The organism is Micromonospora salmantinae, assembly GCF_022230905.1.
Lineage (GTDB): Bacteria > Actinomycetota > Actinomycetes > Mycobacteriales > Micromonosporaceae > Micromonospora > Micromonospora salmantinae.
Map to the genome: position 1 here is coordinate 1 of NZ_JAKKFG010000006.1, position 55,883 is coordinate 55,883.

Annotated in this window: 58 protein-coding genes (1 of these 58 running past the window's edge); 32 read left to right on the forward strand and 26 right to left on the reverse strand. The window is 72.0% G+C overall.

The genetic code is table 11. The features are described from left to right. A partial coding sequence (locus PSH03_RS05670; protein ID WP_238688473.1) for a ribose-phosphate diphosphokinase occupies positions 1–724 on the forward strand: 724 nt, incomplete at its 5' end. A gap of 153 nt (positions 725–877) precedes the next feature. Here PSH03_RS05670 and PSH03_RS05675 read toward each other — a convergent pair. Continuing rightward, positions 878–1,333, reverse strand: coding sequence for an ATP-binding protein (locus PSH03_RS05675; protein ID WP_238688474.1), 456 nt, complete (start codon positions 1,331–1,333; stop codon positions 878–880). A gap of 119 nt (positions 1,334–1,452) precedes the next feature. Between PSH03_RS05675 and macS the strand changes: the two genes are divergently transcribed. After that, positions 1,453–2,586, forward strand: a complete 1,134-nt coding sequence (gene macS / locus PSH03_RS05680; protein WP_210784622.1) for a MacS family sensor histidine kinase — start codon at positions 1,453–1,455, stop codon at positions 2,584–2,586. A 14-nt stretch (positions 2,587–2,600) separates the two neighbouring features. Continuing rightward, complete coding sequence (locus PSH03_RS05685; RefSeq protein ID WP_196924633.1) at positions 2,601–3,254, forward strand: response regulator; 654 nt, start codon at positions 2,601–2,603, stop codon at positions 3,252–3,254. Between the two features lie 7 nt (positions 3,255–3,261). Here PSH03_RS05685 and PSH03_RS05690 read toward each other — a convergent pair whose 3' ends face one another. The 3 genes from PSH03_RS05690 to PSH03_RS05700 all read right to left on the reverse strand — a co-directional run bounded on the left by PSH03_RS05690 (position 3,262) and on the right by PSH03_RS05700 (position 5,713). Next, positions 3,262–3,834, reverse strand: coding sequence for a DUF5709 domain-containing protein (locus PSH03_RS05690; protein ID WP_091406114.1), 573 nt, complete (start codon positions 3,832–3,834; stop codon positions 3,262–3,264). A gap of 89 nt (positions 3,835–3,923) precedes the next feature. Continuing rightward, positions 3,924–4,715: an ATP-binding protein gene (locus PSH03_RS05695; RefSeq protein WP_238688475.1), complete on the reverse strand. Its 792-nt coding sequence runs from the start codon at positions 4,713–4,715 to the stop codon at positions 3,924–3,926. After that, positions 4,715–5,713 (reverse strand): SDR family oxidoreductase, encoded by a 999-nt coding sequence (locus PSH03_RS05700; RefSeq protein WP_210784620.1) that lies wholly within the window; start codon positions 5,711–5,713, stop codon positions 4,715–4,717. The genes PSH03_RS05695 and PSH03_RS05700 overlap by 1 nt, the downstream gene beginning before the upstream one ends. A gap of 224 nt (positions 5,714–5,937) precedes the next feature. Here PSH03_RS05700 and PSH03_RS05705 point away from each other — a divergent pair, with 224 nt between their 5' ends. Further along, the gene (locus PSH03_RS05705) at positions 5,938–7,137 is read left to right on the forward strand and encodes a glycosyltransferase (protein ID WP_238688476.1); all 1,200 of its coding nucleotides are present in this window, start codon (positions 5,938–5,940) and stop codon (positions 7,135–7,137) included. A 45-nt stretch (positions 7,138–7,182) separates the two neighbouring features. Here PSH03_RS05705 and PSH03_RS05710 read toward each other — a convergent pair whose 3' ends face one another. From PSH03_RS05710 to aroA, 4 genes are read right to left on the reverse strand one after another with little or no spacing between them, the layout of a single operon-like run. Further along, positions 7,183–8,037, reverse strand: a complete 855-nt coding sequence (locus PSH03_RS05710) for a hypothetical protein (protein ID WP_238688493.1) — start codon at positions 8,035–8,037, stop codon at positions 7,183–7,185. Positions 8,038–8,096: 59 nt separating this feature from the next. Next, the gene (hisN, locus tag PSH03_RS05715) at positions 8,097–8,915 is read right to left on the reverse strand and encodes a histidinol-phosphatase (protein WP_210784617.1); all 819 of its coding nucleotides are present in this window, start codon (positions 8,913–8,915) and stop codon (positions 8,097–8,099) included. 28 nt (positions 8,916–8,943) lie between these two features. Further along, positions 8,944–10,020: a ribosome small subunit-dependent GTPase A gene (gene rsgA, locus PSH03_RS05720; protein ID WP_210784616.1), complete on the reverse strand. Its 1,077-nt coding sequence runs from the start codon at positions 10,018–10,020 to the stop codon at positions 8,944–8,946. A gap of 55 nt (positions 10,021–10,075) precedes the next feature. Next, a complete protein-coding gene (aroA, locus tag PSH03_RS05725) occupies positions 10,076–11,377 on the reverse strand; it encodes a 3-phosphoshikimate 1-carboxyvinyltransferase (RefSeq protein ID WP_210784615.1) in 1,302 nt (433 codons plus the stop codon). Positions 11,378–11,480: 103 nt separating this feature from the next. On the opposite strand from aroA, the gene PSH03_RS05730 reads away from it, so the two are divergent. The 5 genes from PSH03_RS05730 to rsrA all read left to right on the forward strand — a co-directional run bounded on the left by PSH03_RS05730 (position 11,481) and on the right by rsrA (position 14,799). Continuing rightward, on the forward strand, positions 11,481–12,191 hold the full coding sequence (locus PSH03_RS05730; protein WP_210784614.1) for an SOS response-associated peptidase: 711 nt from the start codon (positions 11,481–11,483) through the stop codon (positions 12,189–12,191). A gap of 197 nt (positions 12,192–12,388) precedes the next feature. Beyond that, positions 12,389–12,781, forward strand: a complete 393-nt coding sequence (locus PSH03_RS05735) for a WhiB family transcriptional regulator (protein WP_091406097.1) — start codon at positions 12,389–12,391, stop codon at positions 12,779–12,781. A gap of 51 nt (positions 12,782–12,832) precedes the next feature. Next, a complete protein-coding gene (locus tag PSH03_RS05740) occupies positions 12,833–13,450 on the forward strand; it encodes an alpha/beta hydrolase family protein (RefSeq protein WP_210784613.1) in 618 nt (205 codons plus the stop codon). 235 nt (positions 13,451–13,685) lie between these two features. Beyond that, positions 13,686–14,510, forward strand: coding sequence for a sigma-70 family RNA polymerase sigma factor (locus PSH03_RS05745; RefSeq protein WP_210784612.1), 825 nt, complete (start codon positions 13,686–13,688; stop codon positions 14,508–14,510). 1 nt (position 14,511) lies between these two features. Next, positions 14,512–14,799, forward strand: a complete 288-nt coding sequence (rsrA, locus tag PSH03_RS05750) for a mycothiol system anti-sigma-R factor (protein WP_030490399.1) — start codon at positions 14,512–14,514, stop codon at positions 14,797–14,799. Positions 14,800–14,932: 133 nt separating this feature from the next. Here rsrA and PSH03_RS32985 read toward each other — a convergent pair whose 3' ends face one another. Continuing rightward, positions 14,933–15,007: a 50S ribosomal protein bL37 gene (locus PSH03_RS32985; protein ID WP_369814844.1), complete on the reverse strand. Its 75-nt coding sequence runs from the start codon at positions 15,005–15,007 to the stop codon at positions 14,933–14,935. 221 nt (positions 15,008–15,228) lie between these two features. Here PSH03_RS32985 and PSH03_RS05760 point away from each other — a divergent pair, with 221 nt between their 5' ends. After that, positions 15,229–15,450, forward strand: a complete 222-nt coding sequence (locus PSH03_RS05760; protein ID WP_181518367.1) for a biotin/lipoyl-binding carrier protein — start codon at positions 15,229–15,231, stop codon at positions 15,448–15,450. Continuing rightward, a complete protein-coding gene (locus PSH03_RS05765; RefSeq protein ID WP_210784611.1) occupies positions 15,447–15,956 on the forward strand; it encodes a GNAT family N-acetyltransferase in 510 nt (169 codons plus the stop codon). Before PSH03_RS05760 ends, PSH03_RS05765 begins: the two co-directional genes overlap by 4 nt. A 41-nt stretch (positions 15,957–15,997) precedes the next feature. Here PSH03_RS05765 and PSH03_RS05770 read toward each other — a convergent pair whose 3' ends face one another. After that, positions 15,998–16,582, reverse strand: a complete 585-nt coding sequence (locus PSH03_RS05770; protein WP_210784610.1) for a TetR/AcrR family transcriptional regulator — start codon at positions 16,580–16,582, stop codon at positions 15,998–16,000. 105 nt (positions 16,583–16,687) lie between these two features. On the opposite strand from PSH03_RS05770, the gene PSH03_RS05775 reads away from it, so the two are divergent. Then, positions 16,688–18,274, forward strand: coding sequence for an MDR family MFS transporter (locus PSH03_RS05775; protein WP_210784609.1), 1,587 nt, complete (start codon positions 16,688–16,690; stop codon positions 18,272–18,274). Between the two features lie 96 nt (positions 18,275–18,370). Here PSH03_RS05775 and PSH03_RS05780 read toward each other — a convergent pair whose 3' ends face one another. Further along, a complete protein-coding gene (locus tag PSH03_RS05780; RefSeq protein ID WP_238688477.1) occupies positions 18,371–20,197 on the reverse strand; it encodes a tetratricopeptide repeat protein in 1,827 nt (608 codons plus the stop codon). Positions 20,198–20,386: 189 nt separating this feature from the next. Between PSH03_RS05780 and PSH03_RS05785 the strand changes: the two genes are divergently transcribed. Both PSH03_RS05785 and PSH03_RS05790 read left to right on the forward strand, forming a co-directional pair. After that, positions 20,387–21,418: an SIS domain-containing protein gene (locus PSH03_RS05785; RefSeq protein ID WP_210784645.1), complete on the forward strand. Its 1,032-nt coding sequence runs from the start codon at positions 20,387–20,389 to the stop codon at positions 21,416–21,418. Between the two features lie 25 nt (positions 21,419–21,443). Continuing rightward, positions 21,444–23,036, forward strand: coding sequence for a PAS domain-containing sensor histidine kinase (locus tag PSH03_RS05790; RefSeq protein WP_210784607.1), 1,593 nt, complete (start codon positions 21,444–21,446; stop codon positions 23,034–23,036). Between the two features lie 37 nt (positions 23,037–23,073). Here PSH03_RS05790 and PSH03_RS05795 read toward each other — a convergent pair whose 3' ends face one another. Continuing rightward, positions 23,074–24,582 (reverse strand): glycosyltransferase family 39 protein, encoded by a 1,509-nt coding sequence (locus PSH03_RS05795; protein WP_210784606.1) that lies wholly within the window; start codon positions 24,580–24,582, stop codon positions 23,074–23,076. A gap of 387 nt (positions 24,583–24,969) precedes the next feature. On the opposite strand from PSH03_RS05795, the gene PSH03_RS05800 reads away from it, so the two are divergent. From PSH03_RS05800 to PSH03_RS05815, 4 genes are read left to right on the forward strand one after another with little or no spacing between them, the layout of a single operon-like run. Next, positions 24,970–26,682, forward strand: coding sequence for a nitrite/sulfite reductase (locus tag PSH03_RS05800; protein ID WP_210784605.1), 1,713 nt, complete (start codon positions 24,970–24,972; stop codon positions 26,680–26,682). Next, positions 26,679–26,840, forward strand: a complete 162-nt coding sequence (locus PSH03_RS05805; RefSeq protein WP_165435836.1) for a hypothetical protein — start codon at positions 26,679–26,681, stop codon at positions 26,838–26,840. The genes PSH03_RS05800 and PSH03_RS05805 overlap by 4 nt, the downstream gene beginning before the upstream one ends. Next, on the forward strand, positions 26,837–27,598 hold the full coding sequence (locus tag PSH03_RS05810) for a phosphoadenylyl-sulfate reductase (protein ID WP_210784604.1): 762 nt from the start codon (positions 26,837–26,839) through the stop codon (positions 27,596–27,598). Before PSH03_RS05805 ends, PSH03_RS05810 begins: the two co-directional genes overlap by 4 nt. A gap of 17 nt (positions 27,599–27,615) precedes the next feature. Beyond that, on the forward strand, positions 27,616–28,383 hold the full coding sequence (locus PSH03_RS05815; protein ID WP_238688494.1) for a sirohydrochlorin chelatase: 768 nt from the start codon (positions 27,616–27,618) through the stop codon (positions 28,381–28,383). 110 nt (positions 28,384–28,493) lie between these two features. Here PSH03_RS05815 and PSH03_RS05820 read toward each other — a convergent pair whose 3' ends face one another. Next, the gene (locus tag PSH03_RS05820) at positions 28,494–28,751 is read right to left on the reverse strand and encodes a WhiB family transcriptional regulator (RefSeq protein WP_088950012.1); all 258 of its coding nucleotides are present in this window, start codon (positions 28,749–28,751) and stop codon (positions 28,494–28,496) included. A gap of 449 nt (positions 28,752–29,200) precedes the next feature. Then, entirely contained in the window at positions 29,201–30,151 is a 951-nt protein-coding gene (locus tag PSH03_RS05825) for a diacylglycerol/lipid kinase family protein (RefSeq protein ID WP_238688478.1), read from the reverse strand. 43 nt (positions 30,152–30,194) lie between these two features. On the opposite strand from PSH03_RS05825, the gene PSH03_RS05830 reads away from it, so the two are divergent. Next, positions 30,195–30,584, forward strand: a complete 390-nt coding sequence (locus PSH03_RS05830) for a hypothetical protein (RefSeq protein WP_124853891.1) — start codon at positions 30,195–30,197, stop codon at positions 30,582–30,584. A 22-nt stretch (positions 30,585–30,606) separates the two neighbouring features. Here PSH03_RS05830 and PSH03_RS05835 read toward each other — a convergent pair whose 3' ends face one another. From PSH03_RS05835 to sodN, 3 genes are read right to left on the reverse strand one after another with little or no spacing between them, the layout of a single operon-like run. Continuing rightward, the gene (locus PSH03_RS05835; RefSeq protein WP_210784602.1) at positions 30,607–31,014 is read right to left on the reverse strand and encodes an ATP-binding protein; all 408 of its coding nucleotides are present in this window, start codon (positions 31,012–31,014) and stop codon (positions 30,607–30,609) included. A 32-nt stretch (positions 31,015–31,046) separates the two neighbouring features. Beyond that, on the reverse strand, positions 31,047–31,622 hold the full coding sequence (locus tag PSH03_RS05840; RefSeq protein WP_210784601.1) for a GNAT family N-acetyltransferase: 576 nt from the start codon (positions 31,620–31,622) through the stop codon (positions 31,047–31,049). Beyond that, positions 31,619–32,023 carry a superoxide dismutase, Ni gene (gene sodN / locus PSH03_RS05845; protein ID WP_088987805.1) on the reverse strand — a complete coding sequence of 135 codons (405 nt, stop codon included), beginning with the start codon at positions 32,021–32,023 and terminating at the stop codon, positions 31,619–31,621. Before sodN ends, PSH03_RS05840 begins: the two co-directional genes overlap by 4 nt. A gap of 84 nt (positions 32,024–32,107) precedes the next feature. Between sodN and PSH03_RS05850 the strand changes: the two genes are divergently transcribed. The 3 genes from PSH03_RS05850 (at position 32,108) to PSH03_RS05860 (ending at position 34,822) form a co-directional block, all read left to right on the forward strand. Next, positions 32,108–32,458 carry a S24/S26 family peptidase gene (locus PSH03_RS05850; RefSeq protein WP_238687480.1) on the forward strand — a complete coding sequence of 117 codons (351 nt, stop codon included), beginning with the start codon at positions 32,108–32,110 and terminating at the stop codon, positions 32,456–32,458. A gap of 145 nt (positions 32,459–32,603) precedes the next feature. Further along, positions 32,604–33,782: an NAD(P)-dependent malic enzyme gene (locus PSH03_RS05855; protein WP_238688479.1), complete on the forward strand. Its 1,179-nt coding sequence runs from the start codon at positions 32,604–32,606 to the stop codon at positions 33,780–33,782. A gap of 77 nt (positions 33,783–33,859) precedes the next feature. Further along, the gene (locus tag PSH03_RS05860; RefSeq protein ID WP_238688480.1) at positions 33,860–34,822 is read left to right on the forward strand and encodes a zinc-binding dehydrogenase; all 963 of its coding nucleotides are present in this window, start codon (positions 33,860–33,862) and stop codon (positions 34,820–34,822) included. Between the two features lie 190 nt (positions 34,823–35,012). Here the strand turns inward: PSH03_RS05860 and PSH03_RS05865 are convergent, their stop codons facing one another. Together PSH03_RS05865 and PSH03_RS05870 are read right to left on the reverse strand one after the other, a co-directional pair. Further along, positions 35,013–35,978, reverse strand: a complete 966-nt coding sequence (locus PSH03_RS05865) for an alpha/beta hydrolase family protein (protein ID WP_210784599.1) — start codon at positions 35,976–35,978, stop codon at positions 35,013–35,015. 88 nt (positions 35,979–36,066) lie between these two features. Beyond that, entirely contained in the window at positions 36,067–36,273 is a 207-nt protein-coding gene (locus tag PSH03_RS05870; protein ID WP_238688481.1) for a hypothetical protein, read from the reverse strand. A gap of 174 nt (positions 36,274–36,447) precedes the next feature. Between PSH03_RS05870 and PSH03_RS05875 the strand changes: the two genes are divergently transcribed. After that, entirely contained in the window at positions 36,448–36,621 is a 174-nt protein-coding gene (locus PSH03_RS05875; RefSeq protein WP_210784597.1) for a hypothetical protein, read from the forward strand. 115 nt (positions 36,622–36,736) lie between these two features. Here PSH03_RS05875 and PSH03_RS05880 read toward each other — a convergent pair whose 3' ends face one another. From PSH03_RS05880 to PSH03_RS05910, 7 genes are all read right to left on the reverse strand, one after another. Further along, entirely contained in the window at positions 36,737–37,852 is a 1,116-nt protein-coding gene (locus PSH03_RS05880) for an acetate/propionate family kinase (RefSeq protein WP_238688482.1), read from the reverse strand. Next, a complete protein-coding gene (gene pta / locus PSH03_RS05885) occupies positions 37,849–39,918 on the reverse strand; it encodes a phosphate acetyltransferase (RefSeq protein WP_238688483.1) in 2,070 nt (689 codons plus the stop codon). Before pta ends, PSH03_RS05880 begins: the two co-directional genes overlap by 4 nt. Before the next feature lie 92 nt (positions 39,919–40,010). Then, positions 40,011–40,196, reverse strand: coding sequence for a DUF6104 family protein (locus PSH03_RS05890; protein ID WP_007464679.1), 186 nt, complete (start codon positions 40,194–40,196; stop codon positions 40,011–40,013). Between the two features lie 118 nt (positions 40,197–40,314). Next, positions 40,315–44,070 carry a multifunctional oxoglutarate decarboxylase/oxoglutarate dehydrogenase thiamine pyrophosphate-binding subunit/dihydrolipoyllysine-residue succinyltransferase subunit gene (locus PSH03_RS05895; RefSeq protein ID WP_238688484.1) on the reverse strand — a complete coding sequence of 1,252 codons (3,756 nt, stop codon included), beginning with the start codon at positions 44,068–44,070 and terminating at the stop codon, positions 40,315–40,317. A 288-nt stretch (positions 44,071–44,358) separates the two neighbouring features. Next, entirely contained in the window at positions 44,359–45,171 is an 813-nt protein-coding gene (locus PSH03_RS05900) for an ABC transporter permease (protein WP_203121789.1), read from the reverse strand. After that, entirely contained in the window at positions 45,168–46,103 is a 936-nt protein-coding gene (locus tag PSH03_RS05905; protein WP_210785386.1) for an ABC transporter ATP-binding protein, read from the reverse strand. Before PSH03_RS05905 ends, PSH03_RS05900 begins: the two co-directional genes overlap by 4 nt. Before the next feature lie 142 nt (positions 46,104–46,245). Then, complete coding sequence (locus tag PSH03_RS05910) at positions 46,246–46,893, reverse strand: hypothetical protein (protein WP_238688485.1); 648 nt, start codon at positions 46,891–46,893, stop codon at positions 46,246–46,248. A gap of 159 nt (positions 46,894–47,052) precedes the next feature. On the opposite strand from PSH03_RS05910, the gene PSH03_RS05915 reads away from it, so the two are divergent. The 9 genes from PSH03_RS05915 to PSH03_RS05955 form a co-directional block, all read left to right on the forward strand. Next, the gene (locus PSH03_RS05915) at positions 47,053–47,826 is read left to right on the forward strand and encodes a GNAT family N-acetyltransferase (RefSeq protein WP_210785384.1); all 774 of its coding nucleotides are present in this window, start codon (positions 47,053–47,055) and stop codon (positions 47,824–47,826) included. After that, positions 47,823–48,761 (forward strand): lysophospholipid acyltransferase family protein, encoded by a 939-nt coding sequence (locus tag PSH03_RS05920; RefSeq protein ID WP_238688486.1) that lies wholly within the window; start codon positions 47,823–47,825, stop codon positions 48,759–48,761. Before PSH03_RS05915 ends, PSH03_RS05920 begins: the two co-directional genes overlap by 4 nt. Positions 48,762–48,885: 124 nt before the next feature. Beyond that, positions 48,886–49,710, forward strand: a complete 825-nt coding sequence (locus PSH03_RS05925) for a DUF4097 family beta strand repeat-containing protein (protein WP_210785382.1) — start codon at positions 48,886–48,888, stop codon at positions 49,708–49,710. Continuing rightward, on the forward strand, positions 49,707–50,318 hold the full coding sequence (locus PSH03_RS05930) for a PadR family transcriptional regulator (protein ID WP_210785381.1): 612 nt from the start codon (positions 49,707–49,709) through the stop codon (positions 50,316–50,318). Before PSH03_RS05925 ends, PSH03_RS05930 begins: the two co-directional genes overlap by 4 nt. Before the next feature lie 86 nt (positions 50,319–50,404). Next, positions 50,405–51,106: a response regulator transcription factor gene (locus tag PSH03_RS05935; protein ID WP_030336721.1), complete on the forward strand. Its 702-nt coding sequence runs from the start codon at positions 50,405–50,407 to the stop codon at positions 51,104–51,106. After that, positions 51,103–52,665, forward strand: a complete 1,563-nt coding sequence (locus PSH03_RS05940) for a sensor histidine kinase (protein ID WP_238688487.1) — start codon at positions 51,103–51,105, stop codon at positions 52,663–52,665. The genes PSH03_RS05935 and PSH03_RS05940 overlap by 4 nt, the downstream gene beginning before the upstream one ends. Before the next feature lie 62 nt (positions 52,666–52,727). After that, entirely contained in the window at positions 52,728–54,353 is a 1,626-nt protein-coding gene (locus PSH03_RS05945) for a trypsin-like peptidase domain-containing protein (protein ID WP_238688488.1), read from the forward strand. A gap of 177 nt (positions 54,354–54,530) precedes the next feature. Continuing rightward, the gene (locus PSH03_RS05950) at positions 54,531–55,202 is read left to right on the forward strand and encodes a BON domain-containing protein (RefSeq protein ID WP_210785378.1); all 672 of its coding nucleotides are present in this window, start codon (positions 54,531–54,533) and stop codon (positions 55,200–55,202) included. A 148-nt stretch (positions 55,203–55,350) separates the two neighbouring features. Then, positions 55,351–55,883: the 5' portion of a glycosyltransferase family 4 protein gene (locus PSH03_RS05955; RefSeq protein ID WP_238688495.1), read on the forward strand. 523 nt of this gene lie beyond the right edge of the window; 533 of the gene's 1,056 nt are visible here — the first part of the coding sequence; the start codon lies at positions 55,351–55,353; its stop codon lies off the right edge, out of view.

A 55,883-nucleotide genomic window follows, 5' to 3' on the forward strand; every position in this document is an offset into this window, starting at 1 on the left:
GAGGGTCGACGCCGCCCGGGGCGCGTCTGCCGGTCGGGTCAACGGGGTGCTGACGCACTACGCGTACGCCCGGTCGGACAAGAAGGACGCGCCACGGATCTCGATCGGCGCGCGGCTCGTCGCCGACCTGCTCACCTCGGCCGGGGCGGACCGGGTGCTCGCGATGACCCTGCACTCGCCGCAGGTGCACGGCTTCTTCAGCGTCCCGGTGGATCACCTGCACGCGCTGCGGGAGCTGGCCACCCACTTTCGGCGCTACGACCTCAGCAACACAGTGGTGGTCTCGCCCGACCTGGGCAACGCCAAGGAGGCCGCTGCCTTCGCCCGGCTGCTCGGCACGCCGGTCGCGGCCGGGGCGAAGCAGCGGTTCAGCGACGACCTGGTCAAGATCAGCGCGGTGATCGGCGACGTGACCGACCGGGATGTCATCGTGCTGGACGACGAGATCGCCAAGGGCAGCACCGTGGTCGAGCTGATGGAGCATCTGCGCGGCCTGAAGGTCCGGTCGATTCGGCTCGCCTGCACGCACGGGCTCTTCTCCGGCGACGCGTTGCAGCGGCTCAGCGACCAGGACGGCGTCCTGGAGATCGTCTGCACCAACACGGTGCCCATCCCGGCTGAAAAGCGCGTCCCCAAGTTGCAGGTCCTGTCGGTGGCCCCCGCCCTGGCCGAGGCGACCCGCCGAATCCACAACGGAGAATCCGTCTCCGCCCTCTTCGCCTGACCCGCCCTCCCGCCCCCTCCCGCCCCGTCACCCCGCGCCCGCGCGATCTTGCGGTTTCTGTCGCGACGAAAGGGATATTCCACTCATCTTGACAACAGGAATCGCAAGATCGCCGGAGCGACGGGCGACGGGCGAGGGCGAGCTGGGTGGGGGTTAGCGCGGGGTGTGGTTTTGGGTGGTTAGGCCCGTCGTGATGCGGACGGCGGTGCCGGCGGTGCCGGTGACGACCTCCATCGCGTCGGTCAACTCGCGGGCCAGCCAGAGGCCCCAGCCGCCAGCGGTGTCCGGGGTGGGCCGAGTGCGGTCGCCCAGCCGTTGCGGGCTGATCCCGTGCCCGTGATCGGCGACCTCGCAGACCAGCACACCGGACTCGTGCCAGAGCCGCAGCCAGCCGCGCCCGCCGCCGTGTCGCACCGCGTTGGTGATCAATTCATTGATCGCGAGCACGAAGTCGTCCAGCCGTTGGCCGCTGAGGCCCGAGGCGTGCGCGCAGGAGGTGACCGAGTGTCGAATCTCGGTCACCTGGGCCTGGTCAAAGGCTTCGGCGATCAGGAGGGCAGGTTCGATGGGCACAACCGTACGCGGTGCGTGCGGATCTGCGTTCGTCATGGGCCCGTCCCGGCGGCGCATCTCGGAGTATTTCGCGGCTTTTCCACCGTACGTCAGGGTTTCCCGAACCGCACTCGCTGCTCGCCGTGTACCGGCCCGGTTGTGGCATCCTGACCGCCATGCCGTCGCCGCCGGGTGGGTTCGAGGTGCCGCTGTGGCGTGCGCTCACCGTGTTCAGGCTGGCCTCCCTGGCGTACGTCTGCGCGCTCGCGGTGCGCGACGCCGACCGGTACGCCCACCCGTACGCCGTCGGCGCCCTGATCCTTCTGATGATCGCCTGGACCGGCGCGACAGCGATCGGGTACGCCCGACCGGCCTGGCGGCGCTGGCCGCTGCTGCTGGCCGACCTCGGGGTGGTAGTGGCCATCGTGCTGGCCACCCCATGGGCTGTCGGCCGGACGGCGCTCACCCAAGGCGTACCCACCCTGGGGGTGGCCTGGATGGCCGGCCCGGTGCTGGCCTGGGCCGTCTCCGGTGGCCGGCGGCGGGGCACTGTCGCCGCGCTGCTGGTCGCCGGCGCGGACCTGGCCACCCGGGAGCGGATCGGCCAGTCCTCGTTCACCGGGGTGATCCTGATGCTGCTCGCCGGAGTGGTGGTCGGGCACGTTGCCCGGCTCGCGGTGAGCGCCGAGGAGCGGTTGCAGCGCGCGGTGGAGCTGGAGGCCGCCACCAGGGAGCGGGAGCGGCTGGCCCGGGACATTCACGACTCGGTGCTCCAGGTGCTGGCGCTGGTGCAGCGGCGCGGCGCCGACCTGCCCGGTGAGGCCGGCGAGCTGGCCCGGCTGGCCGGCGAGCAGGAGGTTGCCCTGCGGGCGCTGATCGCCGGCGCCGGCCCGGCCGCCGCGAGCCTCCCGGACGGCGGCGAGGCGGTGGACCTGCGGACCCTGCTCGGCCGGTACGCCTCGGGGGCGGTGGCGCTCTCCGCCCCGGCCACCCCGGTGCCGCTGCCCCGCCGGGTGGCCGGAGAGTTGGCCGCCGCGACCGGCGCGGCCCTGGACAACGTGGGGCGGCACGCCGGCGGACGGGCCTGGGTGCTGATCGAGGACGAGGGGGCGACGGTGACCGTGTCGATCCGCGACGAGGGGCCGGGCATCCCGGACGGTCGGCTGGACGAGGCGGCCGCCCAGGGTCGGCTCGGCGTGACCCAGTCGATCCGGGGCCGGGTGGCCGACGTGGGCGGCACTGTCCGGATCGTGTCCGGCCCCGAGGCGGGCACCGAGATCGAGCTGAGCGTGCCGAGGTCACCGCGGTGAACCCGATCCGGGTGATGGTGGTGGACGACCATCCGATGTGGCGGGAGGGCGTGGCCCGCGACCTGACCGAGGCCGGTTTCCTGGTGGTGGCGACCAGCGGCGAGGGACGACAGGCCATCCGGGTGGCCGCCGCCGCCCGGCCCGATGTCGTCGTCCTCGACCTGCAACTACCCGACATCTCCGGCGTCGAGGTGATCCTGGGGTTGCGCGCGGCACTGCCCGCCGTACGGGTGCTGATGCTCAGCGCCAGCGGCGAACAGCAGAGCGTGCTGGACGCGGTGAAGGCCGGGGCCACCGGTTACCTGGTGAAGTCGACAGCGCCCGCCGAGTTCCTGGAAGCGGTGCACCGCACCGCGGCCGGCGACGCGGTCTTCACCCCCGGCCTGGCCGGGCTGGTGCTCGGCGAGTACCGCCGGCTGGCCGCCGGACCGGGGCGGGGGACCGGCCCGGCCGGCGCTGCCGAACCCGCGACGCCCCAGCTCACCGAACGGGAGACGGAGGTGCTGCGGCTGGTGGCGAAGGGGATGTCGTACAAGCAGATCGCCCAGCGGCTCGGCCTGTCGCACCGCACGGTGCAGAACCACGTGCAGAACACCCTGGGCAAGCTGCAACTGCACAACCGGGTCGAGCTGACCCGGTACGCCATCGAACGCGGTCTGGACGACTGAGCGGACGTCAGACCGAGCGCGGCGGTTCCGTCTCGTGGATGGCCAACTCCTCGGCTGTCGCTCCGCCCCCGGCCGATCCGGCGTCGTACGCCACCGAGTCGGTCTCCTGGTCGGTGTGCGACCCCTCGTCCGGTTCCACCAGTCGGCCCACAGTGGCGTCGGCCACCGTGCCGAGCTGACCGTGGTCGTAGAGGGAGACCGGTGAGTTCGGGTCCGAGGTCGGCCCGGGGTCCATCACGTCGGCGTCCAGCTGAGCCTCCGCCGCGGCTTCCAGGTTGTCCGCCTCGAAGGCGATCTTCGGGTCGATGGTGCCGGCCAGCGGGTCGTCCGCCGGGCGCTCGTAGACCTCGCGGTCGAGCTTGTAGTCCAACGACTCACCGTCGAGCTGCTCCTCGGCGGTCGTTCCGAACCGGTCCACCGCCACCGGCGTCCGATCGCCGGGCAGTTGGGCCGGGTCCGGGCCGTCCGCCTCGCGCCCGGTGAGGACGTCGTCGTTGGCGGTCGAGTCGTCATCGGCGGTGTCGGGCAGCCCTTGCGCCTCGGTGTCGGACAGGGGGGTCGGGTACTCGTTGTCGCGCATGTCTGATCACTACCCGCTGCCCTGCCGCCATAACCGGGCGGCCTCCGGCGGTACGTCGCCGAACCGGGCGCCGATGGCGAAAGCCCTCGTCAGGCGGCCTCGTCGTCGGGATGCAGCACACACCAGACGACCTTGCCGTCCGGTACGGCGCTGCTGCCCCAACGACGGGTCACCGTGTCGATCAGCAGCAGGCCCCGGCCGCCGGCACGGTTCGGCGGGGAGATCCCGGCGAAGGTCGGCTGACGCGGGGAGTGGTCGCGAACCGCCAGGTGCAGGGTGGCCTCCTGAGGCGCCAGCCGAACCGTCATCGGGGTCCGGGCGTGCGCCACCACGTTGTTGACCATCTCGGTGATCGCGATGCACGCCGGGTCGGTGAGCGTCGGCATGCCCCAGCGCTCGCAACCGGTGGCGACCAGCTCGCGCGCCTGCCGGGCCGCTCCCACCGCCGGAGCCAGTTCGGCGGTGAGCACCGCCGCCAGGGGTGTCGCCGCCACAGCGGCCAGCGCCCCGTCGAGCGTCGGCCAGGCCGGCACCCCGGCGAGCGCGGCGTCCGGGCGGGCGGGCCCGTCGACCGCCGGGTCACACAGCAGCAGGTCCGCGGCGGGCCAGTCGGCGACCTCCCGGCGTACGTCGGCGAAGACGCCGCGCCCGGCCGGGTCGACGACCCGCAGGCCGGTCACGTCGGCCACCACCGGGCCGGGCCGGGCCAGCAGACGGGCGAGCAGCGCGCCGCGTACCGCCTCGGCGCCGGCGGCATCGAGCACACCGGTCAGCCGGACCACCGCTGACGACTCGTCGATTTCCACGAGACAGCTCGACATGATCGCCCCATTGTGCGCGCCGGTGACGGTCAGCGCATTCGGGCGCTCGACATCGGCCATCAGCGGTCCGACCGGGAGCGGCGGTTGATGGCCGCCAGGGTGCCGACAGCGGTGCCGGCGGCGGCCAGACCGAACGCGGCGGTCATCCGCACCAACTGTCGCCGCCGACCGTGCCAGCCACCGTCCTGACGCGCCTGGGCATCGGGGTGGAACACGTTACCGCTGCTGTCCACCCGGGCGCCCGGGCCGAACTGGGTGCGGTGGGCGTACCAGCCGAGGGTGCGCTCGACCAGCGCGGGTGCCAGCCGCCACTGCAGGCCGATCAGCCGGGCCGCGCCGCCGGCGTACGCCTCGCGGCGGGGCCGGCGCAGCAGCCGGACGATGGTCTCGGCGACCACCTCCGGCGGGTAGATCGGAGGAGGCGGCACCAGTTCCCGGCCGCTGTGGTTGCCGGTGTGCCGGAAGAAGGGGGTGTCGATAGTGGCCGGCAGCACTGTGCAGACGGAGATGTGACCGCGACCGGTGACCCGCAGCTCCTGTCGGACGGTGTCGGCCAGCCCGCGGATGCCGTGCTTGGTGGCGTTGTACGCCGACTGGTACGGCATGGCCACCTCGGCCAGCACCGAGGCGTTGTTGACCAGCACACCCCCACCGGCGGCGCCCAGGTAGGGCAGGGCCGCCTTGATGCCGTGCACCGCCCCGAGCAGGTTGACCTCCAGCACCCGGCGGAACTCGGCGACCGGGATCTCGTCGAACAGCCCCACGGCGCTCACCGCGGCGTTGTTCACCCAGGCGTCGATCCGGCCGAACTCGGCCGCCGCCTGCTCGGCCAGCCGCCGCACCGACTCCAACTCGGTGACGTCGGTCGGTACGACCAGAGCGCGGCCGCCCAACTCCCGGCAGCGCTGCGCGACCTGTAGCAGGGCCGGCTCGCTGCGGGCGGCCAGCACGACGGCGGCACCCCGGCGGGCCAGTGCGTACGCGGTCGCCGTGCCGATCCCGCTGGACGCGCCGGTGATCACCACGGTCGAATCGTCGAGACTGCGGGTCAGCGGCATTCCTGAGCGGTACCCCCGGCCGGGCCTGGTCACACCGACGACGGCTTGTCGATCATCGTCGAACCGTGCTGTCGCGTGTCGCCTGTGCTTGCCGTGGCGCAAGTGTCGGTGGCACCTGCGCTGACTCTTCCTGATCTGCCAGGTTTCGGCTCAGCGTCGCGGGGTTAATGGGACGCTCTGACCGGGAGGACCACCGCCGAGGAAAGATCGCAGGGAGGTGACCCATGCGCGTCGGCCTCGTCTGCGCGCACGCCAGTTCCTACCGCCACGCCGACGGCCCGCCGGTCGGCACCCGACAGCACACCGCGAGGGTCGCCGCCGAACTGGCCGAGCGAGGCCATGACGTCCGGCTCTACGTGCGCCGGGACGACCCGACGCTGCCGGCGACGATGAACGTCGACGGCTACCAGGTGCACCAGGTGCCCGCCGGCCCGCCCGCCCCACTACCCACCGTCGAGCTGATCCCGCACGTGACGGAGGTCGGCCGCTGGCTGGCCGACGAGTGGTCGGGTTCCTGGCGGCCCGAGGTGGTGCACGGGCACTACTGGGTCGGTGGGCTGGCCGCCGCGCACGCCGTTCGGGAGACCGACATACCGGTGGTGCAGACGTTCCACTCGCTCGGCATCGAGCAGCTGCGTCACCTGGGAGGCCACTACGACGGGCCGGGCCAGCGGATCACGCTGGAGCGCGCGTTGACCCGGGCGGTCGACATCGCCGTGGCCCAGTCCAACGACGAGGTCGACGAGCTGACCCGGATGGGTCTGCAACGCAGCTCTGTCGCGTTGGTGCCGGCCGGCGTCGACATCGACCTGTTCCACCCCGACGGCGAGGCAGCACCCCGCGAGCAGCGGCCCCGCATCCTCTCGGTGGGCTCGCTGTCCGCCGGGCACGGCCAGGAGGACCTGATCCGGGCGATGCGGGTGGTCGGTGACGCCGAGCTGGTGATCGCCGGTGGGCCGTCGGCCGACCAGTTGGCCAACCACGCCGAGGCGCGACGGCTGCGCGAGCTGGCCGAACAGCTCGGCGTCGTCGACCAGGTACGGCTCGTCGGAGCGGTGCCGCACGACCAGATGGCCACCTGGTACCGGTCGGCGGACGTGGTCGCCTGCACGCCGCACTACTCCTCGGCCGGGCGGGTCTCGCTGGAGGCGATGGCCTGCGGGGTGCCGGTGATCGGCTACGCGATGGGCGGCCTGGCGGACGCCGTCGTCGACGAGGTCACCGGCCGCCTGGTGCCCCCCGGTGACGTACGGGCACTCGGAGTGTCGATGCGCCGGCTGCTCGCCGACAACGCCGGCCGGTTCGCGTACGGGCACGCCGCGGTGGACCGGGTGCGCAGCAGCTACACCTGGGAGCGGACCGCCGGTGCGTTGGAGCGCCTCTACGAACGGGTGGTGAGCCGCCGCAAGCCGGTCGAGGCCTGAGTCGGCGGTGCCGCGACACCTCTGCAGTGGCGCGGTGCCGGACGGTCAGCCCGGCCGGCCGGCACCGACCATCGCGGGGTCCCGACGGCGTGCCACCGAACGGTGTTGCTGCGGTTCGGCGTACCGGGTCAGGCCGATCACCGCGGCCAGGGTGACCAGAAAGCCGACAGCGGCCAGCCACTCCCGCCCCGGCCAGATCTTGTCGTTGAGCAGCAGCAGGCCGACGATCGCGGCCGGCACCGCGCCGGCGGCGTCCATCGCGGCGACAGCGGCGGTCGTCGAGCCGCGCTGCATGGCCAGACCGAGCAGCAGCTGACCCACTATCGAGTGGGCGATCAGCAGGTAGAACAGCGGGTCGGCGAGGAACGCCTCGGCGGACGGCGCGGACGCCAGTGGTCGGGCGGCGACCGCGGCCGAGCTGAACGCCAGCCCGGCCAGTGAGCCGAGGGCCACCGAACCCGGCGCCCCGTGCAGCCGGACGGCGAAGAAACCGAGCACCGCGATCACGCCCAGCGCCACCAGCAGGGCGATCGAGCCGGCGGTGCCGAGCTGCTTCGACGGCGCCGGCCGGGCGGACAGCACCAGCGCGGTGATCCCCGCGAAGAGCAGCGCCAGCAGCACCACCTCCGCCGCCGGCAGCCGCCACTTCAGCACCAGCACCCCGAGGATGGCGGTCACCCCGAGCCCGGCGGCCACGCTGGCCTGCACGAGGAACAGCGGCAGGTCCCGCCGAGCCAGGAAGGCGAGCACGAAACCGCCGATCTGACAGCCGAGGCCGACCAGGTACGTCCGGTGCCCGGCGAGGCGCAGCAGCAGGCCCGGATCGAAGGTGTGGTGGACAGTGGTGCGGGCCGCCGCCACCGACTGGAGCAGGTTGGCGAAGCCGTACGCGACGATCATCGCCGCGAGAAAGCACCAACCGGAGGAGACCACCTGGCGAGGATAGAGGTTGCCGGGGGTCAGCGCTCGGCTGGTCGATTGAGGCGGGCGAGGATGTCGGCGTGCAGCACACCGTTGGTGGCCACCACGCTGCTGTCGGTGCCCGGAGCGCCGGTGGGGGCCGGTTGTCCGGCCAGATCCGTGACCGTGCCACCCGCCTCCGTGACGATCGGAACCAGCGCCGCCACGTCCCACAGCGACAACTCCGGCTCGGCCATCACGTCCAGTGCCCCCTCGGCCAACAGCATGTAGCCGTAGAAGTCGCCGTACGCCCGGTTGCGCCAGCTGTCCCGCATGAGGTCGAGCACCGCGTCGAGCCGCCCGGCTTCCTCCCACCCGTTCAGCGACGAGTAGCAGAAGCTGGCGTCCGCGATCCCCCGCACCGCTGACACGCCGATCCGCTCGCCGGCCGCGGGGCCCGGCCCGGCGTACGCGCCCGCACCCGCGCTGGCCCACCAGCGTCGTCCGAGCGCCGGCGCGGACACCACGCCGACCGCCGGCCGGTCGCCGTCGTAGAGCGCGATCAGGGTGGCCCAGATCGGCACGCCACGGACGAAGTTCTTGGTGCCGTCGATCGGATCGATGATCCACCGGCGACCGTTCGGGTCGGCGGACGACTGCGCGCCGTACTCCTCACCGAGCAGCCCGTCGGCCGGTCGGTGCTCGGCCAGCAGGGCACGGATCTCCCGCTCCACTGCGGTGTCCGCGTCGGAGACCGGGGTCAGGTCGGGCTTCGCCTCGACGCGCAGGTCGAGCGCGCGGAACCGGGCCGTGGCAATGGCGTCGGCCCGGTCGGCGAGCAGGTGGGCGAGGGCGAGGTCGTCGGCGTACCCGGTCATGCCGGCAACCTAGCCCACGCCCTTCGGGTCACTCGTCGGGGCCGCGCCGGTCACCCTCGCCGGGGCCGCGCTGGTCGCTGTCGCCGCGCGAGTCACCCTCGCCGGCCCGGGAGGCGAGCAACCGACGGTACGAGGCCAGCCGGCGCGGGTCGGCCTTACCGGCGGCCACCCAGGCGTCCAGCCCACAGTCGGCCTCGTCGGCGGTGTGAGGGCAGTTCGGTGGGCAGTCGACGGTGCCCTCGACCAGGTCCGGAAAGCCGTGCAACAGGCTGTCGGCCGAGACGTGCGCCAACCCGAAGCTGCGGATGCCGGGGGTGTCGATGATCCAGCCCGGATCGGTGTCGATCCCGGGCACCGGTGGCAGCCGCAGTGCCACCGCGCTGGTCGAGGTGTGCCGGCCCCGGCCGATCGCGCTGACCACGCCGACCGCGCGCAGCGCGTCCGGAACGAGGCGGTTGACCAGCGTCGACTTGCCCACGCCGGAGTGCCCGACCAGCACCGACACCTTGCCGCTGAGCAGCGCACGGAGCGCGTCGAGGTCGGAGTCGGGGCGGTTGAGCACGTACGGCAGCTCCAGCTCGGTGTAGTAGCCGAGCACCTCCTCCGGCCCGGCCAGGTCGGCCTTCGTGAGGCAGAGCAGCGGCTCGACGTCCGCGTCGTACGCGGCCACCAGGCAGCGGTCGATGAACCCGGTGCGCGGCGGTGGGTCGGCCAACGCGCTGACGATCACCAACTGGTCCGCGTTGGCCACCACGACCCGTTCCAGCCGACCCTCGGCGGTGGTCTCGTCGTCGTCGGCGGTGCGACGCAGCACCGAGCGACGTTCGGCGATCCGGACGATGCGGGCGAGCGCGCCCTCCGCGCCGGACGTGTCGCCGACCAGGCTGACCCGGTCACCGACCACCACCGACTTGCGGCCCAACTCGCGGGCCCGCATGGCGGTGACAGTGGGCAGCTCGGCGCCGACGACGCCGCGTTCGGCCCCGGAGAGCACGCAGGTGTAGCGCCCCCGGTCGACGGCGATGACGAACCCGTCGACCGCGTCGGCGTGCTGGGGGCGGGTGCGCGTACGCGGGCGCGACGATTTTCCGGGCCGGACCCGCACGTCGTCCTCGTCGTACTCCCGCCGTTTGGTCGCCAGGACCTGTCCTCTTCTCGCGTCAGCTCTTGCCGGTCACCATCGCTGACCATAGTGCCGGGAACTCGGGCATGGTCTTGGAGGTACACCCCACGTCGTCCACCTCGATGCCCGGAACCGCCAGCCCGGCCACCGCGGCGGCGTGCGCCATCCGGTGGTCGTGGTAGGTGCGGAAGATGCCGCCCCGCAGGGGTCGGGGCCGGATCTCCAACCCGTCCGGTGTTTCGGTGATGTCCGCCCCGAGCCCGCCGAACTCGCGCGCGAGCGCGGCTAGCCGGTCGGTCTCGTGGCCACGGATGTGCCCGACGCCGGTGAACACCGACGGCGAATCGGCCAGCATGGCCAGCGCGGTCAGCACGAGGGTCAGCTCGCCGACGTCGGAGAGGTCGGCGCTCAGACCGTGCACCACGCCGGTGCCACGGACGGTCAACCCGTTGGTGGAGAGGGTGACCTCGCCGCCCATCCGCTGTAGCAGCGAGCGGAGTTTCTCGACCGGCTGCGCGCTGCTGTGCGGCCAACCCTGCAAGGTGACCTCGCCGCCGGTGACCATCGCGGCGGCGAAGAACGGCACTGCGCCGGAGAGGTCCGGTTCGATGTCCCAGCCGCGCCCGGTGAGTGGGCCGGGCTCGACGGCCCAGACGTCGGGGGTGCTGTCGTCGACCGCCGCGCCGGCGGCCCGCAGCATCCGCACCGTCATCCGCAGGTGCGGCGCGGAGGGGACCGGGGGGCCGACGTGGCGCACCACGACGCCCCTGTCGAAGCGCGGGGCGGCCAGCAACAGCCCGGAGACGAGTTGACTTGAGGCGGACGCGTCGATCACGACCTCGCCGCCGGTGACCCGGCCGGTGCCGAGCACTGTCAGCGGCAGGCTGCCGGTGCCGGTGACGTCGATCCGGACGCCCAGCGAGCGCAGCGCGCCGACCAACGGGCCGAGTGGGCGGGTGCGCACGTACGGGTCACCGTCGAAGGTGACCTGCCCGTCGGCCAGGCCCGCCACCGGTGGCACGAACCGCATCACGGTGCCGGCCAGCCCGACGTCGACGTGGGCGGGGCCGGCCAGCGGGTGCGGTCGGACCAGCCAGCGCTCGTCGTCGCTGATCGAGACGTGCGCGCCCATCGCCCGCAGGCCGGCGGCCATCAACTCGGTGTCGCGGGCGCGCAGTGGCCGGGCCAGCGTCGACGGGCCGGCGGCCAGCGCGCTGAGCACCAGGGCCCGGGCGGTCATCGATTTGGAACCGGGCAGGCGCAGCGTCGCCGCCACCGGGTCGGATGCGGTCGGTGCGGTCCACGGCTGCGGCGGCCGGGTCGCGGTCAGGTTGCCCACGGTTACATTCTGCCGTGTCGGCGGGCGGGCGGCGGGGCCCGGCACTCGTACTCCCGGTTGGCGGGACAGCCGACGGGGCCTCCGACGCGTTAGCGTGTGCCCCATGTGCGGCAGGTACGCGACGACCCGGAGTTCCGGCGAGCTGAGCGCGCTGTTCGAGTCGTCCGACGACTCCGACGGCCTGGTGCGGGCGGACCACAACGTCGCGCCGACCGACCCGGTGCCGCTGGTCCGGGTCAGCCCGGAGGGGCACCGCAGCCTCTGCGTCGGTCGCTGGGGTCTGTTGCCGCACTGGTCCCGGTCGGCCTCGGGAGCCGCCCGGATGATCAACGCGCGGGCGGAGACCGTGGCCACCAGCCGGGCGTACGCCGGTTCCTTCTCCCGTCGCCGTTGCCTGGTCCCGGCCGACGGCTGGTACGAGTGGGTCCGGCTGCCCGACGGCGGGCGACAGGCGTACTTCATGACCCCCCGGGACGGCTCGGTGCTCGCGCTGGCCGGCATCTGGTCGCTCTGGAAGTCCGACGCAGAGACCCGGCTCACCTTCAGCGTGCTGACCACCGCGGCGCTCGGCGACCTGGCCGAGGTGCACGACCGGATGCCGGTGCTGCTGCCGCCGGAGCGTTGGTCGTCGTGGCTCGCGCCGACGGACGAGCCGGGGCGGCTGCTCACTCCGGCGTCGGCGGAGCAGTTGGCGGGGTTGGAGATCCGCCCGGTGGGTGCGGCGGTGGGAGACGTTCGTAACGACGGGCCACAGCTGACCGCGCGGGTGGCGGTGGCGCCGACGGTGCCACCGCAGGAGCTGACCCTGTTCTGACGGGCGCCGCGCATCGTCGGCCGCCGATTTGCCAGGGTTCCGCGCGATTCGTCTCCTGGCTGTTCAGTCATGTTCCCGGCAGACCCTTGTCCCGGTGTTGTGAAGTGCGATAGAACACAGCGCCGGTAGTGGCTGTCGGTCCGCACGGGGCGGACGACGTCCACAGCTCTTGCCGGTCCCACGGGGGAGGTGGGTGGATGACACGGGCACGTATGCCGCGCCCGCACGAGGTGGCGGCGGCGCGGCGAGATCCGCGACTGCTGCGGGCCGTGCGAGAACGGCGACAGGACGACGCATGGCGCACCAGAGGAACCTGCCAGAGCGTCGATCCGGAGACATTCTTTCCGGCACCGAACGAGCCGGCGGACGCCGCCGTCGCGCTGTGTCGCAGTTGTGACGTGCAGGGGTCCTGCCTGGCCTGGGCCCTCGACGTCGGTGACTGCCACGGCGTGTGGGGCGGCACCACGCCGCGGGAACGACGGGCGATGCTGGTCGCCTGGCGCGGCGAGGTCGAACCCGATCCGGACGCCATCGACGACGCGGGCCCGCCGGTGCGCGATCGCCTGCTGGCCCTGGTCCCGCTGAGCTGATCGGCGGCCCGGTTCGCACCCGACGCCCGTCCGGCGGCGCAGAATAGGCCGGTGCCAGCCAGCAACGAGATCGCCACCCCGCGCGGTCCGGCGTGGATCGACACCGACCTGCCGATCCGCCCGGCCACCGCCCTGCTCGTCCTCGGGCACGGCGCGGGCGGCAGCGTCGACGCGCCCGACCTGCTCGCGGTCCGGGACGCGTCGGTGGCGGCCGGCCTGGCGGTGGTCCGGGTGACGCAGCCCTACCGGGTCGCCGGTCGACGCGCGCCGGCACCGGCAGGTCACCTCGACGAGGCCTGGACGGCGGTGCTCGCCGAGCTGCGCGACCGGCACGCCGACGTGCCGACGGTGGTGGTCGGTGGGCGGTCCAGTGGCGCACGGGTGGCCTGTCGGACGGCCCGCGCGGTGGGCGCGGTGGGCGTGGTCGCCTTGGCCTTTCCATTGCACCCGCCCGGCCGGCCGGAACGCTCGCGCGCCGCCGAACTGGGCACCGGCCTGCCGACGTTGGTCGTCAACGGCGACCGGGATCCGTTCGGGACGCCGGAGCCGGGACCGGCCGTGCAGGTGGTGAGCCGTCCCGGTGAGACGCACGACCTGCGCCGCGATCCGGCCGGTACCGCCGCCGCCGTGCGGGACTGGCTGTCCGCCCAGGGCTGGGCGGCCAGCTGACCCGTCGCGGCCGGCTCGCCGGGGCGACCGTTTCCGGCGCGGGAACGGGTCGTTGCATCCGTTGGTGCCGCCGGCCCAAGCAGGGCCGGTGACACCAGTCCTCCCAGGCCCTTCCTGGTCCCAGCGCCGGCCGCCGTCGGGGCCGGGACCAGGAACGGGGAGGACCGGCCGGAATGCCCCAGTGGTCATCTCGCGTTACTAACCCCGGACGACTTTTCTGCGAGGGGGGTGACCGGTGCCAACCGAGACACGAAGCCTGGAACGGGACGAGCGGGACGCCCGGCAGCTGAAGCGGCTGCTGGACGGTCCGGAGTGGCCCGCGACGGCGGGACCGGGCGTGGTGGGTGCGGTGAGCACGGGCACACCGGCCGGAAGTGAATCTGCGGGCAGGTCCGTGCGCGTATCCTCGGCGGGAAAGCATCCGACGCGAGGGGATGTGCGGTTGACCACCGAGAAGACGGACGAGCGCAGGGCCCGATTCGAGCGGGACGCGATGCCATTCGTCGATCAGCTCTACGCTGCTGGGCTGCGAATGACACGCAACCCGGCGGATGCCGAGGACCTGGTCCAGGAGACGTACCTGAAGGCGTACGCGGCCTTCCACCAGTTTGAGCAGGGCACGAACCTCAAGGCCTGGCTCTACCGGATCCTGACCAACACCTACATCAACTCCTACCGCAAGCGGCAGCGCCAGCCGATCCAGGCGCCCACCGAGGAGATCACCGACTGGCAGCTCGCCGAGGCCGAGTCGCACACCTCCAGCGGGTTGCGTTCGGCCGAGACCGAGGCACTGGACCGGCTGCCGGACAGTGACGTCAAGGAGGCGCTCCAGCAGTTGCCGGAGGAGTTCCGCCTGGCCGTCTACCTCACCGATGTCGAGGGCTTCTCCTACAAGGAGGTCGCGGACATCATGGGCACGCCGATCGGCACCGTGATGTCGCGTCTGCACCGGGGCCGTCGTAATCTGCGCAAGCTGCTCGAGCGTTACGCCGGCGAGCGGGGCTTCAGTGCGGCCCGTTCGGCGAAGGGCTCGACCGCCGCTGCCGGCCGGGAGGTGTGACGTGAGCTGTGGGGAGCCGCACGAGACGGACTGCCGCGAAGTGCTCGCGGAGGTGTATCTCTACCTGGATCTGGAGTGCGCCGACGAGCGTCGCTCGCTGATCCGGCACCACCTGGACGAGTGCGGGCCCTGCCTGCGCGAGTACGGGCTGGAGCAGGAGGTGCGGGCGCTGGTGGCGCGTTGCTGCGGCAACGAGACCGCGCCGGATCAGCTGCGTGAGCGGCTGCGGGTCAAGCTCACCGAGCTGGTGGTCTTCGAGACCAGCGACTCCCGTGAGCTGGCCGACTGAGCGTCTGAGCTGGCCGATTGAGCGTCGGCACCAGCTGGCAAGACCGGTGGCCCGGGTCGATGTCGACCCGGGCCACCGGTGTACCCGGCCTCGGCCGGCTGAGCGGCGACGGGCAGTCGGCCCGTCGACCCGTTCAGGAGTTGGGACGCTTGCCGTGGTTCGCGGCGCTCTTCTTACGAGCCTTCTTCTTCCGGGACTTCTTCGCCATGCTGACCTCCTCGTGATGGGTCGGATCCGTCCTGCGCACGACCTCGGCGCGGATGCGGCCACCGGCGGTCCGGCGTCGGGTCCGACCCGCTGATGGTAGTGCGGTCGACACCCGCCGCCTTCCCCAGGGCGGGCCTGTCATCCCGGCTGCGCCGCTGCCCGCCCATCGCCGGTCGACACATGATTGGATACATCGGCAGGCACGTCGCGAAGAGGGAGGGCCTGGACATGGCCGAGGAGATCCGCGCCGAGATGGTGGCCAACGTCTGGAAGGTCGTCGCCACGGCGGGTGACACGGTGACCGAGGGCGACACCCTGGTGATCCTCGAGTCGATGAAGATGGAGATCCCGGTCGTCGCCGAGTCCGACGGTGTGCTCCAGCAACTCGTCGTCAACGAGGGCGACGTCGTGCAGGACGGTGACCTGATCGCCGTGATCGCTTGACCGGGTTGCGGGTCCGTTCGGCCGAGTCGGCCGATTTCCCGGCGGTGGCCCGGGTGACAGTGGCCGCGTACGAGGCGGACGGCCAGCTCAAGGGCGAACACGGGTACGGCGAGGTGCTGGCCGACGTGTCGACCCGAGCCGCCAGCGGCGAGGTGCTGGTCGCTGTCGACGAGGTGACCGGGGCGGTGCTCGGCTCGGTCACGTTCGTGCTGCCGGGCACCCCGTTCGCCGAGCTGGCCGGGCCGGGCGAGGCGGAGTTCCGGATGCTCGCGGTCGACCCGGGCGCTCAGGGGCGGGGTGTGGGCGCCGCACTGGTCGAGGCGTGTGTCGACCGGGCAACCGGGTTGGGTTGCACGGCGGTGGTGATCTGCGTCCGGGCCGGGATGGCCGATCAGGCGCACCGGCTCTACTCGCGGCGCGGCTTCGTCCGTTCGCCGGAAAAGGACTGGTCACCGCTGCCTGGTGTGGACCTGCTCGGCCTTCGGCTGGAGCTGACGCGCGGCTGAGCCGGCGACCGACGAGCCCGGGCCGCCACGATCACGCCCGGTCAGGCGTCGGGCTGCGTGCCGATGGCGGCCAGCAGTTCGTCGGCCACCTCCAGGGCGAGCTTGCGGCGTTCGTCGTCGCTGATGTGCGGCGCGCGGACCGCGAACCAGCTCGTGTGCACCGCAAAGATTGACAGCGCGGCGCGCAGTTGGGCGGCGGGGGAGTCGTCGCCCCGGCAGAGCGCGTCGGCCAGCTCCAACATCCGCCCGCGCATCTTCTGCCCGGAGGAGAGGCTCTTGAGCGCGGTCTGGTTCTGCTCGAAGAAGCGCATCACCGACGGCTGAGTGCCGTCGAACATCGTGTCGGCGTACCGGGAGATCAGCTCGCGCCGGGTGGCCAGGGTGGCGGGCTGGGTGGCGGCCCAGGCGATCAGTGCGTCCATCCCCTCCAGCCGGTCCTCGACGAAGCTGGCGACGATGTCGTCCTTGCTCTTGAAGTGGTAGTAGAGCGCGGCCTTGGTGACGTTGAGGCGCTCGGCGATCTCCCGGAGCGAGGTCTTCTCGTACCCCTGCTCGGTGAAGAGCTCGAGCGCGACGGCCTTGATCCGTTCCCGCGTTCCGCCGCCTGTGCTCTCGCTCACGCACACCCTCCAAATGGCTTGACCGTTGCTTGTACCCAACTTACCGTGCGGCTAGTAAGGTGACTAGCCGGGCGGCAAGTAAGTACGGCAATCTTCGGGGGGAGCTTACCCATGACTCAGGCAACCCAGGCCGGCACGCGACCCAACAACATTCGGGTCGTGCTGTTCGGGCTGATGATCGCGATGATGCTCGCGATGCTCGACAATATGATCGTCAGCACCGCGTTACCGCGGATCGTCGGCGAGTTCGGCGGGCTCAACCACTTCACCTGGGTGGTTACCGCGTACGTCCTGGGCACCACCGTCTCCACCCCGATCTGGGGCAAGCTCGGTGACCTCTACGGCCGCAAGTCGGTCTTCCTGACCTCGGTCGTCGTCTTCCTGGTCGGCTCCGCCCTCTGTGGCATGGCCGGCTCCGGGATGCTCGGCGGCCCAGAGGACGGCATGGTCCAGCTCATCGCCTTCCGGGCCGTGCAGGGCCTCGGCGCCGGCGGCCTCATGGTCGGCGTGATGGCGATCATCGGTGACCTGGTCCCGCCCCGCGAGCGCGGGCGCTACCAGGGCATGATCGCCGGCATCATGGCCATCGCCATGGTCGCCGGCCCGCTGGCCGGCGGATTCATCACCGACCACCTCTCCTGGCGCTGGGCGTTCTACGTGAACCTGCCGCTGGGCGGAATCGCGCTGCTCGTGCTGATCACCACAATGCACCTGCCGAAGTACCGCACCGAGCACCGGATCGACTGGCTCGGCGCCGGGCTGCTCTCGGTCGGCATCACCGCGATCGTGCTCATCACCACCTGGGGTGGCAACGAGTACGACTGGGTGTCACTGCCGATCCTCGGCCTGGCCCTGCTGGCCCTCCTCTCGTTGGCGGCGTTCGCCGTGGTGGAGTATCACGTCCAGGAGCCGATCCTGCCGCTGGCGCTCTTCGCCAACCGCAACTTCGCGCTGATCTCGGTGATCGGCTTCCTGCTCGGCTTCGCGATGTTCGGCGCGATGAACTTCCTGCCGCTCTACCAGCAGACAGTGCAGGGTGCGTCGGCCACCAACAGTGGCCTGCTGCTGCTGCCCCTGATGTTCGGCATGCTGGTCGTCTCGCTGGTCATCGGCCGGGCGATCACCCGCAACGGCAGGTACCGGGCGTACCCGATCATCGGTGGCGTGATGATGACCGCGGGCATGGCGCTGCTGTCCATGCTCGACACCGACACCAGCAAGCTGATGTCCTCGCTCTACATGATCGTGCTCGGCGTCGGCATGGGCTTCCTCATGCAGACGTCGATGCTGATCGCGCAGAACAGCGTGGAGCAGAAGGACCTCGGCGCGGCCAGTGGCGCGGCCACCTTCTTCCGGTCGATCGGCGGTTCGTTCGGCATCTCGCTGTTCGGCGCGATCTTCGCCAGCCGGCTGGCCAGCTCCGAGGGCGGTCGGGCCTTCGGTGGCGGCGAGGCCGGTGCCGGGATGGACCTGGAGAAGCTCAAGGAACTGCCCGCCCAGGCGCGCGAGGCGGTGCTCGGTGGTCTCTCCGGCGCCATCTCGCACGTCTTCCTCTGGGCGGTGCTGTTCACCATCGTGATCCCGGTGCTCGCCTGGTTCATCAAGGAGATCCCGCTGCGCACCGCGAACGAGGCGCCGCCGCAGGCCACCCCGGAGGAGGACGCCGAGGTCGCCCTCGGCAAGGCCCCGGTCGCCTGACCCCGAACCTCCGCGATCTTGCACTTTGTGCGCGTGCATAAGCACTGTTTCCGACAGAACGGCGACAGTAAGTGCAAGATCGCGGGGTGGTGGGAGTCAGCGGCGGAGCAGGCGTTGCCAGAGGCGGCGCAATGGGTTGCGGGGGCGGGGAAGCCGGGGGGAGTGGGCGGCCAGCAGTTCGGTGGCCAGTGCCGCCGTCGCCGGATCCAACTGCGGGGCGGCGAGTGCCAGGTGAGCCAGCGAGGCGGCGATCGGGACCGGTCGGCTCCGCGCCACGGCAGCCGCGTCGGCCAGCCGCTCCGCCACCACCCGAGCCACGTCCGACCGCACCGAGGGGTCCACCCAGGCGGCGGTGACCAGGGCGAACAGCGCCGCCTCGGTGACCCAGTCCTCGACGCCCCAGATCAGATCGAGCAGCACCCGGCGCCGGGTCGAGCCCTCCCACGGCTCGTCGGTGCGGTGGTGCAGCAACCCCAGACAGGCCCACACCTGCACCCCACGAACCCAGACCGACGGGTCGTGGGCCGCCAGCAGCCGACCCACCGCGTTGGCCGGCGCCGCCGGCGGGTGCACCAGCAGACCGAGCAGGTCACCCAGGTCGAGGCCGGCCAGGCCCACCGCCGCGTCGTACGCCGCCGGTGGGTGTGCCCACGCCGGGTGGGCGATCTGCCCGATCCGTTCGACAGCCGTCGCCGAGGGCGCCGCCAGCGCGGGCGTGGGGACGGCGTCCGCGTAGTGCCACAACCGCTGAGCGGACTCCCGCCGGGGCTCGCGCGGGTCGGGCTCCGGCGCGCCGACGACCTCGATCCGCAGCCCGGGGGCGGTGGAGATCGCCGTCCCGACCGCGCTCGGCGGGGCGGCGGCGGGTAGGCGTACGGCACCGCCGAGACCAAGTCCGTCATCGGCCACCGCCTGGCGCATCGCGTCGACCAGGGGCCCACCGGCCGGGGTGAGTTGGCCGAGCCAGGGCCGACCTCGGCAGCACTGGGCCAGGTCGCCGTGCTCGTGGCTGTCGTCCGGGTGGTCCCGCACGAAGTCGGCGAGCGCGACCAGGTGGGCGAGGTCACCGTCGCGCAGGTGCCGCAGGCGGTGGGCGGTGTGCACCGCGCAATCGAACGACGGGTCGCGCGCCAGCGCCCGCTCGGTCCACTCCAACGCCTCGTCCAGCCGGCCGATCTCGGCCAGGGTGCCGGCGATGTCCGCGTAGATCGCCAGGTCGTCGGGGTCCAGCTCGACGGCCCGACCGAGAGCCGCGAGGCCGTCGCGGGTCCGGCCCGAGCTGCGGTACGCGTACCCGAGCCACACCTCGCCCATCTTCGAGGGCTGTGCGCGTACCCCTCGGGTGGCCCAGCGGACCGCCAGCTCGACCTCGCCGAGGCGCCGGGCCAGCGCGGACGCCGCGCCCAGCAGCAGGCCGTGTTCGGGGTGCACTGTGGCCGCGTTGCGGGCGAGCGTGAGGTACGGGGTCAGCGGGGCCCGGCCGATCCGCGGCACCGGGTCGGGCAGTGCGGCGCAGACCTGCATGAGGACGCGGGCGATGTGCTCCGGCTCCAGTCGTTCGGCCAGCTCGGGCGCGGTGACCCAGGGCACGCCGGCCCACTCGGTGCCGGGCGCGTACGACGTCGCCGCGGCCAGCAGCTCCAGCCCTTCGGCGGGGCGGCCGGCGGTAGCGAGGAGGTGGGCGCGGGCGACGACGGCACCGACGAAGGTGTGGTGGTTGATCGGGAAGAGGTCGAGGCCGCCGCCGCTCGACACGGCGAGCCGGGCCAGCGTCTCGTGCACCTCCGGCAGGGTGGGGGCCCGCGCCAACGCGCCGGCGAGGTGGCCGGCGGCGTGGTGCAGGTCGCCCTCGTCGAGTGCCAGCCGGGCCAGCGCCAGCTCCTCCGTCGCGGAGAGCGCGGGATCGTCCGTTCCCTCGGGCACGTCGTCCTCTCGTGGCAGTTAGACCGGGTGCAACGGGTAAAGCTTAGTTGATATTGAGATCAACTGGTGATCACCTGCGCAATCCTGCTCGTTCGATTGCTGAGATACGCTCAAAAGTGCAAGACTGAGCAAGAATCGCGCGGCAACCGCGCAGGGGGAGGGGTTTCCGTGACACGTGCAGGGGCTGGAATGGCCGCCGACATCGACGAGCAGCCGGCTGGCTACGCGCGCTTGCTCTCCGCTGCCAACGCCGCCGAGATCGCCCGGGTGGCGGCGGTCATCGCCGAACGTCGGCCACGGCACGTGGTCTTCACCGCGCGGGGCACCTCCGATCACGCGGCGCTCTACGGGGCCTACCTGACCGAGATCCGGCTCGGCCTGCCCGCCGGGCTGGCCTCGCCCAGCGTCGTCACCCTGTTCGGGGCCCGCCCCGACCTCTCCGACGCGCTGGTCGTCGGGGTCAGCCAGAGTGGCGGCTCGCCCGACCTGGCCGAGGTGCTGCGCGCGGCCCGAGCCTCCGGCGCGCTGACCCTGGCGGTGACAAACGCCCCAGACTCGCCGCTGGTCGACGTGGCCGAGCTGAGCGTCGACATCGCCGCCGGGCACGAACGGGCGGTGGCCGCCACCAAGACGTACACGGCGGAGCTGCTCGCCCTGCTGATGCTGGTGGAGGGGATCCGGGCCGGCGACGGCGTGCTTCCGAAGGACGAACGGGAGGCGCTCGACGCACTGCCCGAGCTGGCCGCCCGCACCCTGGCCGACGGCACCCCGGCCCAGCTCGCCCCGCGCTACCGGTTCGCCCGTCAGCTGGTCACCACCGGCCGGGGGTACGCCTATCCCACCGCCCGGGAGGCCGCGCTGAAGCTGATGGAGACCTCGTACCTGCCGGCGCTCGCCTTCTCCGGCGCCGACCTGCTGCACGGCCCGCTCGCGATGACCGACCCGGAGGTCCCGGTGCTCGCCGTGGTCGGCTCCGGCCCCGGCGGCCGGTCGATGGGTGAGGTGCTGCCCCGCCTCGGCGAACGCCGCGCCGACGTCGTGGTGGTCGGCTCCGCCGACGTGCCGGGCGCCACCCGGCTGGCCGTCCCCGAGGTCGACGAGCGGTACGCCCCGCTGCTGGACATCCTGCCGATGCAGCGGTTGGCGCTGGCCCTGGCGCTCACCCGAGGCGAGGACCCGGACGCGCCGCGCGGGTTGAAGAAGGTCACCGCGACGATGTGAGGCGCGGCGTGGCACCCTGGTCACCGTGTCCACGCTGCGCGACCTCGCCGAGGAGCACACCCATCTCCGTCCGGCCGACATCGACCACCTGCACCGGATCGCCGGCGACTGGCAACTGCTCTCCGATCTGTCCTTCGCCGACCTGCTGCTCTGGGTGCCGGTCGACGCCGACGGCACGTTCCTCTGCGTCGCCCAGGTGCGCCCGACCACCGCACCGACCGCCTACCAGGACGACCAGGTGGGTCGGATCGTCGGCGGGCCGGAGGTGGCCCACCTGGGGGTGGCGTACTCCCAGGGCCGGATCTGGCGCGAGGGCGACCCGGTCTGGTACGGCGACGTGCCGGCCCGGCACGAGGCGATCCCGGTTCGGCTGCGTACCGCCGAGGGGGAGGCCGGCGAGGTGATCGCCGTGGTGGGGCGGGACACCAACCTCTCCACCGCGCGTACGCCCAGCCAGCTGGAGCTCAACTACCTCACCACCGCCGACGACCTGGCGCAGATGATCGCGGACGGCACCTTCCCGCCGCCGCGGCATCCGGGCGAGACCACCTCGGCGCCCCGCGTCGGCGACGGCCTGGTCCGGCTCGACGCCGGCGGCAAGGTCACCTACGCCAGCCCGAACGCGCAGTCCGCGTACCGCCGACTGGGCTACGCCTCGCACCTGGTGGGGGAGGACCTGGCCGCGTTGCACCGCCGGTTGGCCGGTGACCCGCTGGACGGCACGGAGGCCTCGAACGGCATCCTGGCCGCGCTGCGCGGTGAGGCGCCACCCCGCCGGGAGATCGACGCACGAGGTGCCACGATGCTCACCCGGGCGCTGCCGCTGATGCCGGCGGGGGTGCCGATCGGAGCGTTGGTGCTGGTCCGGGACATCACCGAGGTCCGTCGCCGGGACCGGGCGCTGATCACCAAGGACGCCACCATCCGGGAGATCCACCACCGGGTGAAGAACAATCTTCAGACGGTGGCCGCGCTGCTGCGCTTGCAGGCCCGCCGGGTGGCGATGCCGGAGGCCCGGGTCGCGCTTGAGGAATCGGTCCGTCGGGTCGCCTCGATCGCCCTGGTGCACGAGACACTCTCGATGTCCAGCGACGAGGCGGTGGAGTTCGACGGCATCGTCGACCGGGTGGCGAGCGCGGCGACCGAGGTGGCGGCGACCGAGGTGAGCGTCGGCATGCGTCGGCGGGGCAGCTTCGGCGTCCTGCCGGCGGAGATCGCCACCTCGCTGGTGATGGTCCTCAACGAGTTGCTGCTCAACGCCGTCGAGCACGGCTTCCCGCCGGCCGACGAGGCGGAGGAGGCCCTGGTGGCCTCCGCCTCTGGCATGGTGCCGGTCGCCGCTCCCGAGGTGGACCCGTCCCTGCGGCCCGAGGTGGTGGTCTCCGCGCACCGGTTCCGCAAGATGCTGCACGTCTCGGTGACCGACAACGGGCGCGGCCTGCCCCCGGACTTCGACGCCGAACGCGGCAGCCGGCTCGGCCTCCAGATCGTCCGAGCCCTGATCACCGGGGAGTTGCGCGGCACCATCGAACTGCGCGCCGGCGCCAACGGTGGCACCGAGGCCATGCTGGTCGTCCCGCTGGCCCGCAACACCCACGACGGCCGCTCGCAGACCTGACCGCCGTGCCGCCCAGCCCCCTTCCGCGTTGTGCCGATCAGCGGTCGGGGCGGGTGGTCAGCAGGGCGACGGTCAGGCCGGGTCGCTGCCAGACCTGGGTGACGGTGAACTGCGCGCGTAGCGCGTCGCCCTTGGCGCCCGGCACGGCGGCCAGCGGCTCGGCGTGCCGGCCGGACACGACGAGCCACACCCGTGTCGTACCGGCGAGGCACGGTGCTGGCTGCTGGCACTCGGCGGCCCACAGGTCGCCGCGGCGGACCTCGTCCTCGGTGACCAGCACGTCGCGTGGTGGGTCGCTGAGGTGGTACTCGATGCCGAGATCGAGGAAGAGCCAACTGTGCCGGGGCGAGTAGACCACCGCGTCCCCCGGGCGTTGGCCGTCGGCGATCACATGGGCCGCCCCCGCATAGTCCACCGGCGCGCTGCGCGGCCAGTCGTGGGTCCGTCGCAGCGCGGCCTGGTCGGGCAGGCCGAGTAGCCCGGCCAGGACCACCACGACGAGCGCGGCCGGAGCGGCCACGGCGGCCAGCGCCGCTCCCGCCAGGAGGCACGCGAAGGGCACCACGAAGACCAGGTACCGGGGCACCCACAGCGGTACGACAGCGCCGGCGGCGAAGAGCAGCAGTACCGGCAGCAGCACCGCGCTGACCGGCAGCAGGGCGCGCCGCCCGAGCCGGGCCGCGCCCAGCGCGGCGACCCCGACCAGCAGGCCACCGACCACACTGCTCTGGGCCACACCGCCGGGCAGCGCGGTCAGGTCGTCCAGCCGGGCCAGGTGGACCCAGTTCAACTGCCGGGACTGCTGGGTCCGGGCCTTGACCAGCAGCGGGCCGGCCAGCAACGCGACCGGCACCACGGCGACCAGCCAACGCCACACCCGCCGGTCCCGCTCGGCGTCGGGCTGGGCCGCTGTGGCGATGCCGGCCGGGGTCGGGCCGCGCCACCAGGCGACGAGGACGACCAGCGCGTGGGCGGCGAGCAGTGTGAGCGCTATCAGGTGGATGAGCCCGAGAGCGGCGACGGTGGCGGCGTAACCGGCCCAGCGGGCCCAGCTCGGTCGACGCAGCGCGGTCACCAGCAGCACTGTGGCGAGCACGGCGAGCATTGTGGCCAGCGCGTACGGGCGAGCCTCCTGCCCGTAGCGGGAGGTGCCGGGAAGCACCGCGAACAGCAGCCCGGCGAAGAGGCCGCCGCGTCGATCGACGAGCCGCGCGCCGAGCACGGCGAGCAGCCCGGCTGTCACTGTCATCGCCAACACGGCCGGTACGCGCAGGGCGATCGTGGAGTCGCCGAAGATCCGCGTCCAGAGGTGCATCAGCAGGTAGTACGGCCCGGTGGCGGCGTCGATGGTGCCGGCCAGTCGGGCCAGGTCGCCGGGCGACCGGGTGGCAGCGCTCCACGTCGCCAGCTCGTCGCGCCAGAGCTGGGCGGAGCCCAGCCCGGTCACTGTCACCGCCAGGGTCAACAGCGCCGGGGGGAGCCAGACCGGCAGGCGGCGCAGGTGCTCCCACGCCGTCCCGGCCGACCTCTCGGACAATTGCCCCACGGGCCGAGCCTGCCACGGCCACCCGCTCCGTGGGCGTCAGCCGGCGCTCTCCCTGTCATGCCCGAACTGTCCTTGGTGACCAGCTGGTCGGCTGAGGTTCGGCCCGTGATGTGGGATCCAGCACGTGGACATTGGCCGGCCCCCATGGGGTGTGGCAGCATGGGCGCATGACCGCCGCAGTCGTCCGCCGCTTCGTGGCACGTCGCCACGTCGATTACGGCCGCGTGCGCAGCGCGATCTGTCCGGCCTACTGACGACGCCCGATCATTCTGTCTCGGGCGCGCTCCGCGCCGGCTGTCTGAAGACACCGTTGTCCCGCCCGCTTCGCCGGGCCGGCCGCCGCGCCCCGCGTATCCCGAGGCACAGCAGACAACGGAGGACGCCGCGATGGCGGTCAGCAGCATCCCGGCCCGTTCCGAGGACCCGACGGCTCGCCCGACCCGAGCGCCGCGCCGGCCACGGGGTGAGGGGCAGTGGGCGCTCGGCCACCGCGAGCCGCTCAACCCCAACGAGCGGATCAAGAAGGACGACGACCCGCTCAACGTCCGGGCCCGCATCGAGACCATCTACGCGCATCGTGGCTTCGCCTCGATCGATCCGCAGGACCTGCGGGGCCGGTTCCGCTGGTGGGGCCTCTACACCCAGCGCAAGGCGGGCATCGACGGCGGGCGCACCGCGGTGCTGGAGCCGCACGAGCTGGAGGACGAGTTCTTCATGCTCCGGGTCCGCATCGACGGCGGGCAGCTCAGCCTTGCCCAGCTGCGGGTGATCGCGGACATCTCCCGGGAGTTCGCACGGGACACCGCCGACATCACCGACCGGCAGAACATCCAGTACCACTGGATCCGGGTCGAGGACATGCCGGAGATCTGGCGTCGGCTGGAGTCGGTCGGTTTGCAGACCACCGAGGCGTGCGGCGACTGCCCGCGGATCGTGCTGGGCAGCCCGGTCGCCGGGGTGGCCCGCGACGAGCTGCTCGACCCGACCCCGGCGATCGACGAGATCGTCTCCCGGTACGTCGGCGACAAGCAGTTCTCCAACCTGCCCCGCAAGTTCAAGACGTCGATCTCCTGGTTGGTGGACACCCCGTACGAGTCGAACGACATCGCCTTCCTCGGTGTCGACCACCCGGAGCACGGGCCCGGCTTCGACGTCTGGGTCGGCGGGGGCCTCTCCACCAACCCGATGCTCGCCAAGCGGCTCGGCGTCTGGGTGCCGCTGGCCGAGGTGCCGGACGTGTGGGCCGGGGTGGTCGGGATCTTCCGCGACTACGGCTACCGCCGACTGCGCAACCGGGCCCGGTTGAAGTTTCTGGTGGCCGACTGGGGCGTGGAGCGCTTCCGCGAGGTCCTGGAGAAGGACTACCTCGGACGTACGCTGCTCGACGGCCCGGCGCCGGTCCTGCCGTCGAAGCCGGTCGACCACGTGGGGGTGCACGAGCAGGCCGACGGGCGGCACTACGTGGGCGCCGCTCCGGTGGTCGGGCGGGTCTCCGGCGCGCAGCTCAGCCAGTTGGCCGACGTGGTCGAGGCGCACGGCAGCGACCGGGTGCGGCTCACCCCGTACCAGAAGCTGCTGGTGCTCGACGTGCCGTCGGAGCGGACGGAGTCGCTGATCGACGCGCTGCGTGGGATCGGTCTGGAGGCCCGGCCGTCGGCCTGGCGGCGCGGCACGATGGCGTGCACCGGCATCGAGTACTGCAAGCTCGCCATCGTCGAGACGAAGGCCCGCGGCGAGGAGTTGGTGGCCCGGCTGGAGCAGCGGCTGCGCGACTTCGACGCGGACATCTCGATCCACATCAACGGCTGCCCGAACGCGTGCGCACGCACCCAGGTGGCCGACATCGGGCTCAAGGGTCAACTGGTGGTCGGCCCGGACGGCCGGCAGGTCGAGGGTTTCCAGGTGCACCTGGGCGGCGGGCTGGGCATGGCCCAGGGGCAGACCGCCGGTTTCGGCCGCAAGCTTCGCGGCCTGAAGACCACCGCCGACGAACTTCCGGATTACGTGGAACGGCTGGCCCGTCGCTACCTGGCCGGTCGGAGCGAGGGCGAGACGTTCGCCAACTGGGTGATCAGAGTCGACGAGGAGGAACTGCGGTGAGCAGCGAGAACCGAGCGGCACCTCTGTACTGCCCGTACTGCGGCGAGGAGGACCTACGGCCGCACGAGGCGGGTCACGGCGCCTGGGAGTGCCACGCCTGCACCCGGGTCTTCTCGGTGAAGTTCACCGGGTTGCTGAGTCGGGCGGTGACCTCATGAGTCTCGTCTCGGCCGCGAGCCTGCGCCTGGTGGGCCCGGGCGGCTCGACGTCGGCCGACCCGGCCCGGCGCGACCCGGACGAGCTGCGGGCCCTGGCCGAGCAGGCCGCTCGGGACCTGGAGGGCGCCCCGGCACTGGAGATCGCCCGCTGGGCGGCGCAGACCTTCGGTGAGCGGTTCTGCGTGACCAGCTCGATGGCCGACGCCGTGCTGGCGCACCTGGTCTCCCGGGTGGCCCCCGGGGTGGACGTGGTCTTCCTCGACACCGGCCTGCACTTCCCCGAGACGCTGCGGGTACGCGACGAGGTTGCCCGGACGCTGCCGGTGAACGTCAGGTCGATCCGGCCCCGGCTCACCGTCGGCCAGCAGGACGGCCAGTACGGCCCCCGGCTGTTCAACAAGTCGCCGGACGACTGCTGCCAGTTGCGCAAGGTGGAGCCGCTGGAACGGGCGCTGACCGGGTACGACGCCTGGGCTGCCGGTCTGCGCCGCGACGAGTCGCCGAGCCGGGCCAACACTCCTGTGGTGACCTTCGACGCGCGTCGGGGCAAGGTCAAGGTCAATCCGATCGCGGCCTGGTCGCAGAAGGATGTGGACTCCTACATCGCCCGTTTCAACGTGCCGGTCAACGAGCTGTTCAAGCAGGGTTACGGGTCGATCGGCTGCTGGCCGTGCACCCGCCGTACGAAGGCCGGCGAGGACGCGCGGGCCGGCCGGTGGGCCATGTTCGAGAAGACCGAGTGCGGGCTGCACGTCTGACCTCCCCGGCGGCGCCCCTGACCGGCCTCGGTACGGCTGGCGGGGCGGACCCGGTGGTGCTTGTCGCACACGGCAGCCGTGACCCACGAGCCGCCGATGCCACCCGGGCGCTGGCTCGGGCGGTGTCGGCGGCCCGGCCGGGCACACCGGTGTGGGCGAGTTGGCTGGACCACACCGAGCCGGGGCCTACCGAGGTGCTGCGCGACCTGGCCGTTGCCGGTCATCGCCGGGCGGTGCTGGTGCCGCTGCTGCTGACCGCCGCGTACCACAATCGGGTGGACATTCCGGCGGCGGTCGCCGCGGCGGCGCGGTCCGGGCCACCGCTGTCGGTACGGGTGACCGATGTGCTCGGCCCGGCGGACGACACGCCCGATCCTGGGCTGCTGGCCGGGCTGTGCCGGCGGCTGGGTGAGACGCGTCCGGGCCGCTTCGACGCGTTGGTGCTGGCCGCGGCGGGCACCCGGGACGCGCGGGCGCGGCGGTCGGTGGGCCGGGTCGCCGATGCGCTCGGCGTGGAGTTCGGGGTGCCCTGCCGGGTGGCGTACGCGTCGGCGGCTCCACCGGCGGCCGGTGTGGCGGTGTCCCGACTGCGGGCGTCCGGCGCGCGTCGGGTCGCGGTGTCCGCGTACTTCCTCGCGCCGGGGCTGTTCCACGACGCGGTGACCGAAGCGGCGCGGGCGGCGGGTGCGGTGGCGGTCGCCGCGCCGCTGACCGACGCACCGGAGTTGGTCGAGTTGGTGCTGCGTCGGGTCGACGACCGGCCGGTGCTGGCGTCTACGGGCTGACCCGTGCCGGCACCGTGATCAGGGCCCGTGCCGACACTGCGCGATCGGTGCCGGACAGCAGAACGCCCCGGTGGGCGAACCCACCGGGGCGTACAGCTGTGTGTGGGGGATCAGGCGGAGTGAGCGCGCAGCACCCGGAGACCGCCGCGCCGCTTGACGGCGCGCCGCTCCTCCTCGCTCATTCCGCCCCAGACGCCGGCGTCCTGACCAGACTCGAGTGCCCACTGAAGGCACTGGTCGGTCACGGAGCAGCGCCTGCAGACGGCCTTGGCCTGCTCGACCTGCAGCAGAGCCGGTCCAGACGTCCCGATCGGGAAGAACAGCTCCGGGTCCTCGTCGCGGCAGACACTATGGTGACGCCAGTCCATGGCGGCAACACTCCTCATTCTGGATGGGTGGCGAACAATTGCTTGTCGTGCTTTTCCTATATGCATCCGCAGTGCCGATGGTGACAGTTAGCGTCCGTCCATTCGGCAGTGCGTGAGCAGGCGTTCAGCGCCGGGGACCTGCTGGAACAGCTCAACCTGACGAGCATATCCAGGCAATGTCCCGGTAACTCAAGTCCGCTTGTGAATACTTTCACGAACAGTCGCGATGTCAAGGGTGACGCTCGGAAAAACTCCGGGCGGTGAGCAAGCCCACAACCCATTTGTCCGGGTTCCAGCGCTTTCCTGGTTACCCGCCGTGCCACAGTCGAGGATCAATATAGTACAGTCCGCGTGACATTGCTGACATTTCCGGCACCTGCCCCTCGGTGTGGCGGCGACCAAGTCGATCGGTTGTGGCCACCGTGTCGACCAAGGGCAGTACCCGAGACCTAGCAGATTACTCTCAGTGCGGCCGGAACGGAGGTGAATCTGACTTTCTCCCGCTCGCCGAGATAGTCCCCGTCCAGCTGGAACGCCTGCGGACGGCTGGAGACCAGCGTGAACTCCGCCGTGTCATGGAGTCGTAACACCTGCCGGCCGCGCGGATCCGGTTGCCGGGACAGGAATTGCGTCACTGTCCGTGTTGTGCTAGCCACCCGGAGCTGACGCAACGCCAGCACATCCAGCCCGAGATCGAACGACGCCGCCGGGTTCGGGTTGACCTCCCGGTCGCCCAGGTACGTCCACGGTGCCGTGTTCTGGATGATGACGGTGGCCAACTCGGCCTCCGCCGGCTCGCCCGGCCGCTCCAGGACGATCGCCGGGTGCCGCCGGTCCGAGGCGAAGAAGTACTGATTCATGATCGAACGCAGATAGAGCGACGGCGTGGAGACCCGCCCCTTCCGCCGGGCCTGCTCCACCCGGTGGATCACCGCGGCGTCCAGGCCGAAGCCGGCGCAGAAGGTGAAGTAGCGGTCGTCGGCGAGGCCCAGCCCCACCGTCCGGCTCCGGCCCAGCCGCAGCCCCTCCAGGATCATGCTGGTCGCCTCCGGCCACTCCCGGGGCAGACCCACCGCGCGGGCGAACACGTTTGTCGAGCCACCGGGAACGGTCGCCAGCGCGGGCAGTCGCTCGGCCATCGGCGCGTCGCCGGTGCGAGTCGGCGGTTCGGCCGTCATCAGGCCGTTCACCACCTCGTTCACAGTGCCATCGCCACCCAGGGTGACGACCAGTTCGACGCCCTCAGCGGCTGCCTCCCGGGCCAGCGCCACGGCGTGTCCACGCCGACGGGTGTAGCGCACGCTGAGATCGACTTCGCTGCGCAGCGCCCGGACGAGCACGTCCCGGCTGCGTTCGCTGGTGGTGGTGGCCTTTGGATTGACCACCAGGACGGCCCGCATGGGCGGCACTGTACCTTCCGGCAGCCCGGGTATCGTGGCGCGCGTGACCATCGACTCGGACCCGATCCCCGTCACGCTCCGCTGGGCGGTCCGGCTGCTGTGGGCGGAGGCGGCCGTCGTCGGGCTGATCGCCGTCTGGCTGGTCTGGGCCGACCTCACGGCCACCCGCACCGACCTGCTGGCGGCATTGCTGGTGACAGTGTTCGCCATCGGGGCGGCCGTCGCGCTCTGGGCCCTGGGTCGCGCGCTGCTGCGCCGCCAGGCGGGCGCACGAGCCCCCGCGATCGTGCTTCAGCTGATGCTGCTGCCGATCGGGTGGTTCATGATCCAGGCCGGCCTGGGCTGGCTGGGCGTGCCGCTGATGGCGCTCGGCCTGGGCGTGGCCTGGCTGCTGATCTGCCCTCCGACGACCCGGGCCCTCGGCTTCGAGTGACCGCCCTGGTGCGTCGAACCGGTCAGTAGCCGCCGGAGCGGCGGGTGAGCAGCGCGATAGTGGCCCGATCGTCGGCGGAGGTGGCGGACGCCGAGGTGGTCAGCGCGGTGAGCACCTTCCAGGCGAAGGACGACTCGCCGGGCAGTGTGGCACCGCGCACGGTCGGCACCGTCACCTCGACGGTCAGCGCGTCCTCGGTGACCGCGAAGCGGCACTCCAACTCGGCGTCGCGGGTGGCGATGGCGAGCAGCATGGCGCACGCCTCGTCGACAGCGATCCGTAGATCCTCGATCTCGTCGAGCGCGAACTGCAGCCGGGCAGCGAGACCGGCGGTGGCGGTGCGGAGCACGCCGAGGTAACCGCCGTCGGCAGGCACCGTGAGGTGCACCACGTCGTCGTCGGTCGCTGGCTGGCCAGTCAGTTGAGTCACGCCTCATCCCCCCGGTCGGGGACTCTACCCGGTCAGTCGTCCGTACGCGTGCCGGCGGTGGTGGCGTGCTCGGCCAACTCGCGGAGCGCGGGGCCGCTGAGTCGATAGGGAACCCACTCGCTCATCTGTTCGGCGCCGATCGAGGCGTAGAAGCCGGCGGCCGGATTCCAGTCGATCATCCACCACTCCAGCCGCTGGTAGCCGCGTCGTACGCAGATGTCGGCCAGCGCGGCGAGCAGCAGCCGACCGGCTCCGGTGCCCCGGGCGGCCGGCCGGACGTAGAGGTCCTCCAGGTGGATGCCGTGCACGCCGGCCCAGGTGGAGAAGTTGAGGAACCACAGCGCGAAGCCGACCGGCTCGTCGTGCGCGTCCACCGCGACGTGACCGAAGAGCGCTGGAGCGGACGGACGACTGCTCCAGCTCGGCGCGTCTGACGCCACGCCGCGACCTGGAGCACTCGCAAATAGCGCCGAGGTCAGTTGCTCGGTGGTGAGGTGGCACTGCTCCGCGGCACGCTCGTACTCGGCCAACTCGTGCACCATGGCGACGACGGCCGGCACGTCCTCGGGACGTGCCGGCCGGATCGTCGGGATGACCGGGGAGGTCACGCCTTCTTGGTCTCCCAGAAGATCTTCGAGATCTCGTCGATCTTCGCGAGCAGCTTGTCGGCGGTGGCCGGGTCGAGGCTGCCCTTGACGCCACCGGCGCCGGCGAGCTTGGTGGCCTCGTTGAACAGGCTGTGCAGGTTCGGGTACTTCTCGAAGTGCGGCGGCTTGAAGTAGTCCGTCCACAGCACCCAGAGGTGGTGCTTGACCAGCTCGGCGCGCTGCTCCTTGATGATGACGGCGCGGGTGCGGAACTCCGGGTCGGTGTTCGCCTGGTACTTCTCGCAGATCATTTTGACCGATTCGGCCTCGATCCGGGCCTGAGCCGGGTCGTAGACACCGCACGGCAGGTCGCAGTGAGCGCTCGCGGTGACGCGGGGCGCAAGGATGCGCGGAAGTCGCATCGGGATCCTCCATGGGAAGTTTGCGATGATCAAAGGCGACATTACTCCTGGGAATGCTCCCCGAACGGGGTGGAGGTGAAACCAGTGGCCGCCGATCACCCGGCTGAGGTGCCGCGGTTGCGCGGGCCGCTGACCGCCGTTCTGGTGACCGGCCCGTCCATGGCGCCGACCCTGCGGCACGGTGACGCGGTGCTGGTTCGTCCCGGTGGCCGCCCGATCCGCGCCGGCGACGTGGTGGTCGCGGTCTTCCGGACCCGGCCCGATCTGCTGGTGGTGAAGCGTGCGGTCCGGCCGCAGGACGGCGGCTGGTGGCTGCGTGGCGACAATGACCTGATCACCGATGACTCCCGGGCGTACGGGGTGGCCGACGTACGAGGACGGGTGGTGGCCCGCTACTGGCCGCGCCCCGGACGGGTGCCTCGTCGTCAGTTATGACCCTGCTCACATCCGAGGGGTGGTGCCGACACTATGCTCGGAAAGTGCCCGGGTGACCCCCCGCACCGCGTGCCACCGCTCGCCGCCCACCTTGCGGCGGGGCCGGCCGCCTCACATCTGCTCGACAGATCCTGGAGTCACCACCATGTCTTCGTCCACCGTGGACCCCGCTGATCCCGTCTTCCTACTGCACCGGGGCGGCAAGATGGCCGTCACCTCGACCGTGCCGCTCACCAGCCGGGAGGACCTCTCCCTGGCGTACACCCCGGGGGTGGCCCGGGTGTGTGAGGCGATCGCCGCCGACCCGGCCCTGGTGGACGACTACACCTGGGTGTCGCACACGGTCGCGGTGGTCACCGACGGCTCGGCGGTGCTCGGGCTGGGCAACATCGGTCCCCGGGCCGCGCTGCCGGTGATGGAGGGCAAGGCGGTGCTGTTCAAGCAGTTCGCCGGGGTGGACGCGGTGCCGGTGTGCCTGGACACCCAGGACGTGGACGAGATCGTCGCGGTGGTGCGGGCGCTGGCGCCCTCGTTCGGTGGGATCAACCTGGAGGACATCAGCGCGCCGCGTTGCTTCGAGATCGAGCGTCGGCTCGACGAGGCGCTGGACATCCCGGTCTTCCACGACGACCAGCACGGCACCGCCATCGTGGTGCTTGCCGCGCTGCGCAACGCCGCGATGTTGCTCGACCGCAAGCTCGGTGACCTGCGGGTGGCGGTGAGCGGCGCGGGCGCGGCCGGCGTGGCCGTGACGAAGATGCTGATCGCCGGGGGCGTCAACCCCGACCAGGTGGTGGTCTGTGACTCCAAGGGGATCATCGGCCGGCACCGCACCGAGCTGACCGGCACCAAGGCCGAGCTGGCGGCGAGCACCAACGCCGACGGCCGCCACGGCGACATCACCGAGGCGTTGCGCGACGCGGACGTGCTGGTCGGGGTCTCCGGCGGGCAGATCCCCGAGGCCGCGGTGGCCGGGATGGCACCCGGCGGGATCGTGTTCGCGCTGGCGAACCCGACCCCCGAGGTGCACCCCGAGGTGGCCGCCCGGCACGTCGCGGTGGTCGCCACCGGGCGCAGCGACTACCCCAACCAGATCAACAACGTGCTGGCGTTCCCCGGTGTGTTCCGCGGCGCGCTGGACGCCGGTGCCACCCGGATCACCGAGGCGATGAAGGTCGCCGCCGCGGACGCCATCGCGGGTGTGGTGGCCGAGTCCCTGACCGCCGACGCGATCGTTCCGTCCCCGCTCGACCCGCGCGTCGCGCCGGCCGTGGCCGAGGCGGTCGCCGAAGCTGCCCGCCGCGACGGCGTCGCCCGTCGCTAGGCGCACGCGTCGGCCGGCGGCGCGCTGCGCCGTCGGCCTGCGCGCACGGCTTCTTAACGAGCGCTCAGCTTGTTACCGTGCCGATCATGCGTGCTGCCTTTGCCTCCTGTTTCGACGACGCCGATCCGCTCGCCGCGCTCACCGTCGGCGAGCGGCCCGAGCCGACCCCTCCGGCCGACGACTGGGTGACCGTGCAGTTGCGGGCCACCTCGCTCAACCACCACGACCTCTGGTCGCTGCGTGGGGTGGGTCTCACCGAGGCCCAGCTGCCGATGATCCTCGGCTGCGACGCGGTCGGGCTGGACCCGGAGGGGCGCCCGGTGGTCGTGTACCCGGTGGTCGTCACGCCGGGTGACCCGCGCGGGGTTTCCATCCTCTCCGAGCACTTTGCCGGGACGCTCGCCGAGCGGGTGGCCGTACCCCGGTCGAATCTGATCCCGCTGCCCGACGGCATGGCGGCTACCGACGCGGCGTGCCTGCCCACGGCCTGGCTGACCGCGTGGCGGATGCTGACCACCAAGGGCCGCGTCGCGGACGCCGACAGCGTGCTGGTCCAGGGTGCGGGCGGCGGCGTGGCCACCGCGGCCGTCGCGCTCGCCGTCGCGATGGGCAAGCGGGTGTACGCGACCAGCCGCGACGCCGTCAAGCGGGACCGGATCTCGGCCCTCGGCGCCATCGCCGTGGAGCCCGGTGCCCGGCTGCCGGAGCGGGTGGACGTGGTGATCGAGACGGTCGGCGCGGCCACCTTCGACCACTCGCTGAAGTCGGCCGCGCCGATGGCCCGGATCGTGGTCTCCGGCGCGACTGCCGGGCACGAGCCGTCGGTCAACCTGCGCCGGGTCTTCGCCATGCAGCTGGAGATCCTGGGCACCTCGATGGGCACGCCCGGCGAGCTGTACGAGCTGCTGGCGTTCTGCTCGGACAACGAGGTGCGCCCGGTGGTGGACAGCGTCATCCCGTTCAGCCGGGTCGAGGACGCCTTCGCCCGACTGCACTCCGGCGACGCCTTCGGCAAGGTCGTCATCGACCACACCGCCTGACGCGCACCGCGCGCTGCATCGCCGCGCCGCGCCGCCGGGCCTGGGCCCCACGCCGCTAGATCGCGCAACATCATGGAAGTAGTGGCCTCCGCGTCGTGGGAGGCCACTACTTCCTGGTCACTGCACGATCTTGGTCACTGCACGATCTTGCGGCGGCCGAAGCGGCGAAGGCGCACGGCGCGGGCGGGCCTCAGAGGTGGTCGTCGAAGGTGGCGATGTCGCCGCGCGTCGCGTCGGTGGGGATGCGCTTCCTGGCGTCGGCGTCGCCGTAGAGCGACCAGCGCAGGAACTCAACAGACGTGTCCGAGACGACCCGCAACGTCGCGCCGTCGCTGAGCAACGCCCGCCCGTGGTCGCCCTTGGGCAGGCTCAGCATCGCCTTCGGCCAGGGCACCTTGTCGTACGCGGCCCTGCCCGCCGCGTACTCGACCACCTCGTCCAACTCGCCGTGCACGAACAGCTGCGGTGCGGCCGCACCGGCGAACGCGGTGCCCACGCCGAGCGCCGTGCCCGCGAACACCACACCCGCGTCCAGCCGCTCGTCCCGGCTCGCTGTGAACAGGCCGATGGTGGTCACCCCGCCCGCGGAGTGCCCGGCCGCGGCCACCCGCTCGCCGTCCAACCGGCCGCGCAACGCGTCGCCGGCCTTGCCGTCCAACGCCAGCACCTGGTCCAACGCGTACGACACGTCGGCGGGCTGGTTGAGCACGTCGAGGACGTTGTTGTCCGCGCCCCGCGAGGTGTGCGGGAACGTCGGCGCGGCCACCACGAAACCCGCAGCCGCCCAGCGGGTCAGCAGCGTGGCGTAGTCGTCCGGTCGCCCACCCAAGCCGTGACTGAACATCACCACCGGGAACCGGCCCTCCACCGCCGTCGCCGCCCGCTTGGCCGCGCCGCCGGACTGCCCGGCCGCCGGGTACCAGAGCGTCGTCGGCAGCGCCCGGCCGTCCCGGTTCAGCTTGAGCTGGCGTACGCCGACCGCGAAGGCGCGCTGCGGCGCCTTGCCGGCGGGGACCTGCGGTGTCGGCGTGGCGGCGGGTGGTGGTTCGACGGGCGCCTGCTGACCCTCGGTCTTCCTGGCGTCCGCCGAGCAGCCGACCAGACCGGCCATGAGCACGGCGCTGGCCAGCAGGGCGGGGGTGAGGCGACGTGGCATGAATCCGATTGTGCCTTGCCCCGCTGACGTGCCCGGTGGACTTCGACGCGGTGTGCCCGTCGACTCACCCAGCGCCGCGCGCCCGGTTTCAGGCGGCACGTTCGGCGAGCGGGCGTCGCCGTCGTGCGGTGTCGGCCAGCGGGCGCGGAGGGAAGGCGGCGTTGGGATTGGTACGCACGCCGACGGCGTACGACCCCTCGGGCGACCGACGCGCCGACACCGGACCGGTGGCCCCGCCGGCCACCGCCGTGGCCGGGGCACAACCGGCCAGCAGCGCTGTCACCGGTACGGCCATCAGCCGGCCCGCCCCATCGTTCCGCGGTAGGTGCCCGGGCAGGCGTAGCGGCCCCGCCGTCCGGCTCGGGTGCACCCGCCACCCGGTCGGGTCCCCTCCGCCGGCCGGGTCCAGCCCTGGGACGCCGCGGGCCGGGGACGGTGCCGCGTGGCCAGCTTCGCTAGGGTCACCGACATGCCTGAGAACTACACGGACCCCAGCGGCAACACCGAGGCGTTCCGCGCCTTCAACCAGACGCCGGAGACTGCGGCGTCGACGGAGGCCCCGTCCCGCCTGCCGCTCATCATCGGTGCGGCAGTGGTCGTCGTGGTGCTGGTGGCACTCGTCGCCTGGCTGGCGACCGGCTGATCGAGTGGCCTGGCTGGCGACCGGCTGACCGAGTCGCCTGGCTGGCTCCGGCACCGAACGGGCTCCACCGACTCGCGCACCCTCGGGCCTCCCGGGGGTGCGCGCCTCAGTGGCGTCAGGCCGCCCCGACCACGTCCCGGGTCTGCCGGGCGATTTCCCGCTCCTCGTCGGTGCGGATGACGCAGACGCTCACCTCGGCGCCGTCGGGAGAGATCAACCGGTCGCCCTCGCCGTTGTTGCGGGCGTCGTCCACTGTGATGCCGAGCCGGCCCAGGCCGCCCAGCGCGGCGGCCCGCACCGGCGCGGCGTGCTCGCCGACCCCGGCGGTGAAGGCGATCGCGTCGACCCGACCGAGCAGCGCGTAGTACGCCCCGACGTACTCGGTGATGCGCCGGCAGTACACGTCGAAGGCCAACGCCGCCGCCCGGTCACCAGCGGCTCGGCGTTCGAGCACCTCGCGCATGTCGTTGACTCCGGTCAGCCCGAGCAGGCCGCTGCGGTGGTTGAGCAGGTCGTCGATGTCGTCCACCGACAGCCCGCCCTCGCGGCGCAGGTGGAAGATCACGGTCGGGTCCACGTCGCCGCTGCGGGTGCCCATCACCAGCCCCTGCAACGGGGACATGCCCATCGAGGTGGCGACGCTGCGACCGTTCGCCACCGCGCAGGCGCTGGCCCCGTTGCCAAGGTGCAGGGTGATCGTGTTGACCTGCTCGTACGGGCGGCCCAGCAGCTCGGCGGTGCGCCGGGACACGTACGCGTGCGACGTGCCGTGAAAGCCGTACCGGCGGATGTCGTACCGTTCGGCGGTTTCCCGGTCGATCGCGTACGTCGCGGCGGCCTCCGACAGGGTGTGGTGGAACGCGGTGTCGAAGACGGCGACCTGCGGGACGTCCGGCAGCGCCGCGCGGGCCACCTCGATGCCGGCCAGGTTGGCCGGGTTGTGCAGTGGGGCGAGCGGCACCAGATCCTTGATCGCGGCCAGCACGGCGTCGTCGACAAGTACCGGCGCGCTGAACGTCCGGCCACCGTGCACCACCCGGTGTCCGACCGCCGTCAGCCCGGCCAGGTCCAGCCCGTCCAGGATCTGCCGGACCGCCTCGGCGTGGTCCGCCGGGCCGCCACCGGGCTCACCGATCCGCTCGACGGTGCCGTGGTCGAGTGCCCGGTCACCGTCGTAGCGGCGCCACTTCACCGACGACGACCCGCAGTTGAGCACCAGTACCCGACTCACGACGCCTCCTCGGTGGCCGCCTGGATGGCGGTGATCGCCACGGTGTTGACGATGTCCGGCACCGTGGCGCCCCGCGACAGGTCGTTCACCGGCCGCCGCAGGCCCTGCATGACCGGGCCGACGGCGACCGCCCCGGCCGAGCGCTGCACCGCCTTGTACGTGTTGTTGCCGGTGTTCAGGTCCGGGAAGATGAAGACAGTGGCGTGCCCGGCGACGGGGCTGTCGGGCAGCTTCGTGGCCGCCACCGCCGGGTCAATCGCCGCGTCGTACTGGATGGGCCCCTCGACCAGCAGGTCGGGCCGGCGCTCCCGGACCAGCGCGGTGGCCGCGGCGACCTTCTCCACGTCGGCGCCCGCGCCGGAGCTGCCGGTCGAGTACGACAGCATGGCCACCCGGGGTTCGATGCCGAACCGGGCGGCGGTGTCGGCCGACGAGATCGCGATGTCGGCGAGCTGGGCCGCGTCCGGGTCGCGGTTGACAGCGCAGTCGCCGTAGACCAGCACCCGGTCGGCGAGCAGCATGAAGAAGACGCTGGAGGCCACCGAGACGTCCGGCAGCGTACGGATGATCTCGAACGCCGGCCGGATGGTCGCGGCGGTGGTGTGCGTGGCGCCGGAGACCATGCCGTCGGCGCGGCCGGTGGCCACCATCAGCGTGCCGAAGTAGTTGGGCTGCGCCACGATGTCGTGCGCCAACTCGGCGGTGACGCCCCGGTGGGCGCGCAGCCGGGCGTACTCGGCGGCGAAGTCGTCGCGCCACTCGCTGGCACCCGGGTCGACCACCCGCACGTCGCCGAGGTCGATGCCCAGCTCCCGAGTGCGTCGGGCGATGTCGTCCGGCCGGCCGAGCACCGTCAGCTCGGCCACCCCACGCCGTAGCAGGATCTCCGTCGCGCGCAGGATCCGCTCGTCGGTGCCCTCCGGCAACACCACGTGCCGGGGCTTCGAGCGGGCACGATCGATCAGCTCGTTCTCGAACATCAGTGGGGTGACCCGCGCCGACCGGCTGACCCGCAGTCGACGGGCCAGGTCGTCGGTGTCCACACAGCGCTCGAACGCGCCGAGCGCGGCCTCCACCTTGCGGGGATTGGACGCGCTGGGCCGGCCCTCGATGCGACTGGACGCGGCGACCGTGTCGTAGCTGTCGAGACGCACGGAGAGCACCGCCAACCCGGTGTTGAGCCCCTCCACCAACCGCATGACCCTGGGGTCGGGCTGCTCGCCGAGGGTGAGCACCAGCCCGGCCACCGACACCTGCCCGGCCACGTGCGCGGCGCTCGCGGCGACGAGCAGGTCGGCCCGGTCCCCAGGGGTGATCACCAGGGCGCCCTCGGTGAGGTGGCCCAGCAGGGTCGGCACGTGCGCCGCGCCGACCACGAAGTCCAGCACGTCGCGACCGAGCGCGGCGTCGTCCCCGGCCAGCAGGGTGGCGCCGAGCGCCGCCGCCACCTCGGCCACCGTCGGCGCGGACACGCTCGGCACCTCCGGGATGGCGTAAGCGGGGACCGGCAGGTCGGGCAGCGTCATCGGCCCGGTCACCCGGTTGGCGATCACCGCGAGCACCGTCGCGCCGAGGTCGGCCAGGTCGTGGTACGCCCCCCGCATCGCCGACGCGACGGCCGCCGGCTCCTGCCCGAAGCCGTCCACTACCGGCACCACCACGCTGCCGAACTCCGTGGCCAGCCGGGCGTTGAAGGCCAGCTCCCGGGGGTGGGCCGGGTCGCCCGGCTCGTCGAAGTCACTGCCCACCACTACCACCGCCGGGCACTGCCGCTCCACCGCCCGGTAGCGCTCGACGATCGCGGAGATGAGCTGTTCCCGTCGGCCGTCGGCGACCAGCGCCGAAGCCTCGGCGTAGCTCGCCCCGGCCAGTTCGGACAGCGGCACCTCGACCCGGTAGCGCTCGCTCAGCAGGGCGAGGATCGGGTCCTGGCCGGTGTCGGCCACCAACGGCCGGAACACGCCGATCCGCCCGACCTGGCGGGACAGCAACTCCGCCAACCCGAGGGCAATCGTCGACTTGCCCCCGCCGGACCCCACGCTGGTGAGGTAAACACTCCGAGCCACGTTCCCACCCCCTGCCCGTTGATCAAGAAGTTTGCGTCAGCTCCGGCCCCCATCGTGACCGAAACTTCTTGATCACCGGGTGCGGAACGGGGTTAGGCGTCTTCGTCGTCGGGGTCGTCCAGGCGGGCCAGGTAGGTTGCCAGGCGTTCGATGGGGGTTTCGAAGTCGGGGTTGAGGTCGACGAAGTCGCGCAGGCGCTCGCCGAGCCACTCCAGGGTCACCTGCTCGTCGCCCCGGCGCTCGACCAGCTCCTCGATGCCACGGTCGGTGAAGTACATGGGTACGTCCTTGTGCTCGGCCCGGCTCGGGCCGGGCGGATGAGATGGCGGGTGGACCGACGGAGCGGGGCAGGACCGTGTGAAACGGCCCTGCCCCGGCTTCCGTGCTCAGGTCAGGTCACGGGCGGGGGAGAGCCGCCTCGATCAGCGCGTTCTGCTCGACCTCGTGGGTCTTGGCCGAGCCGACCGCCGGGGCGGCCGCGGCCGGGCGGGAGATCCGCCGCAGCCGAACGTCAGTGAGGTGCTCCAGCAGGTTGAGCGCGACGAACGACCAGCCACCCTGGTTGGCCGGCTCCTCCTGCACCCAGGCGAAGTCCTCGGCGTTCGGGAACTGCCCGAGGGCGGCCCGGATCTCCTCCACCGGCAGCGGGTACAGCTGCTCCAGCCGGAGGATCGCGGTGTCGGTGACGCCGCGCTCCTGTCGGGCCTGGAACAGGTCGTAGTAGACCTTGCCGGAGCAGAGCAGCACCCGCTTCACCGCCTCCGGCGCCGGGGCGGCCGTGTCACGCAGCACCGGCTGGAAGGTGCCGGTGGTGAAGTCCTCCACCGACGAGACGCAGAGCTTGTGCCGCAGCAGCGACTTCGGCGTGAACACCACAAGCGGCTTGCGCTTGGGCGACAGGGCCTGGCGGCGCAGCAGGTGGAAGTAGTTCGCCGGGGTCGTCGGGATGGACACCCGCATGTTGTCCTCGGCGCACATCTGCAGGAACCGCTCCGGCCGGCCCGAGGTGTGGTCCGGGCCCTGACCCTCGTGGCCGTGCGGCAGCAGCAGGGTGATGGCGGAGCGCTGGCCCCACTTCACCTCACCGGACGAGATGAACTCGTCGATCACCGACTGGGCGCCGTTGACGAAGTCGCCGAACTGGGCCTCCCAGGCGACGAGGGCGTTGATGTTCTCCACCGAGTAGCCGTACTCGAAGCCCATCGCCGCGTACTCGCTGAGCAGCGAGTCGTGCACGAAGAACCGGGAGCGGTCGCCGTCGCCGGTGAGCGACTTCAGCGGCAGGTAGTCGTCGCCGGTGCGGGAGTCGACCACCGAGGCGTGCCGCTGGACGAACGTGCCGCGACGAGAGTCCTGCCCGGCGAGCCGGACGGTGACCCCGTCGTGCAGCAGCGCCCCGAGCGCGATGATCTCGCCGAAGCCCCAGTCGATGTTGCCCTCGACGGACATCTTGGCCCGCCGGTCCAGCAACTGCTGGATCCGCTTGTGCGGGGTGAAGCCCTCCGGCAGGTTGATGTGTGCCTCGCCGATGGCCTTGACCACCGACGCGTCGGTGGCGGTGTCGACCTGCGGCTCCGGCTCCTCCTCGCGGCGTGGCCGGTTGAGCTGGCGCGGTGCCGAGGCGGCGTCCCGGGTGGCCTTGAAGACCTTCTCCAGCTGCGCCTGGTAGTCGCGCAGCAGCTCCTCCGCGTCCTCCACGGTGATGTCACCGCGGCCGATCAGCTCCTCGGTGTAGAGCTTGCGGACCGAGCGCTTCGAGTCAATGATCTTGTACATCTGGGGGTTGGACATCGACGGGTCGTCGCCCTCGTTGTGCCCGCGCCGGCGGTAGCAGACCATGTCGATCACGACGTCCTTGTTGAACGTCTGCCGGTATTCGAAGGCCAGCCGGGCCACCCGGACCACGGCCTCCGGGTCGTCGCCGTTGACGTGGAAGATCGGCGCCTGGATCATCCGGGCCACGTCGGTGCTGTAGAGGCTGGACCGGCTGTACTCAGGGGCGGTGGTGAAGCCGACCTGGTTGTTCACCACGACGTGCACGGTGCCGCCGGTGCGGTAGCCGCGCAGCTGGGACAGGTTGAGCGTCTCGGCGACCACGCCCTGCCCGGCGAAGGCGGCGTCACCGTGCACCGCCAGCGGCAGCACTGTGTAGCCCTCCAGCTTGAGGTCGATCCGGTCCTGCTTGGCCCGGACGATGCCCTCCAGCACCGGGTCGACGGCCTCCAGGTGCGACGGGTTGGCCACCACCGACACCTTGACCGCGTGCTCGCCGTCGGGGGTGGTGAACTTGCCGTTCTGACCCAGGTGGTACTTCACGTCGCCGGAGCCCTGCGTCGAGCGCGGGTCCAGGTGACCCTCGAACTCCGAGAAGATCTTCTCGTACGGCTTGCCGACGATGTTGGCCAGCACGTTGAGCCGACCCCGGTGGGCCATGCCGATGACGACCTCGTCCAGCCCGTTCTCGGCGGAGGACTCCAGCACCTCACCGAGCAGCGGAATCAGCGACTCGCCGCCCTCCAGCGAGAAGCGCTTCTGGCCGACGTACTTCGTCTGGAGGAAGGTCTCGAACGCCTCGGCGGCGTTGAGCCGGTTGAGCACGTGCTTCTGCTCGTCGGCGGACGGCTTCTCGTACTTGCGCTCGATCCGTTCCTGGACCCAGCGCCGCTCCTCCGGGTCCTGGATGTGCATGTACTCGATGCCGACCCGGCGGCAGTACGAGTCGCGCAGCACGCCGAGGATCTCGCGCAGCTTCATCCGCTGCCGGCCGGCGAAGCCGTTGACCGGGAACTCGCGGTCCAGGTCCCACAGGGTGAGCCCGTGCTGGAGGACATCCAGGTCGGGGTGCTTGCGGATCTTGAATTCCAGTGGGTCGGTGTCGGCCATCAGGTGACCGCGCACCCGGTACGCGTGGATCAGCTCGTGCACCCGGGCGGTCTTGTTGATCTGACCCTCGGAGTTGACAGCGACATCGCGCATCCAGCGCACCGGCTCGTACGGGATGCGCAGCGCGGTGAAGATCTGGTCGTAGAAGCCGTGCTCGCCCAGGATCAGCTCGTGCATCACCTTGAGGAACTCGCCGGACTGCGCGCCCTGGATGATCCGGTGGTCGTACGTGCTGGTCAGCGTGATGATCTTGCTGACCGCCAGCTCGGCCAGGGTGGCCTCGGACATCCCCTGGTAGGGGGCCGGGTACTCCATCGCGCCGACGCCGATGATCGCGCTCTGCCCCTGCATGAGCCGCGGCATCGAGTGCACGGTGCCGATGCCGCCCGGGTTGGTCAGCGAGATCGTGGTGCCGGAGTAGTCCTCCATGGTCAGCTCGTTGCGCCGCGCCCGTCGGACCACGTCCTCGTACGCCTGCCAGAACTGCCGGAAGTCCATCTGCTCGCAGCCCTTGATGGAGGGGACCACCAGGTTGCGGCTGCCGTCCGGCTTGGCGAGGTCGATCGCGATGCCGAGGTTGACGTGTGCCGGGCGGAGCACCGCCGGCTTGCCGTTGGCCTCGGCGAAGGAGTTGTTCATCTCGGGGTGCTGGACCAGCGCGCGAACCATCGCGTAGCCGACCAGGTGGGTGAAGCTGACCTTGCCGCCCCGCCCGCGGGCGAGGTGGTTGTTGATCACGATGCGGTTGTCCACCAGCAGCTTGGCCGGGACCGCGCGCACGCTGGTCGCGGTGGGCACGCTCAGCGAAGCGTCCATGTTCTGGACGATCTTCGCCGCGACGCCCCGCAACGGCGTGGTCTGCGGGCCGTCGGCACTCGGCGCGGCGGCCTTGGCGGCCGGCGTGGCCGCAGCGGCCTTCTCGGGTGTGGCCTTCGGCGTGGCCGCGGCGGCGGGCTTGGCCGGCGCCGGCTGGGCGGCGGCCGGCTTGCTCGCGGTCGCCGGCTTGGCCGGGGTGCTCGGCTGGGCGACAGTGGCGGCCGCCTCCGGCTGACCGTCCGGCTCCGGGGCGGCGGCCGGCTTGTCCGACGATTCGGCGCCGCGCGGGGTGCCCGCTCCCGGTGCCGGTCGGTAGTCGGCGAAGAAGTCGTGCCAGGCCGAATCGACGCTCGATGGGTCGGCGAGGTAGCGCTGGTACATCTCCTCGACGATCCACTCATTCGGGCCGAAACCCGCCAGTGGGTTCTCCTGCGAAGTCTGCTGGGTCGACACGGCCGGTAATCGCCTCTTTCACGCGGGTTTGTGTGGCACGCGGTGGGTCCGTCGCGCCCGATTAGGAGCACGGACTAGACGGCTCCCAGGCTACGCCGTACCGATCCCGCAGGCATTTCCGCCTCGGTCCCGTGGCCGGTTTCACAGAAGATGCCAGAAGTTCAGCAACGCCTGCGCGCACCGTGTCGAACTGGTAACACCCCGGCCCTCGCGCGGCCGGTCACCGATGGTGAGGCCCGACCCCGGGGCGGTCAGCCTGTCGTCGCCGCCCCGGAGTCGCAGACGCCATCAGGCGATGTCGCGCCGCCGGGTGAGCAGGACTCCGGCGATTCCGCTGACCAGCGCGTAGCCGATCAGCACCAGGGCCCCGACCCACCAGGACGGGGTGAATTCCGAGGTGCCCTCCGTGATCATGACCTGGGATGCCACAGCGGGCCAGATCACCTGCCACTTGAGCACCGCCTGGCTGTCGAGCACGTTCGACAGGAGCAGGAACAGCAGACCCACCACCTGGGTGCCGATCAGATAGAGCACCGCCGCCGTGATCACCGCACCGAGCTGGTTGGTGATCAGCGTGCCGATGCCCACCCCGAGGATCGTCCAGATCGCGTAGGCCAGCAGGTTGAACAACAGCGCCCGCTGCACCGGCCACTCACCGAGCTGAGTGCCGTAGTCGTTGGCGGACAGGAAGATCGCGCCGGCGGCCAGGTCGATGAGCGTGGTCGCCAGCCAGAACATGAAGCCGAGCAGGCTGGCGGCGACGAGCTTGCTGACGATGACCGACGTTCGCCGGGGAGTCGTCAGGAACGTCGTGGTCGCGGTCTGGTGGAAGAACTCGTTGGTGACCATCAGGATGCCGATGAGCATCACGAACATCAGCCCGAGGTACTGGCCCGAGGTGTAGAGGTTCGCCGCCTGCGCCGGCGCGGTGGCCTGCTCGGCGCTGACGCCGATTTCCTCGGCGTCGCCGCCGAGCGTCGTGACGGCCAACCACGCGTTGATCGCGAACGCCAGGGCGATCGAGAGGAACGCGCCGAGGGCCAGCCACCACCAGGTGCTGGTGGTACGGATCTTGAGTAGCTCGGATCGGACCAGGTTCATCGGATGCCCGCCTTTCCGGCCGTCAGCTCCAGGAAGACCCGTTCCAGATCGGGCCGTTCGGTGGTCAGTTCGTGCAGCTCGACCCCGGCCGCGAGGGCGGACCGGCCGATCGTCGGGGCGTCCACCCCGCCGACCAGCAGCACACCCTGCTCGTCGGTCTCGATGGTCGCCGACTGCGCCTTGAGGGCGGCGGTCAACGCCTCGGCCTGCGGGGTGCGGACCCGGACCCGGGCGCCCTGGGCCATCGACCCGAGCACCTGGTCGACCGGTCCCTGCCGGACCAACTGCCCGGCCGCGATGATCACCACGTCGTCGGCGAGGAGCTGCATCTCCGACAGCAGGTGGCTGGAGACCAGCACCGTACGACCCTCGTGGGCGAGGTTCTTGAGGAACCCACGCATCCACCGGATGCCCTCCGGGTCCAGCCCGTTGGCCGGCTCGTCGAGGATCAGCACGCGGGGGTCACCGAGCATCGCGGCGGCGATGCCGAGCCGCTGCTTCATGCCCAGCGAGTAACCCTTGAACTTGCGCTTCGCCGCCGGGGTGAGCCCGACCAGGGCCAACGCCTCGTCGGCCCGCTGCTTGGGCAGCCCGGCCGCCGCGCAGATGACCCGAAGGTGGTTGATACCGGTGCGGCCCTTGTGCGCGCTGGACGCCTCCAGCACCGCGCCGACCTGCCGCAGCGGGTTGGCGAGGTCGACGTACCGCTGGCCGCTGATGGTGGCCGTGCCGGCGGTCGGCGTGACCAGATTCAGCAGCATGCGCAGCGTGGTGGTCTTGCCTGCGCCGTTCGGGCCGAGGAAGCCAGTCACCCGTCCCGGCGCCACGGTGAAGGACAGGTTGTTCACCGCCCGGACGTTCTTGTACTGCTTCGTCAGACCGGACACCACGATCTGACCGTCGCTGGTGGGGCTTCGCTGCCCGTCAGTCATCGTTCTCCTCCCGTGTGTGGCGTCGAGGTACGCCGTGGCACAGCGTGACGGCCCGTGGCAACAAGGTCAATCAGGCGCGGTCGGTACGTTTGCCTCCGTCGCGGGGTGGAGGCGACTCATCCCTGCGGACTACGGCAGGGGTTCAGCGGGCGATCCAGGTTGCCCGCGCCGCGCCGAGCAACGACCCGTCCGGGCCGTACAGGCTGGTGTGCACGAGCGCCTTGCGCCCTTCGACGCGCAGCAACGCCCCGGTCACCACGCACTCGTCGCCCGGCCCGGGCAGCGCCGCGACCACTGCGGCGATCCGCCCCAGCAGGTACGGGCGGCCCGGCGCGAGCACCGCCCAACCGCCGGGGCAGTCCAGCGCGGCCCAGACCGTGGCCGCGCTGACCTGTTCGGGCGCGCGGAACGGCGCGGCGGTCCGGCCGTCGGGCAGCCGGCCGGGGAAGATCCGCAGCCCGTCGGCCCGCTGCGGCCCGCAGACATAACAGCTGGGGAACGGATGCTCGACCAGGCCGGGGTAGCGGGCCGCGGCGGCCACCGCCGTCTCCAGGTCGACCGGGGGTACGACGGCATCGAGCACCCCGGCCGGGCGCACCTCGGCCACCAGTTCGCCGGCCGGGTCCCGGACCTCGCCGTCGGCCAGAGTCAGCTCGGTCTCCAGCGGTGGTGGCCGGCGCAGCGTCACCTCGACCGGCTCGCTGCCGCCCGCCTCGGCGGCGAAGATCCCCGCGCTCCAGCCGCCGTTGCCGGAACCGGCGGGCCCGTTGTAGCGGGTTTCGATGCGCATCCTCGACCTCCGGTGGTGCGTGTCGGCGCCGTCGCCGGCCTGGTCCGGCAGCCTCGCACGGTCTGCGCCGGGCGTCGCTAGCGGTCTCGCCTGCCGGCGTTCATCCGATCGACACCAGTGGTCCCCGTGAATGGCAACCCGGGCACCTACACAGATCCCATGGCCGTTCTGCATGCCGCTGGCGCACCCCTGAAGACCAGCGGATACACCCTGCTGATCGCCGACGACCCCACCCAGGTCGCGGCCGCGCAACGCCTGCGCCACGAGGTGTTCGCCACCGAACTCGGCGCCACCCTCCTTCCCGGCGAGGCCGGGTTGGACGTGGACCCCTTCGACGCGTACTGCGACCACCTGATCGTCCGCGAGGACAGCACCGGCGAGGTGGTCGGCACGTACCGGCTGCTGCCGCCGGGGCGCACCAGCCGGCGCTACGCCGAGGACGAATTCGACCTGAGGCCGCTCGACCCGCTCCGCGACGACCTGGTCGAGGCGGGCCGGTCCTGCGTGCACCCGGACCACCGCTCCGGCGCGGTGATCAACCTGATGTGGGCCGGCATCATCCGGTACCTGCACCTGCGCGGCTCCCGCTGGCTCGGCGGCTGCGCCTCGGTGCCGGTGGCTGACGGCGGGCGGACGGTGGCCGAGGTGTGGAGCCAGGCCCGGGCCCGGCACCTGTCGCCGCCGCCGCTGCGGGTCCGCCCGTTGCGGCCCTGGTTCACCGAGGCGGCTGCCGCCGGCCCGGTCGCCGCTGCCCCGGCCGGGCGGGTGACGGTTCCGCCGCTGCTGCGTGGCTACCTCCGGCTCGGCGCGTGGATCTGCGGCGAGCCTTCGTACGACAGCGACTTCGGGTGCGCGGACTTCTACGTCCTCTTCTCCCTGGACCGGATGAACCCGCGCTACCTGCGGCACTTCCTGGGCGGTGAGCAGCGGTGACCGCCGTGCCGCGCGACCTGTGGCGGCCCTCCTCGGGCTGCGACGACGACTGCCTGCCGGCGGCCGGCGAGGTGCCCACGGTGCCGGTGGCCCGCCGGGTGCTCCGGCTGGTCGCCGCGCTCGGCATGCTGCTGGCCGGGATCCCCGTGGCGGCGCTGCTGCCGGTGCTGCCCAGTCAGGAACGCAAGGCGCTGCTCAGCGGCTGGGCGCGGGCCACCGCGCGCGCCTTCGGCGTCCGCCTCGTGGTCCGGGGTCGGTTGCCCCGGCGGCGCGCGCTGCTGGTCGCGAACCATGTCTCCTGGCTGGACATCCTCGCGGTGCTGGCGGTCGCGCCCACCCGGATGGTGGCGAAACGGGAGGTCCGCTCCTGGCCGGTGGTCGGACTGCTGGCCGCGGCGGCGGGCACTGTCTTCGTGGACCGCGCCCGGCCGCTGGCGCTGCCGAGGACCGTCGCCCGGGTGGCCGACGCGCTGCGCGCCGGGCGGTCGGTGGCGGTCTTTCCGGAGGGTACGACGTGGTGTGCCGGGAACGGTGCCACCGACTGCCGCCCCGGCGGTGGGTTCCGGCCCGCGACGTTCCAGGCGGCCATCGACACGGGCAGCCCGGTGGTTCCGTTGCGGCTCAGCTATCGCTGCACGGCCACCGGGTCGACCACCACGGCGGCCGCCTTCCTGGGTGCGGACACCCTGCTGCGCTCGGTGGCACGGGTGGTCGCGGCGCGGGAGCTGGTGGTCTCGGTGACGATCGCCGCCGCGCTGCACCCGGCCCGTGACGCCGACCGGCGGTTGCTGGCCCGGGCCGCCGAGTCGGCCGTACACCTGGTGCCGACGGTGGGTGCCGTGGCGCGGGCCCGGCTGCGGCCGGTGCCGACGGTGACCCCGGTCGTTCCCCTGCCGGCTCCGCTCGTCGATCGGGAGCTGGACCTGGCGGCCTGAGGGGAGCACGCCGAGCGCCGAGCCGGCGACCAACTCGCGACCTGTCTTGTGGTGTCGCGATGTATCGCGTTACATTCTCCTCCTGTTCGGCGTGCCTCCCGCGCGTCGTCGAGAGGGGGACGCCATGGCCGGATGGACGGTCGAGAGCCCGCAACGGCTCACAGTGGACACTCCGGTCGTCCGGCTGGACGTTCGACTGATCAGTGGGCGGCTCAACGTGGTCGCCACCGACGGGCCGACCCGGATCGACGTGACCCAGGTCGGCCGTCGGCCGGTCCTGATCGACCACACCGACGGTCGGCTCAGCATCCGTCAGGAGCGCGGTCGGGGCTGGTCGGACGTCCTGCGCTGGTTCCGGATGATCCACCGCTATCCCCGGGTGGACGTATCCGTCGCCGTACCCGCCGACGTCCTCGCCGATCTGGGTCTGGTCGCGGGCTCGCTGGTCGCCTCCGGCCTGCGCCGGCAGACCACCGCCAACGTCGTCGCCGGCCAGATCACCCTGATGGGGCTGCGCGGCAGCACCTCCGCGAAGCTCACCTCGGGGCCGGTGGAGGCGCTCGGCGTCCGCGGCGACCTCACAGTGGAGACGGTCTCCGGGGAGGTGATCCTCGCCGACAGCGCCGCCGACCGGGTACGGGCACAGACCGTCTCCGGCGCCATCACGTGCGACCTGGACAACCCCCGGCGCAGCGAGATCCGGTTGACCACCATCTCGGGCAGCATCACCGTTCGGGTCCGCGCCGACAGCGACCTCGCCGTTCAGCTGAACACCGCCTCCGGCCGGATCACCAGCGGCTTTCCGCAGCTGCGCACCTCGACGTTCCCACTGCCCAGCAGTGAGGGGGTGCTCGGCGCCGGCGAAGGTAAGCTCTGGGCTTCCGCGACCTCGGGGAGCATCGCCCTGCTCGCCCGAGCCGTCGACGACGATGGGGAGGAGCTGCCGTGACCGCCGTGTTCAGCCACGGGCGGCTCCGGCTCTACCTGCTCAAGCTCCTCGACGACGGCCCGAAGCACGGCTACGAGCTGATCCGCCTGCTGGAGGACCGGTTCCTCGGGCTGTACGCGCCCAGCGCCGGCACCATCTACCCCCGCCTGCAGCGGCTGGAGGTCGAGGGTCTGGTCAGCCACACCGCGGCCGGCGGCCGCAAGACGTACGACATCACCGACGCCGGCCGGGCCGAACTGCGTCAGCGGGCCGGTGAGTTGACCGCCCTGGAAACGGACATCGCGGCCTCCGTGGCGGACCTCTCCAGCCTGGCCGGCGAGATCCGCAGCGAGGTACGCGGATCGGCACGCGACCTCAAGCGGGAGTTGAGCGAGGCCACCCGGCAGACCCGACGGGCCCGGTGGGAGGCGCCCGCACCGCAGCCCAGGCCGGCGTCGACCACCGGGCCGCAGGCCGAGCTGCGCGACGAACTCGACAAGCGGCTGGCCGCGTTCACCGCCGAGGTGGGCCGGCTGATGCACGCCCGACAGTTCAGTGACACCCAGCTGCGCACCGCGATCCGGCTGCTCGACGGCGCCCTGGACGGGTTGCGTCGGCTGCTGCGCTGACCGGCGTCGCCGGATGGTCAGCGACTCACAGCCTTTTTTCAGGAAGCGTCCAGCGCTGGCGCAGTGACGTCACCGATGATGGGCACATGCCCGCTACCCAGACCGAGGCGCGACTGCTTGTCGTCGAGGACGACCCCAACATCCTCGAACTGCTCTCCGCGAGCCTGCGGTTCGCGGGCTTCGACGTGGCAACCGCGACAAGTGGAAGCGCGGCGCTGAACGCCGCCAAGGACCACCGGCCCGACCTGGTGGTGCTCGACGTGATGCTCCCCGACCTGGACGGCTTCGAGGTCATCCGGATGCTCCGCGAGGGCGGCACGCGTACCCCGGTGGTGTTCCTGACCGCCCGGGACGCCACCGACGACAAGATCCGTGGGCTGACCCTGGGCGGCGACGACTACGTCACGAAGCCGTTCAGCCTGGAGGAGCTGACCGCGCGGATCCGCGCCGTGCTGCGCCGCACCACCACCGGCGAGCAGGCCCCGTCCCGGCTCACCTTCGCCGACCTGGAGTTGGACGAGGAGACCCACGAGGTGCACCGGGCCGGTCAGCGGGTGCAACTCTCGCCGACCGAGTTCAAGCTGCTGCGGTACCTGATGCTCAACGCCAACCGGGTGCTGTCCAAGGCGCAGATCCTCGACCACGTCTGGAACTACGACTTCCGGGGCGACGACAACATCGTCGAGTCCTACATCTCCTACCTGCGGCGCAAGGTCGACACCACCCAACCCCGGCTGATCCACACTCTTCGCGGCGTCGGGTACGTCCTGCGCAAGCCGGCGGCGTGAACGCGGTCCAGCAGGCGAAGGGACGGGTGCGGGGCGTCCCACTGCGGATCAAACTGGTCGCCTCGGTGCTCGCGCTCGTCTCCGGCGCGCTGGTGGTGATCAGTGTTTCGACCGCGTACTTCCTGCACAACTATCTGGTCGACCAGATAGACCTTGAGCTGCGTGACTCGGCGGGCCGGATTCAGTCGATGATGCCCTCATCGAATGTCGTCTCGCTGCCCAGCGACTACGTGGTCGTGCTGACCAGCCCGACCACCGGCCAGGTGAAGGACTTCGCGTACGACAAGTCCCGCTTCACGGCGGCGGATCTGCCGCCGTGGCCGAGCGACGCTGCCGGTTTCGAGGTGCAGGAAAAGGCCCAGGACGGCAAGCCGCGCACCGTCCGCGCGCGGGACAGTTCGCTGCGCTGGCGAATGCTCTACACGGAGCTGCCGAACGGCCAGATGGCGGCGATCGGCGAACACCTGACCGATGTCGACCTCGCCGTGAAACGGCTGGCCTGGATCGACCTGCTGGTCGGGGGGTCAGTGCTGATCATGCTGGCCTCGGTCGGCGCGGCGATCGTCCGGACCAGCCTCAAGCCCCTCGTCGAGATCGAACAGACCGCCGCGGCGATCGCCGGCGGTGATCTGACCCGCCGGGTGCCCGACCCGGAGGAGGGACAGGCCGAGCCGACCTCGGAGCTGGGCCGGCTATCCCGTGCGCTGAACGCGATGCTCACCCAGATCGAGGCGGCGTTCACTGCCCGAGCCGCGTCGGAGACCTCGGCCCGATGGGCGGAGAGCGCCGCCCGGGACGCCGCCGCCGCCGCTCAGGCGTCCGAGGCGCGGGCCATCCGCTCCGAGGAGCGGATGCGGCAGTTCGTCGCCGACGCCTCGCACGAGCTGCGGACTCCGCTCACCACCATCCGTGGCTTCGCCGAGCTGTACCGGCAGGGTGCCGCCCGTGCGCCGGAACAGACCGCCGGCCTGCTGCGCCGGATCGAGGACGAGGCCGCCCGGATGGGGCTGCTGGTGGAGGACCTGCTGCTGCTCGCCCGGTTGGACATGGAACGGCCGCTCTCGCTGACCCCGGTGGAGCTGCCGGTGCTCGCCTCCGACGCGGTGCAGGCCGCCCGGGCGATGGCACCGGACCGGCGGATCGAGCTGGAGATCGCGCCCGAATCCGGCCCGCTCGTCGTCTCCGCCGACGACGCGCGGCTACGGCAGGTGATCGGCAACCTGGTCACCAACGCGCTCACCCACACCCCGGCGGAGGCCGAAGTCCGGGTACGGCTGCGCGCCGAACCGGGTGGCTTCGCCGTTGTGGAGGTGGCCGACACCGGTCCCGGCCTCTCGGCCGAGCAGGCGGAACGCGTCTTCGAACGGTTCTACCGGGCCGACGCGGCCCGTACCCGGCGGGCCGACGGCAACACCGGCACCGGCCTCGGCCTGGCCATCGTGGCCGCCTTGGTCGCCGCCCATCACGGTTCGGTCGAGGTGGCCGAGACGCCCGGCGGCGGGGCCACGTTCCGGGTTCGGCTGCCACTGCTGCCGCAGGTCGACGGAGCGGGCGAGTGACTTTCAGCCAACTTCCAGGACGGTTCCAGGTTGATTGCAGTGCCGGAGGAGAAGGTAGTGCCATGACCGAGTTCGAGTCCGACCCGCAGCGCCGGCCGGCCCCCACCGACGCCGAGCCGTCGCACCCCACCGCCGAGCTGCCGCGTGACGAGCGCGTGCAGTCCGACTCCCCGACCACCCCCGTACCGGTCGTCTCGACCGGCGGCGACCCGACGCTCGCCTCCACCACCGGTGACGCGGAGACCACAGCCGCCACGCCGGTCGGGTACCCCGGCTCCGCCGCGCCCGCCGGCCAGCCGACCGCCGCTCAGCCGACCGGGTACGAGCCGTCGACCGGCTACGAGCGCCCGGCCGCCGCCGCGTCCGCGCCGCCCTACCCGGTCTCCGGTCACCCGGCGCCCGGCCAGCCCGGCTACCCGCAGCCGGCCGCCGGCCACTACCCGGGTGCCCCCTGGTACCCGGGCCAGCAGTCCGGCTGGGCCGGCGGGGGCCAGCCGGGCATGGCGTACGCCCAGCAACAGCAGCACCCCGGGCAGCACGCCCAGCACCCCGGGCAGCACCCGCACCACCCGGGCCAGCCGGTCCCGCCGTGGGGCCCGCAGGTCGCGCCGCCCGGCAGCGGCCCCCGGCCGGGTCGGATCGCCAAGTTCGCCGGTGCCGGTGTCGCGGTGTTCGCCCTGATGCTCGGTTCCGGCGTGGCTGGTGGGGCACTCGCGCTCGCCCTCGACGGCGACGGCGGTGGCATCACCCGTACCTACTCCGCGGCTCCGGTGATCAATGGAGCCGACCTGCCGAAGATCGCCGCGTCGGTGCAGGACAGCGTCGTCTCGATCACCACCGGCAGCGGTGAGGGCTCCGGGGTGGTGCTCAGCGCCGACGGATACGTGCTGACAAACAACCACGTTGTCGCGTCCGCCGCCGGCGACGCCGTGCGGGTGGTCTTCGCCGACGGCAAGACCGCCGACGCGAAGATCATCGGCACCGACCCGAAGACCGACCTGGCCGTGGTGAAGGCCAACGGGGTGAGCGACCTCAAGCCGGCCAAGTTCGGCGACAGCGACGCCATGCAGGTCGGCGACCAGGTGCTCGCCCTGGGCAGCCCGCTCGGTCTGCAGGGTTCGGTGACCTCGGGCATCCTCAGCGCCCGGGACCGCACCATCCGGGCCGGTGAGGGTCAGCCGCAGGACCCGACCCAGCAGCAGGGCCAGCCGGTCAGCTCGATCTCCGGGCTGCTCCAGACGGACGCCCCGATCAACCCCGGCAACTCCGGCGGCGCCCTGGTCAACACCCGGGGCGAGGTGATCGGCGTCAACACCGCCATCGCGACCTCCGGGCAGAGCACCGGCAACATCGGTGTCGGGTTCGCCATCCCCAGCAACAAGGCCAAGGACGTCGCGGGCAAGCTCCAGCGTGGCGAGAAGGTCAGCCACCCGTCGCTCGGAGTCGGCGTCAACCAGGCCGAGGGCGGCGGGGCCCTCGTCGCGTCGGTCACCCCGGGCAGCCCGGCGGAGAAGGCCGGCCTCCAGCGCGGCGACGTCGTCACCCGGTTCGGCGACAAGCCCGTCAACGACTCGGACGACCTGGTGGGCGCGGTGCAGGCCGGCAAGGTCGGCGACCGGGTCGAGGTGCAGTTCAAGCGCAACGGTGTCGAGAAGACGGAGACCGTGACACTCGCCGAGACGTCCTGACCAGCTGTCTGAACCTGCTTCCTCCCTCCGGCGGCGGGTGGCGGGGCCGAGGGGGTCGGCTCCGTCACCCGCCGCTTTTTTCCGCCCGGACGGCGGTTCACCCGGATCGGGTGAACCGCCGTCACCCGTCCGCCCGGCAGTTTCGGAGGGCGACGACCGGAACCGGGGGTGGGTGCCATGACCGAGGTGGTGGGTGTCCGCGACGACCAGCGGATCCAACGCGACGTTCTGGCCGAGCTGGCCTGGGACGCCCGGCTGCAACCGAACGAGATCGGGGTGACCGTCGACCAGGGCGTGGTCACCCTGACCGGATTCGTGGACGGTGCCGCGCGCGGCTGGGCCGCGACGCGGTGTGCGCAGCGGGTTCGCGGCGTACGGGCGGTGGCCGACGAGATGGAGGTGCGGCTGCCCGGCACTCCGGGGCGTACCGACGCCGAGGTCGCCAACGCCGCCACCCGCGCCTTGGAGTGGGACAGCTTCGTACCCGCCGAACGGCTGGACGTGACAGTGGCAAACGGCTGGCTGATGCTGCGCGGTGAGGTCGAGTTCGGGTGGCAGCGGCGGGCCGCCGAGGGCGAGGTGCGCCGGCTCGACGGCGTACGGGGGATCACCAACCTGATCGAGGTACGCCCCGCGGCGCCACCGGCCGCCGAGCGGCTGCGACGCGACGTCCAGCGGGCGCTGCTGCGCACGCTCGGCGGCGAGCGGGTGACAGTCGAGGTGGACGGCGACACGCTGGTCCTCGCCGGTGTGGTCCGTTCCTGGTGGGAACGCGATCAGGTCGAGCGGGTGGCGTGGTCCGCGCCCGGGGTGCGGGTGGTCCACGACCAACTCCTGGTGGGCGGGTGATCGTCCGCCATGTCCGGTTTACCTGGGACGCCACCGGGAAACCGCCGCCGACCGGCGGTGCCGCCGCACCGGGGAGCAACGGGGAGGACTCGTGGCCGTGAACCACTCGCCTGCGGGCCGCCCCGAGGAGCGGTCGCTGCGCATCGCGATGGTGGTTCCGCCGTGGTTGTCCGTACCGCCACCCGGCTACGGCGGCCTCGAACAGGTCGTCGCCGCCCTGGTTGACGCGCTCTGCGGGCAGGGGCACTCGGTGACCCTGTTCGGCGCCGGCGATGACCACGGCACGGCGGCCGGCGGCTTCGTCTCCACGGTGGCCGAGGTCCAGTACGAGCGGCTCGGCGAGTCACTGCCCGAGCTGGCCCACCTGGCCCGGGTGAATCGGCTGATCAGCCCGGCCGACTTCGACGTGATCCACGACCACACCACGATCGGTCCGCTGGTCGCCGGCCGTCGGGCCGTGCCGACTGTCGCCACAGTGCACGGCAACCCCGTCGGGGAGTACGGCGACGTGCTGAGCGACATCGACGCGGACGTCGCACTGGTGGCCATCTCGCACGCCCAGCGCCGGCTGAACCCGAACCTGCCCTGGGCCGGCACTGTGCACAACGCGCTCGACATCCGCGGCTTCCCGCGCAAGCACACGCCCGGCGCGGGGCCGGTGCTGTGGCTGGCCCGGTTCAG

Bases quoted from the DNA above. Each gene is read 5' to 3' on its own strand.
- PSH03_RS05675 (WP_238688474.1), bottom strand. From the start codon at position 1,333: ATGACGAACGCAGATCCGCACGCACCGCGTACGGTTGTGCCCATCGAA.
- macS (WP_210784622.1), top strand. From the start codon at position 1,453: ATGCCGTCGCCGCCGGGTGGGTTCGAGGTGCCGCTGTGGCGTGCGCTC.
- PSH03_RS05685 (WP_196924633.1), top strand. From the start codon at position 2,601: ATGGTGGTGGACGACCATCCGATGTGGCGGGAGGGCGTGGCCCGCGAC.
- PSH03_RS05690 (WP_091406114.1), bottom strand. From the start codon at position 3,834: ATGCGCGACAACGAGTACCCGACCCCCCTGTCCGACACCGAGGCGCAA.
- PSH03_RS05695 (WP_238688475.1), bottom strand. From the start codon at position 4,715: ATGGCCGATGTCGAGCGCCCGAATGCGCTGACCGTCACCGGCGCGCAC.
- PSH03_RS05700 (WP_210784620.1), bottom strand. From the start codon at position 5,713: ATGCCGCTGACCCGCAGTCTCGACGATTCGACCGTGGTGATCACCGGC.
- PSH03_RS05705 (WP_238688476.1), top strand. From the start codon at position 5,938: ATGCGCGTCGGCCTCGTCTGCGCGCACGCCAGTTCCTACCGCCACGCC.
- PSH03_RS05710 (WP_238688493.1), bottom strand. From the start codon at position 8,037: ATGATCGTCGCGTACGGCTTCGCCAACCTGCTCCAGTCGGTGGCGGCG.
- hisN (WP_210784617.1), bottom strand. From the start codon at position 8,915: ATGACCGGGTACGCCGACGACCTCGCCCTCGCCCACCTGCTCGCCGAC.
- PSH03_RS05730 (WP_210784614.1), top strand. From the start codon at position 11,481: ATGTGCGGCAGGTACGCGACGACCCGGAGTTCCGGCGAGCTGAGCGCG.
- PSH03_RS05735 (WP_091406097.1), top strand. From the start codon at position 12,389: ATGACACGGGCACGTATGCCGCGCCCGCACGAGGTGGCGGCGGCGCGG.
- PSH03_RS05775 (WP_210784609.1), top strand. From the start codon at position 16,688: ATGACTCAGGCAACCCAGGCCGGCACGCGACCCAACAACATTCGGGTC.
- PSH03_RS05785 (WP_210784645.1), top strand. From the start codon at position 20,387: ATGGCCGCCGACATCGACGAGCAGCCGGCTGGCTACGCGCGCTTGCTC.
- PSH03_RS05800 (WP_210784605.1), top strand. From the start codon at position 24,970: ATGGCGGTCAGCAGCATCCCGGCCCGTTCCGAGGACCCGACGGCTCGC.
- PSH03_RS05810 (WP_210784604.1), top strand. From the start codon at position 26,837: ATGAGTCTCGTCTCGGCCGCGAGCCTGCGCCTGGTGGGCCCGGGCGGC.
- PSH03_RS05820 (WP_088950012.1), bottom strand. From the start codon at position 28,751: ATGGACTGGCGTCACCATAGTGTCTGCCGCGACGAGGACCCGGAGCTG.
- PSH03_RS05825 (WP_238688478.1), bottom strand. From the start codon at position 30,151: ATGCGGGCCGTCCTGGTGGTCAATCCAAAGGCCACCACCACCAGCGAA.
- sodN (WP_088987805.1), bottom strand. From the start codon at position 32,023: ATGCGACTTCCGCGCATCCTTGCGCCCCGCGTCACCGCGAGCGCTCAC.
- PSH03_RS05855 (WP_238688479.1), top strand. From the start codon at position 32,604: ATGTCTTCGTCCACCGTGGACCCCGCTGATCCCGTCTTCCTACTGCAC.
- PSH03_RS05865 (WP_210784599.1), bottom strand. From the start codon at position 35,978: ATGCCACGTCGCCTCACCCCCGCCCTGCTGGCCAGCGCCGTGCTCATG.
- PSH03_RS05870 (WP_238688481.1), bottom strand. From the start codon at position 36,273: ATGGCCGTACCGGTGACAGCGCTGCTGGCCGGTTGTGCCCCGGCCACG.
- PSH03_RS05875 (WP_210784597.1), top strand. From the start codon at position 36,448: ATGCCTGAGAACTACACGGACCCCAGCGGCAACACCGAGGCGTTCCGC.
- PSH03_RS05890 (WP_007464679.1), bottom strand. From the start codon at position 40,196: ATGTACTTCACCGACCGTGGCATCGAGGAGCTGGTCGAGCGCCGGGGC.
- PSH03_RS05900 (WP_203121789.1), bottom strand. From the start codon at position 45,171: ATGAACCTGGTCCGATCCGAGCTACTCAAGATCCGTACCACCAGCACC.
- PSH03_RS05905 (WP_210785386.1), bottom strand. From the start codon at position 46,103: ATGACTGACGGGCAGCGAAGCCCCACCAGCGACGGTCAGATCGTGGTG.
- PSH03_RS05910 (WP_238688485.1), bottom strand. From the start codon at position 46,893: ATGCGCATCGAAACCCGCTACAACGGGCCCGCCGGTTCCGGCAACGGC.
- PSH03_RS05915 (WP_210785384.1), top strand. From the start codon at position 47,053: ATGGCCGTTCTGCATGCCGCTGGCGCACCCCTGAAGACCAGCGGATAC.
- PSH03_RS05925 (WP_210785382.1), top strand. From the start codon at position 48,886: ATGGCCGGATGGACGGTCGAGAGCCCGCAACGGCTCACAGTGGACACT.
- PSH03_RS05935 (WP_030336721.1), top strand. From the start codon at position 50,405: ATGCCCGCTACCCAGACCGAGGCGCGACTGCTTGTCGTCGAGGACGAC.
- PSH03_RS05945 (WP_238688488.1), top strand. From the start codon at position 52,728: ATGACCGAGTTCGAGTCCGACCCGCAGCGCCGGCCGGCCCCCACCGAC.
- PSH03_RS05950 (WP_210785378.1), top strand. From the start codon at position 54,531: ATGACCGAGGTGGTGGGTGTCCGCGACGACCAGCGGATCCAACGCGAC.